The organism is Parasphingorhabdus sp. (genome assembly GCF_048267785.1).
In the GTDB taxonomy this organism is placed as follows: domain Bacteria; phylum Pseudomonadota; class Alphaproteobacteria; order Sphingomonadales; family Sphingomonadaceae; genus Parasphingorhabdus.
In genome coordinates this window covers 1-57,671 of sequence record NZ_JBLWWU010000007.1, presented here as the reverse complement: position 1 = coordinate 57,671, position 57,671 = coordinate 1, and the positions used below count along the sequence as shown (strand labels likewise).

The following is a 57,671-nucleotide window of genomic DNA, read 5'->3' as shown; positions in this document are numbered from 1 at the left end:
CTTGCCGGCGACGATCATGGGGCGAAGTCTTCGACCATAGCCCACCAGAGCGATCACGCATTCATCCATTTCGGCATGCCCTATCTCAACCCGTCGTCGGTGCAGGATTATATCGACTTCGGTCTGCATGGCTTTGCCATGTCCCGCTATTCGGGCTGCTGGATCGGCATGAAATGCGTGACGGATACGATCGAAAGCAGCGCGTCTGTCGAGATCGACCCGGACCGCATCAAGACGAAACTTCCCGATGATGAAAATGCCGACGGTAAACGCAGTACGCGCTGGATGGTCCCTGCATTGGTCGCAGAAAAACGGCAATATCAGGAGCGTATCCCCGCCTTACTCGCCTATGTTCGGGAGAACGGGTTAAACCGCACCGTGATATCGTCGGCCAACAAGCAGTTGGCAATAGTCACGACCGGTAAGACCTTTCTCGACGTGATGCAGGCGCTTGATTATCTGAATCTGGATGCCGCGCGTTGCGAGGCGCTGGGCTTGTCGCTTTTCAAGGTCGCCATGCCGTGGCCGCTGGAACCGGAGGGCATCAGCGAATTTGTCGCGGGTCATCGCGAAATTCTTGTGATTGAAGAAAAACGTCCGGTCATTGAAGATCAACTCGCCCGCCTGCTCGTCAATATGACCGATCACCCAGTGTTGACCGGCAAGTATGACCCGACGGGCGAGCCACTAGTTTCGGCCGAAGGCGAGCTGACACCCGGAACAATTGGTCAGCTGATAGCTGCCCGGCTGAGATCCCTGGTAGGTGGGGGCAAGAGATTGGGCTGCCTTGTCGAAGATGAAAAGACCAAGGATATGCCTATATCCCGATCCGCCTCTCTGGCACGCATGCCCAGCTTTTGCGCGGGATGCCCTCATAACCAGTCAACCAAACTCCCAGAAGGCAGCGTCGCTTTTGGCGGTATCGGTTGCCATGGCATGGCTACCTTCCTACCCGAACGGAACACACCGACATTGTTTCAGATGGGCGGCGAGGGCGCACCATGGATTGGCATTGCCCCCTTCACCGAGACACAGCATATTTTCCAGAATCTTGGCGACGGCACCTATTATCATTCGGGCCTGTTGGCGATCCGGGCTACCGTCGCGGCAGGGGTCAATATCACCTATAAAATCCTTGTAAACGATGCCATCGCCATGACCGGCGGCCAGCCAATTGCGGGAAAGATGCGGGTTGACCAGCTGACCAAGCAGATAAAGGCTGAGGGCGTTGGGGCGATTGCGGTCGTGACCGATCATCCCGAAAGCTATGGTCGTGATGCCGATTTTGCGCCCGGTACAACGGTGCATCATCGTCGTGAACTCGACGAGGTCCAACGCCGGATGCGGGAAATCGCTGGAGCCACAGCGATCATCTATGATCAGAATTGTGCAACCGAACTGCGCCGTCGCAGGAAGCGTGGCAACGCAAAAGACCCGGATCGCCGACCATTCATCAACAGTCGGGTTTGCGAAGGGTGCGGCGATTGCTCCGTCCAATCCAACTGTATCGCCATCGAACCGATTGAGACCGAATTAGGCCGCAAGCGGCGGATCAATCAATCCGCCTGCAACAAGGATTTTTCCTGCCTCGAAGGCTATTGCCCAAGTTTCGTCACCGTTCACGGCGGACGCCCTAGAAAGCGCGGCGGCGGTATTGGCCATAGTTATCAGGATATCCTTGCCTCGATTCCTTCCCCTGAGCCCGCAGCTGTCGCCAAGCCTTTCAATCTGCTGGTCACCGGCATCGGCGGCGCCGGTGTTGTAACCTTAGGCGCGATTCTCGGCATGGCTGCGCATCTCGAAGGCAAGGGTGCGTCGGTGCTTGACGTCACGGGTCTCGCTCAACGCAATGGTCCCGTGACCAGCCATGTTCGCGTCGCCGTTTCGCCGGAAGCGCTGCAGGCCACTCGGATATCCACAGCCGACTTGATAATCGGCAGCGATATCGTGGTCACCGCTAGCGCCGACGTGCTGGGCCGGATGCGGTCAGAACTGACCCGCGCTGTGGTGAACAGCCGTGTTGCGCCAACATCGGATTTTGCGAGCAATCCTGACCTTGATCTGGACGCGAGCACGATGAAGACGCTGATTTCCCAGCGCGGCAAAGCGGTGGAATTCATTGAGGCAAGCCGGCTAGCATATGCGCTGATGGGGAATGAAGTTGGAGCCAATCTTATGCTTGTCGGATATGCGGCACAGCGCGGCTGGCTCCCGATCTCGCTCGAAGCGCTGGACCGAGCTGTCGAATTGAACGGCACTGCGGTTGAAATGAACCGAGCCGCCATCGCTTGGGGCAGGATTGCAGCACACGCCCCGGGCAAACTGATCAATATGATCTCGCCGAAGCAAGCGGACACGGAAGACGTTGATACGCTTGATGCCATCATTACCCGCAACATGTCCGAACTCGAACGCTATCAGGATCGCGCCTATGCAGAGCGCTATCGCGCATTGGTTGATCATGCGCGCAACGCTGAGCAACAACTGAACGCTGGCGGGGACGATTTCGCCCGGGCGGTCGCTCAATATTATTTCAAATTGCTCGCCTACAAGGATGAATATGAGGTCGCGCGCCTGCTGAGCGGAGATGAATTCAGGCGTACACTCGAAGAGGAATTCGAGGGCGATTTCCGCATCGAGTACCATATGGCGCCTCCCATATTTCAGCGGCGGGATCCGCGGACAGGACGCTATCGGAAGCGCAGTTTTGGTGGCTGGATGCGGCCATTACTGGAGCTGCTGGCGAAGTTTCGGAAACTACGCGGCACGCCGTTCGATGTCTTTGGTTATGCCGCGCACCGCCGTCTCGAGCGCGATCTGATCGACGAATATGAAAGCGATATCGCAATGATTATCAATCGTATCAACACGGTGAACCACGATGTGGCGGTGCGCATCGCGCAATGGCCCGAACAGGTACGTGGATACGATACGGTCAAGGACGAGCATATCGCCCGGATGCGCGAAGCGAAGCGTGAATTGATCACCGAACTTGAGGAGGCGCGGCGCGAAGCCGTGCCAGCCTGATCACAATGGGAAAAGTGGAATGACAATTCTTGAAGGTAAAGCGGCCATCGTCACGGGAGGTGGACGCGGCATTGGACGGGGTCACTGTCTCGCACTGGCGGAAGCAGGCGCAAGTGTCGTCGTCAATGATATTGATCCCGAGGCGTCTGCGGAGGTGGTTGGCCAGATCGAGGCTGCAGGCGGTGCAGCGATTGCCAGCGATGCCAATATCGGTATTCGTTCCGGGGCGGAGACTTTGGTTCAGACCTGTATTGACCGGTTCGGTTCCGTCGACGTCTTAGTAAACAATGCCGGCAATCTGCGTGATCGATCCTTTCTGAAAATGTCCGATGAGGAATTTGATGCGGTCTGGACGGTTCATGTGAAAGGGACTTTCTGGTGCAGCCAGACTGCGGCCAAAGCCATGCGCGAGACCGGCAAAGGCGGCGCGATCATCAACACCACGTCGGGGGCGCATTTCGGTAGCTTCGGCCAAACCAATTATGCTGCCGCCAAAGGCGCGATCGCTTCTATGACCTACACTTGGGCGTTGGAACTCTCCCGCTATGGTATTCGCGTAAATGCCATCGGCCCGACCGGCACGACGCGGATGTCGGATACGTTCGCCGGTCAGAAGCTGCCCTATATCGACCCGGGATTGAACGGTCCGCTGGTTGCTTTCCTCGCGAGCGATCTTGCGCGGAATGTCAGTGGCCAGATTTTCGGATCGGGCGGCGAACGCGTGGCGCACATGGTTCAGCCGCATTATGGCAAGACGCTGGTCCGCGAGGGCGGATGGACCGTCGAAGCACTTACCGACCATTTCATGCGCCAGCTTCCGGGGGAATTCGGCGCGCTCGGCATGCTTGGCCAACCCTATCCCTTCCATGATGGCGTAACCCCGCCCGAGCCGTCCGAATGACCTGGGACGCTGCGTTCAAGGACCGGACCGCGATTGTCGGCATCGGACAAACGAATTTTGCAAAAGGACTGCCCGAGACCGAGTTGCAACTCGCCTGTATCGCCATCCGTGCGGCACTGGACGATGCCGGAATCGATGCGGGTGAAGTGGATGCGCTGGGCTGCTTCACCCAGGAGACGACCCCCGAATTTGAGATCGCTCGCAATCTAGGCTTTGGTGAGCTCCATTATTTCAGTCAGGTGGCTCATGGCGGGGGCGCTATTTGCGGCGCAATTGGCCAGGTGGCTATGGCAATTGCACTTGACATAGCCAAGGTAGGAGTCGTGTGGCGGTCACGTAAGCGTGGCGATCCTTCCAAACGGCAATGGGCGGGTGTTCAACCCCGGATTGATGATCACTGGAAATGGTCTCGGCCTCACGGTCTTTCGCGTCCGGTCGACGAAGTTGCGATCATGATGCAGCGCTATATGCATGAGCATGGCGCTAAGCGTGAGGATCTTGCGGCTGTCGCGCTGACCCAGCGCGCTTATGCCAATAGCAATCCGGATGCGCTGATGCGGGAGAAGCCTTTGGACATGGCCACCTATATGGATGCACGGATGATTGCCGATCCGTTGTGCCTGTACGACAATTGCCTTGAGAGCGATGGGGCCATCGCGATAGTTATTGCCGGCGCGGAGCACGCGCGCGATCTGCGCAAACAGCCGGTTCTGATCCATGCCTTTTCGCAGGGGATGACGCGCGAACACCAGTTGATGACGGATTATCACGGCGCCGATCCGTTCCGTAGCTCATCGGGCGCGACGGCGGACAATCTGTGGCGACAGTCGGATATTGGTCCTGCAGATATCGGCGTTGCGCAGATCTACGACGCCTTTTCCCCGCTTGTGCTTTTCAGTCTTGAAAATTATGGTCTGTGCAAACGCGGTGAAGCGGCGGAATTTGTGGCCGGAGGCGGGATGGGCCCAGGCGGTGCGCTGCCCGTTAATACGTCGGGTGGAAGCCTGTCCGAAGTCTATCTGCACGGTGCCAATCTTGTAACCGAAAGCGTCAAGCAGTTGCGCGGATCGGCAGTGAATCAGGTTGAGGACGTCGAGACTTGCCTGGTCAGCACTTGTGACAGCACGCCCAATGGCGCTCTGATCATCAGACGCTAGAGCGGAGACAGATTATGACATTGAAAATTGTACGGGATTCTATTGACCTCGGGATCGTCACGGCCAACGAATCGGCAATGCGCGAATTTTATCAGGAACTGCTGGGTCTGGAAGAGGTTGGCGAGGTGCCGATTGAAAAAGTCGGCCGGATCATCAAACTCCAATGCGGCACGAGTGTCATAAAATTATTCGTCCTGAACGACCCCCCCCAGGCAGATGCGGCTGCAAACCATTATCTGGCAGTCACCGGTCTGCGCTATTTTACCATTCACATTGGCAATCTGCGCCAAGTAATCGAGGAATGTCGCGTCAAAGGCGTGAATATTGTGAACGATATTGTCGAACCACGGCCTGGCGTTATGGCGGCATTGATTGCCGACCCGGACGGAAACACAGTCGAATTGATGGAATCGGCGTAACGCAGTGTTAGACGCAAGCGCCCTGTGGGAGAGGAAAGCAGGATGAATTCAGTATCAAACCAGACCCTTGTCATCACGGGTGGGAGTAGAGGCATCGGACTTGCCACGGCCAAGCGGTTTGCCGAAATGGGATTTGATATCGTCAATCTCGCTCGCTCACCCATCCCTATCGATACGGCGCTGCAGCTTACGGTCGATTTCGCACAAAGCGACTGGGAAGAAACTGTCGGTGATCAACTGTCCTCGGCCTTGGATGGAGCCGAACGGATATGTCTTGTTCACAATAGCGCACTTCAGCTGCCCGGCGATGTTGCGCATATCGACATTCCCGGCCTCAGAAATTCACTCGAGATCAATGTCGTCGCACCGGCAATCCTTAATCGACTCATATTGCCCTCAATGTCAGCGGGCTCGTCAATTATCTATGTTGGATCGACCCTCAGCCATCGAGCGACCTCTGGTATGGCGGCCTATGTCGCCAGCAAGCATGCAGCAGCAGGTCTCATGAAAAGCACCGCGCAGGATCTGGCTGGTACCGGCATCCACACAGCCTGTGTATGTCCCGGCTTCACCAATACCGAGATGCTGCGCAACTATGGCGGAAAGGCCCTTGACCATCTAGCGTCGCTGGTTACGCAAAACCGTCTGATCGAGCCCGAAGAGATTGCCGAGACGATCTTTCATGCCGCGCATAGCCCAGTGCTCAACGGCACGATGTTGCACGCTGATCTTGGTTTTGTTGAGCCCTGACCTTCGTCTTATTCGCAAAATGCGAGTTTAATGTGAGCAAAGTTTCGGTTTTTGTTATAGAGTTGAAGTTGGATATCGCGATGTCGAAAACGGAACACGCGAAGAACCGGAATAGAGCATGATTGGCTCAGCTGATACGGACCGGGGCACAAGCCCCCGTTTGGGCTCACAGTCAGTATGCTTCGCTGTTATACCGCTCACCGGCGGAGGAGAGAAATGTTATGAGTGCCTTGGAAGCCCAACTCGCCCCACGCAAAGTACCGCAACAACAACGAGCGCAATTTACCGTCGATTGTATCCTGAAGGCCGCTGAATCGATCATCCTCAAAAGCGGCTATGATGCGGCGACGACCAACAATATCGCAGAAGTCGCTGGCGTGAGCATTGGCTCACTCTATCAATATTTCGCCAGCAAGGAAGCGATTGCCGCAGCGTTGGTTGAAAGCGCGGTAATGAACGCGACAGAAGTACTGCGCGATTGCCTGATCGAAAATATGGCCAAGCCGCTGGAGGAATCGGCGCGCGAAATCATTCGTACGATTCTGGAGACCCGCAAACAATATAGTTTCATTTTCCTGCGTCTACCGCGCGAAGTTCCCAAACTTGGTCGGCTATCCCGAAACGTGACAACCGAAAAGTTCCTCTACAATACGATCCGTGCTTATTATCAGCATCACCGCACCGAGATTAAGGTCGAAGACCTTGAGGTCGCGATGTTTGTGGCCGAGCATATTATCGTCGGTAGCATCGATGCCTATCTCGATAATAATGCCCCGGTTGTCACCGACGATCAGTTGGTCGATCAACTGTCTGATGCGTTCGTAAAATATCTTACCAAGTGAAAAACACGGAGCGTTTCCATGGACTTTGATTTTGATGCCGATCAGCTTGCGTTCGTGGCTGAAGTTAGGGCGTTTCTCGATGAAGTTCGACAATGGCCCGATGCGGCCGATATCATGTGCCCCGAACGCGAATCGGATTCGATCCTTGCCGATACACCGGCGCGGAAGGCCTTTAACAGGGAACTTGCGAAGCGTGGTTATCTCGGCCTCTCCTGGCCGAAGGAATACGGCGGGCAAGGCCGGCCGGGCATATACGAATATCTGCTGAATGAGGAACTGTCGCGGGTTGGCGCTCCGCTAATTGGTAAAGGTGTCGGCTGCGTCGGCCAGACGCTTATCCGCCATGGTTCGGAGAAGTTGAAGCAGGAATTCCTGCCCAAGATCCTGCGCGCTGAAGTTGAATTTGCCCTTGGCTATTCCGAGCCACACGCCGGGTCCGATCTCGCGGCGCTCAAGCTACGCGCGGAGCGGGAGGGAAATGGCTGGCGGATCAATGGCCAGAAAATGTTCACCACCTCGGCCCATTTTGCTGACTGGTATTGGCTCGCCGCCCGCACAGATTTCGATGCGCCCAAGCATAAGGGTATAAGCGTTTTTCTCGTGCCGATGGATCAGCCGGGGATCACAATTCATCCGATCGAAACCATGGGTGAACATGTCACAAATCAGGTCTTCATCGACAATGTCTTTGTCGAAGAGGCCTATCTGGTCGGCGAATTAAACAAGGGCTGGACCTATATTTGCGAGGCGCTCGATTATGAACGCTTCACCTTTTACACCTTCAGCCCGCTTGAAGAGAAACTGATCGCAATACGCGAGCTTCTCCGTCACACAGTGCGCAATCAAAATTCAGTTCTTGACGAGCCCCAAATTCGCCGGCGCCTCGCCAAGCTGACTGCAGAGGTGGAAACAGCCAAGATGCTGCAACGCAGGGTGATCTATGCTTCAACGCTCGGTCGCGTACCGAGTATCGAAGCGGCGATGTGCAAACTTTACAGCACCGCCCTGCATCAGCGTCTCGCTGATTTTGCGCTTGATAGCCTTGGTGCAAACGGGCTCCTCCACAAGGATGAGGCCGATGCACCCGCTGACGGCAAATGGGAATGGTCCTATCGGGCGACCGCGCTCGACACAATCGGTGCGGGCACGTCGGAAATCCAGAAAAATATCATCGCCCGACGAGCGCTGGAACTTCCACTCAAATATTGACGGTCTGACGGAGCGGGTGCCGCCCACGCTACGGTGTCAATCTCTCCCGGGCATCGGGCAGGGCAATATCTATCAGCGCCGCGGTGCGTTCGTCGGGTGTTTTGCCGCGTAAATCGGCGATCCCATATTCTGTCACGACATAGTCGACATCGGTGCGGGGAACCGTGACCGGTGCATCGTCTGATAACCGACGGACAATTCGCGAGCGTTGCCCGCTCGCATCGGTTGCCGGCAGCGCAATGATCGAACATCCTCCCGGCGACCGGTGACCGGCCGCTGAAAAATCCGGCAGCCCGCCCGCAGCGCTGATGTAACGGTCGCCGGCTTTCTCCGCGTTAACCTGACCAAGTAAATCGACTTCAATTGCCGAATTTACGGTGATCAGTCCCTCAATCTCCGCGAGCGTTGCCGGATTATGAGTATGATCGATTGGATAAAGCTGAAAATCCGTCCGTCCGTCCAGCCAGCGATAGAAGTCCTGACTGCCCATGACGGTCGCGCAATGCATCAAGCTATCAGGGTCGATTGCGCCCGCCTCGACGAGCATTCGAACGTCGCCCGAAATCAATCCAGAATGAATCTTGAGCTTGCGGTGCCGGGTGAGTTTGGAAAAGAGTGCGCCGGGTACGCGTCCGATACCGGTTTGAAGGGTGGCATTGTCGCAGATCAAACCGGCCAGATGGTCGGCAATTGCGCCGGTAACCGGGTCGACTGCAGCACCGGTCGGAGCAAGACTGCGCGGCGGTGTATCATCGATATAACTGTGGCTGAACTGGTCAACATACAGGCAACCATCGTGGGGGATAACCGGCAGAGACGGGCAAATAATCGCTACTTTCTGCGATGCCGAAACGAGCGACGCTGCAACAAATTCTGCGGAAAGGCCGGGCGTAACCATCCCGTCCTTGTCGGGTCGGCTTACGGGGATGAACACCGTGTCTGCCGCAAAGGCACGAATGGCGTCCGATACACCGAAATAGGTCGAAATGATTTGCCGATAATTCCCCGTAGCATCTTTGGGCAATGGGAAAAAACCTGTCACATTCGCCGCGCGACTGATCAGAGCGCAATCATATGGATTGATCCCGGAAACGAAGGAGGTGAGAACCGAGAGGTGGGAAACCGTCTCAGGATCATCCTGAACAATCGCATGAAGCGACCGGGGTTCCCCCGACATGCCCTGAAGGAAGAGTTTCTCCGCATCGCGTAGCACCTGTTTCACGCCAAGTGCGTCAATTTGCTTCACGGCCATATACGAGCCAATCTCAGAGCAGACTTAGCGCGGCTGAAATCGGATAGGCATGGCTATATAGCCTTGCAGGAATTCTCCGAAAATGCGTCTGCAACCGCTTTGGTCGATCTCGAATTCCGGAATTGAGCCGATCAGTTCCTCTATCATCACGCGCCCCTCCAGTCGCGCCAGGTGCTGGCCAAGGCAGAAATGCAAACCGGTGCCGAAAGACAGGTTTCGGCGCTGTTTACGGGTGATGTCAAACGTGTCGGCAGCGTCAAATTCGCGCTCATCCCGGCACGCGGCTGCATAGAGGAACAGAATTGACTGGCCCTCCCGCATCACCTGCCCATGCAATTCGACATCTTTTGCGATACGCCGACCGAGCAGATTAGTCGGCTGATCGAAGCGTGCAGCTTCTTCAAACGCTCCCGCGATCAAGCTGGGATCCTCGCGCACCATCGCAAGCTGATCGGGATGTTGATCGAGATAATAGATGCAGCTCGCGGTAGCGAACGGAACGGTATCGGATCCTGTAATCACCATCGCGAACAGACTGAAGAAAATCTCGTCATCCGACAAACCGCCATCAATTTCAGCGTCCAGCCAGCTGACGATATGGCTATGTTCGGCAGGCCTTTGTTTGCGATATTTATCAATCAGTCCAAGGATATACGTATGGGCTTCGGCAAAGGCTTCGGCACCGGCTTCGGTGGTCCCACGCACGCCGGATTCGCGCTGGTAAAAACGGTTGATAAAACCTCGGATTTGCAGAACCTCTTCGAGCTCAAGACCGATAAAAGCCGCGATCAGTTCCAGCGCCGTGCGGCTGCCGAGCGCATAGACATCCAGCTCTCCCTGTTCGAGCATAGGTTTAAGCAATTTACGCACGACCCCGCGAACATGATCCTCAATCAGGGCGATCTTGTCCTTCATATAGGATCGCCCGATCAGTCCCCGATATTTGCCATGCTCGGGCGGATCCATAAACAAAAAGACATGCGGCTGGGGTGCGCGAGACAGAAACAGAGCGTCGGGAGAGGTGCCATAAGAGGCAGTAAAGGATTTGCGATCCATGCTGGCCTGCCAGATATCATCAAACCGTGTCAGTGCCCAACAATCAAGATCTTCGATATAGTAAGCCGGAGCCTCGGCCTGCATCCGTTTGTAAACCGGCCAGGGGTTTGACCAGAGGCTTTCATCATAAGGCGAGTATCGAAGGGGCATGGGTTGGGGACCTTTCACCGGGTTTCAGATGAGATTTTGGCAACAGCTGCGGCAATCGCATCATCATGTTCAAGACCATGATGGGCGAGCGCTTGCAGACTGGCGCAATGGTCGAGAAAATCGTCGAGCGGCATACGTTGGCCCATCGACAATAAGCGTTTCGCGAGCCGGATAGCGCGCCGGGGCTGGCCAGCAAACCCGGCAGCCAGCACCTCAGCGCGCGACAGCAAATCTTCTGGTTTGGCAAGCTCCAGGAAAACCCCGATTGCGAGAGCCTCTTCGGCCTCCACGATACGGCCCGAAAAGGTCATCTCAGCCGCACGCTGATTGCCGACCACGCGCGGAAGGAACCACGCTCCGCCATCGCCGGGCACGAGACCAAGTGTGACGAAGGATTCTGCGATCTTGGCTCTGGTGGATCCTAAACGAATATCGCACATGCACGCTAGATCGAGCCCCGCTCCGATCGCTGCTCCGTTGACGGCAGCAATCACCGGTATTTCGGTGCGATAAACCGCAAGGCTCATCTTTTGAATGCCGCGCCGATAGGCGTCCTGCACCGCTATCGGTTCACCGCCGAACATTCCGGTCTTTGCGGCCATGTCCTTGATATTGCCACCGGCAGAAAAGGCCCTGCCATCACCGGTCAGAATCAGCGCGCCAACGCGTTCGTCCTCGCTCGCCCATTTGCAGACAGTGACGATATCCTGGATTAGCGCTGTTCCAGTCAGCGCGTTGCGAACATCGTCGCGGTTGAAGCGCAATGTAGCAACACCATCGGAAAGGCTGAGTATACTGTCAGCGCAATGCGGCAGATCGAAGGCTTCGATCATGCCGGATGTCCTTGTTCAGCGGCGATTACCCGGTCACTGCGCGCTGTAATCCAATGCCAGAGTGGTTCTGGACGCGCAGCAAGTGCGAAATGACCAAGCCACTGCGCCCAATATTCCTCATTGCCATATTCGCGCGCCCAGGCTTGAGCAGTCTGGCTGAAGCGATGAAGGGAGAATTCGCGAGTGAATCCAATCGCACCATGGATTTGATGCGCAATGTCGGCAGCGATAGTGGCGGCGCGGTTGGCACGATATTTTGCTGCCGCCATTTCGAACCCGGCCTCTCCCGCGACGGCCGCCTGACAGGCGCTGTCTACGGCACAGCTGACAGCGGCATTTTCTTCGGCCAGCACAGACAGTTGGTGTTGTATCGCCTGGAAGCGACCGAGGGGTCTGCCGAACTGAGACCGCTCCTGGGCATGATTGATCGTCATACGCGACATCGCTTCAACGGCGCCGGCGATCTGGCAGGCGCGCATTAGCGCGGCCTCTGCGAAATAGGACTCTTGGCTAAGCGCCAGTGGGCCGTCGGCGATGGCCAAATCTCTGCTGCATCGAAGGGTGGCGTGCTGGTTGGACGTGTTCCCGCGATTGCTTTGGTCGGGAAGGATCTCGGTCGGCCGCAATGACCACCGATCCGATTCGAAAACCATGATCCACTGCGTCTGTGCCCCCCATCGTACGTTCCGCAGCACCAGATCGTTCGTCGCGTCCGATGGAGCAAAAGCAAACTGAACCATGCCTTTGGGACAGGTCTGATCAAGCCGGTGCAGCCAGTGTTGAACCAGAATATTTTCGCCGAGAGGCAAGGCTAGTCCATGCGCGCCCAGCGCCTTCAATACAGGACCGGTATCTTCCCAGTTGCCGGCAAACCCACCTTCTTCCTCAGCAAGCATCAACCGGGGAAGGCCCAGGTCCTGAAGCGCTTTCCAGTCTTTATCGAAAATATTGTCAGAGCAGCTGTCCAGCTTATTTTTCACCGCAAGATCGGTAAAGAGCTTTTCCACCATATCCATGAGCATCACACGATTTTCGTTCATCTCAGTCCGATCCCCCGGGCAATAATCCCGCGCAAGATTTCGCGCGTTCCACCGCGCAAGGAAAAGCTCGGAGATGCGCCAATCAGATAGGTCAACGTGGCCTCCAGTTCGCCGTCATCGTCATGAATCGAACCGTCGTCCCAAGCGGCTTGAAGATCGCGGGACACCGATTGTTCGAACTGAGCGCCAAGATCCTTAACGATTGAAGCTTCGATCATTGGATCATCGCCACGTTCAAGCTTGCCGGCGACGGCGAGAGACATCTGCCGCAATGTCCACAAATCAGCCGCCCAGCGTCCAATCAACCCCATAAGGACGTCGGACGGCGTATCGGAAAGCGCATTCAGCGTTTCTTCGATGAGAACATGACTACTGAGAAAACGCTCGGGGCCGCTGCGCTCAAGCGCCAGTTCGGCGTTGACCTGCGCCCACCCCTTGCCTGACTCGCCGAGCAACATATCGGCCGGGACTTTCACGTCATCGAAGAAGACTTCACAAAATTGCGCGTCGCCCATCTGGTCTTCAATGGGACGGATCGTAATACCGGGGGAAGAAAGGTCGATAATGAACTGGCTCAGGCCGTTGCGATGATCGGCGTCATCGCTCGACGTCCGGACAAGCGCGATCATATAATGCGCGTCCTGGGCGTGGGACGTCCAGATTTTCGATCCCGTTATTCGCCAGACATCCCCATCGAGCGTTGCCCGGGTTCTAAGCGAAGCAAGATCGGAGCCGGAATCCGGTTCGCTCATGCCAATACAGAAATAGAGTTCTCCGGCGGCCATTTTCGGCAGGAAGTCAGCCTTCTGGGCTTCACTGGCATAGCGGAGCAACATTGTACCACTTTGCCGATCAGCAAACCAATGGGCGGCAACTGGAGCGCCAGCTGCCAGCAACTCCTCTACGATCCGATAGCGAACAAGATGGCTGGAGGCCGTGCCGCCGAACCTTTCGGGCCAAGTGACACCGATCCAGCCCTTTGCGCCTAGGGCCTGGCTGAAAGCACCATCGCAGGCAGACCAGCTTCTGGCACGCTGAACGGGAGCCAGACCGTGAAGCCGCTCATCCAGAAAGGATCGGATATCTTCGCGCGCAGGTGCACCATCGGGCGCCATCCGGATAGGCGGGAAATCGGGAGTCATAATATAGCTGTTCTCCAGCGATAATATGGAAGTGGTTCGGAGCCCATTCAGGATCCTTTCAACTGAGTTATTCGGCCCCAAAGCCTATCCAACGGCGCAATCAGCAGCACCTCGCATCGCGCTCACTTCTGGGTTTCATGGTCGTGAATTTCGCCAGGGTCATCCGATTGGAAAGCTTATGTGGCAATATGAAAGCCGCCATCGACCGAGAGATGCTGGCCAGTCACGTAGCTGGCGGCATCGGTGAGGAAGAACCATGTGGCCGGTGCAACTTCGTCTGACGCGGCAAAACGCCCGAGCGGGATTTGTTTAAGATAGCGATCGCGGAATTTCTCGTTGCGGATGGTGTCGGTCATCGGCGTTTCAACCACACCGTAACAGATACTGTTCACGGTAATATTGTGACGGGCCCATTCGCGTGCGGCGCTCATTGTCAGACCCAGAACCCCGGATTTCGCGGCACCATAATTGATCTGGCCAATCGTACCACGGCGCCCGGCATCCGATGAAATATTGACGATTCGACCGGGCATCGGGTCGCCACTGGCCGCCTTTTCGATCAGAGCCCGGCCAACGGCACGCAAACACAGAAAGGCACCGGTGAGATTAACGTCGATGACCTGCTGCCAGTTATCGAGGCTCATTTCATGCGCCATGGCAGCGCGGACTATACCGGCATTATTGATCAGGCCGTGCAGGTCGCCGAAATGGTCTAGCGTCTTGGTTATCAATGCAGTGACCTCAGCCTCGTCGGCCACATTAGCTTTAATGCAAGTCAGATTTGGGTTGTTGATTTCGTCCGCAACCTGGTTGAGCGTCTTTTCATTGATATCAACGAGGGCGATCTTCGCGCCCCGTTCCAGTCCGAATTCGGCGAGCGCGCGCCCCACGCCCTGCCCGCCGCCGGTGATGATATACGTTCGGCCTTCCAGCCTGAATGGGTCAGTCATAACATTATCTCATTTCTGTGGTTAGTAGGAGAGGTGCTCAGCAGGTACCGATGACCGAGATGCTGCTTACATTCTTGTTCGGAAAGCCCCCCAGATTATGGGTCAAGCCAAGCTTTGGCGCGTTGAGCTGCCGATCACCGGCGGTGCCCCGCAATTGCTGGTAGAGTTCATAGACCATACGCAAACCAGTCGCGCCGATCGGATGGCCGAAACATTTGAGGCCGCCATCAATATTGCACGGTATTTCTCCATCGCTGTCATATTTGCCAGCGAGCACATCCTGCCAACCATGACCGATGTCGGACAGACCAAGATCTTCCATTGTCACCAGCTCGGTAATCGAAAAACAGTCATGCACTTCAATCAGGTCAATTTCGGTGCGGGGATCCTTGATCCCGGCTTCCCGATACGCGCGTTCAGAGGCGATCCGCGTCGTCATCGCATAGCTGCCGTCCCAGCTGTCATGGCTGATTTCCGAACCGTTGCTGAGCGCGAGTTGCATAGATTTAACGGTGATGAGCGGGCCGTTCCCGCCGAGCTTTTCGGCAAGTGCAGGTGTTGTGACGATAGCGCAAGCAGAACCGTCACTGACGCCACAACAGTCGAACAGGCCGAGGGGATAGGCGATCATCGGAGCGCCAAGAATTTTCTCCTTGGTCACGCGTTTGCGCAAATGGGCTTTTGGATTGAGCGCGCCATTTTCATGGCTCTTCCACGAAACGTGGGCCATCGCTTCCTTAAGCTGATCCATATCAACGCCATGGCGCGCAACATAAGCGCTCGCAAACTGAGCAAAGCTGCCAGGCGCGGTAACGCTAGGGAACCAGAGATCCTCAAACGTGCCTTTGGTGCGCTCTGGCAACCCACCATAGCCTGTATCCTTGAGCTTCTCGACGCCGAGCGCCAGCGCAATATCATAGGCCCCGGATGCCACGCCATAGACCGCGCCACGCAGCGCTTCGGTGCCCGTTGCACACATATTCTCCACCCGCGTCGCCGCGATATTGGGCAGGCGTAGCGTGGAGGAGAGCGAGAGCGCCGACTTGCCGGGCCCCTGATCGTCCGACGACAGGCCGAGCCACGCCGCTTCGATCCGGTCACGCTCTATATTGGCGTCTGCCAGCGCTTCGCCGAAAGATTCGACCATCAGGTCTTCAGCGCTGCAATCCCAGCGTTCACCAAATTGCGAACAGCCCATGCCGATAATGGCAACCTTGTCACGAATACCTTCAGCCATTGGTTTTTCCTTTGTGTTCGGATTGGAGGGATGGTGCGCGCGGCGGCACAGCTTTCCAGCAATAGCGCCGGAACTGCCTCCTCTCATCGATGTCCTTGATGCGAAATTGCATGGCGAGTGGCGCGCCAACCGAGACCTCACCCGGCTCGAAATCGCTGAATTCGAGCATCGCCACACCACCGCCTTGGAAGCGAACATTCCCATACATGAGTGGGGGATTATAGGAGAGCGCCAGCCAGTCCTCCGTGAATGATTTGACCGACGCCAACTTATCGGCAAACGGTTCGGGCTGCTGTGTATCGGTTTCCCGACAGTCGGGATTGACGCAGACCCGGCTCATCGGGAACTGTGGAGTATCGCAAGCTATGCAGCGCCCGCCGGTGCAACTCGTAACCGTCTGGCGATGTCGGTAAAAAGCGGATTGGGCAGTGCGATTATCACGTTCGTCGCGCATGCCCCAATCCATCGCAACATGGCCGTTGAAGGAAAGGAAACGCAGATAATTATCATCCGACACGCCGCTTTCGAGCATGGCGTCTGCGCCAGTCATGGCAGCGGCTGCCCCGATCTGGTCGGTCGCGCGGAACAGTAATGCTTCTGCGCCCTGACCATATCCCATAACCAGAATAAGATCTCCCGGCACGGCCGACTGCAATACTTTGGTCAGCAGAAGTAGCGGATGCCCGGTGCCTGTGTCTCCGCACTCAGCGTGCAGATCTGAAGTGACAGCATTCTCTGCAATTCCGCAGCGCCCCGCCACCGCCTTCGCATCCCGTCCACCAAGTCCCGCAGCAACGAAATGTGCGATGGCCTCGCCTGAAACTTCGTGCTGGACGAGCAGTTCTTGCACGATCGACGGAATGATCTTCATTCCCCCCTCGTCACGTGCCCACCGTTCCTCAAGCTGATAATCAAAGTCGGCATTGCTGGTCCGATAATGGTCGGTAAAATCAACCGAAACCGCCGTGCCGCCTATATAGTCCGCGATCAGTGCGTCAGAGCCGGTCACAATCGCGGCTGCCGCATCACCGAGACGCATCTCTTGCGCGCTGCCGGGCCGGGTCAAACGCTTGTCGGAAGCGACGACCAAGCTGTTGCCGGGGCCTTCAAGAGCCGTGCGAAGCGCGCCCACACCGGCTCTCAAAGAACCACCCGCGTCGGTGCTGCGGATGGCCGCAGGAAGCGAGACGGCCTCCGCAATCAGTCCGGCATTCTGTCGATCAGCAAAAGGCATCGTCGTCGAAGCAAAGGCAAGCGCGTCGATGGCTTTTGATCCGCCCAGCGCAGAGAGCGCGAGACGGGAAGCCTCTACCGCCATTGTCAGACTGTCTTCGTCATGTGCGCAAATCGCCCGGTCTCCACGTGCTGCGGAGGCCAGGCCGGGGCTAACCCAGGCATTGGCCGTACCAATGGCTTTTCTCGCAAGCCTGCGCCTCGGTACATAGGCGCCGAATGAAACAATCCCGCGGTGTTGCAATGAAGTCTCCTGTGACAAGTTGGCTGTGACCAGACGCTGCTTCTGAGCGCAGCCCCGGTTCCTGTGGGGAATGCCGCCCTCGCTAAGCTGAGTCCGGCTCAGCTTGAACTCGCATCGACACGTCTATCGGTGAAGTTTCGGCAATCGCGAATTGCGAGTTTGAACTGAGGTGAATGCACCATAGCTATTGCGACCATACGAACACCGCTATTTGCAAAAGGGGCATGCCGTCATGAACGCCACCAGAGAAGCCGACCACATCACGATGCTGCGAGATACGATGCGCCGTTTCATTGACAACGAAATGCCGCGCGAGCTGGCCCAGCAATGGGACAAAGAGAATATTTTTCCTCGCAATGTGCACGACAAGTTAGTTGAACTTGGCCTGACAGGTCTCACGGTTGCCGAGGAATATGGTGGCAGCGGGCGAGACATCACCGCGACAATTATGGTTATTGAAGAATTATGTTCGCGCAGCATGGCGGTGGGCTGCGCCTATATTCAGTCGACCTGCTATGCTGGCCTCAACATCAGCGAAGTCGCGAGCGAAGAGCAGCGCCGGGCATTGCTGCCGAAGGTCGCATCCGAGGGATTGATGGTTGCTTATGGTTTCAGCGAGCCCGATGTCGGCGCTGATCTGGCGAGCGTGCGGACCGTTGCAGTGCGCGATGGCGACGAACTGGTCATTAACGGGCATAAGCGCTTCTGCTCAGGCGCGAAGATTTCGGAATATATCTATGCACTCGTCCGCACCGGGCCGGCCGAGGAAAAATACAAGAACCTGTCCCTTGTCCTTATCCCGCCGAACGCCGAAGGCATTGTGATGACCGCTCAGGATACGATGGGGCTAAAGGGCGGCGGGACATTCGACATCAGCCTTGATGATGTCCGCGTGCCCATTTCAAATGTCATCGGAGGTGAAGAAGGGATCAACAAGGGCTGGTCCAAACTGGTCGGTCCGGGTCTTGATATTGAAAAGATTGAGGTAGCGGCCATGGCGCTCGGGATTGCGCGCGGGGCGGTCGATGACGCCTGGAATTATGCACAGGAGCGTGTCCAGTTCGGCAAACCGATCTGCACGATCCAGTCCGTCCGTCACATGCTGGCCGATGTGAAGACCAAGTTCGAAGCCTGTCGCCTCATGACCTATAATGCCGCAGCTCTGATCGACGCGAAGCAGCCCGCAGGGGCCGATACCTCCATGGCCAAATTGTTCGTCTGCGATACAGCCCGCGACATCGTGCTGACCTGTCAGCAGATCATGGGCGCTTATGGCTATGTGCGCGATTTCGACATGCAGCGCTATGTACGCGATATCCTGGTCATGCCTATTCTTGGCGGTTCCTCTGCCATTCAGCGCAACAATATCGCCAATCTGCTCAAATTGCCGCGTTAGCGGATCAGCAATGCAGGGGTTTAATACACTGCTCGGGCTGACGATCGTCGGCCCTTCCGAAGGGCGGTTTATCGTCGAACTGGATGCCGACGAACGCCATATGCACGATTTGGGTCAGGTCCATGGCGGGGTCTATCTGGCACTTGCCGATACCGTGATGGCGCGCGCCGCGCGCGCCCGGATCGATGCAGATGAATATGTGCAGACCGTGGATCTGCGCACCAGCTTTCTGCGTCCGTGTTCAGGGGGCCGGATTATTGCCAGCGCCGCAATCATACAATGCGGCCGACGGTTCGTTTTTGCCGAAGCAACGCTTGAAAGCGACACAGGAAAAATTCTCGCCACTTCCTCGGCATCCATAGTCAGAAGCCGATTCTAGCGACCGCTGGCTAGTCGAATTCCGCAATCTGCCCCGCGCCATTAAGCGAATAGCTGAATGAATCGTCTGGATAGCGCAGCATGGTTGCATTCCAGTTCTCCCAATCCGCCTTGAGTTCGGCGAAAAGCTCGGGCTGATGTTCTGCAAGATTGGCGCGTTCCTGACGGTCGCGCGACAGGTCGAACAAATATTCATGGCCGTTGATGCTCATCCATTTCCACCGGCCGAAACGGATCGCCTTTTGATCATTGGCTTTGTGACGCCAATAAAGTCTGCGGTCGACCGGCTCAGCAACGCCAGTTATCTGTGGCAGAATATCGATTCCGTCAGTGTGATAGCGGAGATTGGGCGTGACCCCGGCGGCGGACAATAGGGTCGGCAGGAAATCCATCGACATGGCCGTCTGTTGGGAAACACTACCCGGTGCAATCCGGCCCGGCCAGCGGATGAGCAAAGGCACGCGAATTCCGCCTTCCAGCAGATCGCCCTTCATCCCGACAAAAGGCCATGTGTAGGAAAAACGCTCGCCGCCGTTGTCGCTCGTAAACACAACAATTGTATTGTGGGCCTGCCCCGCCCTGTCGATGGCATCGAGCACCCTTCCTACGCCGCTATCTAAAGACCGCACCATGTTCGCAAAGGTTTCTTCGCTTCCGCCGTCATGATGGAGGAGATAGCGGATATGGCGCGCGGCTTCTTCGTCCTCAGGCCCTTCCCAGGGCCAGTGCGGCGCGGTGTAATGCAGGCTCATGAACAACGGCACCTGATCACGTGCGGCAGCGGCGATGTCGGTGGCTGCACGGTCCGACAGCAGGTCAGTCAGATAGCCATGGCGTTCGATGATCTGCTGGCCCTCATAAAGAGCGCTACCGCCTGATCGGTCGATCTGGTCGCTATGGTTGAAATAATCCGCATAGCCGAGCCGGACGCCAAAAAAGCTCTCATAGCCGCTGAGGGTGGGTCCATAGTCAGGCAGGGAGCCCATATGCCACTTTCCGATCAGGCCCGTGCGATACCCGGCCTCGCGGAAAAAAGAGGCGATGGTCGGGTGTTCCGGCGGCAGTCCAACAGGCTCGGGCTCCGCTCCAATCGGTTCCTCAAGGCCGCCGCGCAGTCGATATTGATAGCGACCGGTAGCGAGCGCAAAGCGGGTCGGTGAACAGACCGAGGAATTGGCATAGCCTTCCGGCAAAATAACGCCATCGGTTCCAATGCTGTCGATATGGGGCGTGGAATATTCGGTTCGGCCCAACAGGCTGATATCACTGCAACCGAGATCGTCGGCAAGAATGAAGATGATATTGGGCGGACGCTGGGGCATGGTTGCTTTTGCGCTACTCGCAGAAACCGCGAGCGCACCAACGCCAGAAATAAACTGTCGCCTGTTGAAATGCATGCTGCTTTCTCCACATTATCCAACCCTTCTGGATCGGGTATTCACTTTTGCCACAGATATTCTGCTATCCCTTGGCTGCTATGTGGAAATGTTTTGGCAGACGTCACATTCTCGACAACTCGCATTTGGTTGTTTTTTCGCTTCGATTAACTGCGATCGGCCATCACCTGTTCGAGCTGCCGGGGCTTACGCTATGTTTTTTATCCGCTCGCCCTAATCGGATTTGTCTCTCAGTTTGAGTCGCAGCCATCCATAATCTTTTAGTGCTGATCAACGCATGGTCATCCAACCAATGCCAATCATGCGCCTTGGTCGGTTTGATGCGATTATTCCCCAATAGGCCTACCAACCGAGCTTATTCTTCAGAATCAAGAAATTGTCTACGGACAACCGATGGAGGGTTGCGAAGGGGTTTCGTCATATTCCTCATGCACAATTTCACAGTGACTGACGGAACCACCCAGGATGGCTCCGTCGTGTCGGTATCAGGAACCGGATACAGCCGGTGTGGCCGATGCCGCCTCGATACGTGCGATCTGATTCTCAATCGACAGCTTCAATTTTTTAAGTTCGCGGATCTTTGCGGAATCTGGATCGGGCGACTTATGTTTTTTTGCTATCTGGCGATCAATAACGTCGTGCTTTTTCCGGAGCCGACGAAGAAATGATTTGGACATATTGTCCTCCGTTATAGTCGAGATGTTCGATAATATTAATCTGTCTGACAGGGGCTGCCGGAGAAGAAAGGTCTCGGTAGCCCCTGTCCTGTGGACCAAAGCGGTTAAGCCATTTTTGTTTGTCCCGATTTCATATTGCCCGGTATTTTCCGCTGGAGCGCACCGGATACGCTATTATCCACTTCGGAAACTGCCTTTTGCTTTTTGGGTTTTCTCGGTTCCCGGTTTCCTGATCTATTCTTCTTTCCCATTTCATTATCCTGTCAATTAAGTTCATATCAAAGAGCCGCTGGCTCCTGCGGATATGCGCCTGATCCGGATGGCAGCGCCCATTTCCGGATCAGGCCAGAGCAATCGGTTCGGGTGGATAAGATCGCATTTTTCTGTAGTTCATTGTTGATATCTCCAGCATCAGGTCGAAGGCCTGTTACTCGTCGGTGATCGCCACCCGAGATTCAGGATTCCTTCTCATCGCCTGCATCACATATTCATGCTCGTCTGGATCAAGGCCATTATCGAGACAGTTATGGAAACAGCGAATATACCCAGAATGAGACGAAACTGGCCTTCGCCAAGGGAGGGTGTCCGCGAAGAAATCTGCGCAGCACGATTCCGATGTGCTGCTATATCCTGTATCATTTTCTAGTCCTTTTAGCGCGCGACCAACGACGACCAGCTTGCACCAGTCCGTGTACTGTCAGCGCAATACGCCAGCGGAAAGCTCTGCAAAAAATGCAGCATTTGCTTTCGACATATTGGTTGTGAAGATGCAGCCGGCTTATCAAAGGCCTTGGGCTGCGGCTTGCGTCAAAGACGCCTATCCCCGGTGCCGGGAGATTCTGGTCTCCCGATCGGGGCGGGCTAGAGCGTTAGCAGTTTTTCCATGCTAGCAAGCCAGAGAGATGATGGTTTCTTAGCCATGCCGACAAGATAGGACTGGGAATTTTTTAGTCAAGCCGGGTTCCGGAATATAACCCAACGCGATACGACCATCACGAATAATGCTGACAGCTTGACTGATGGAGTCTAAAATCGGTTGATGTACAAAATCCTGACCAGAAAACATAAGCCCGATATCGCCATTGATTTCGGCACGGCCAACACTCGTATCATGACAGCGGCGGAGGGGATCGTTTTTGACGAACCATCTCTTTGCTGTTTTTCCGGTGGAACAGGCAGGAGAAAGAGGGTTGCTGCCGGAATTGAAGCTAAAAAAATGCGGGGCCATGATTCGGCAGACCTCACTATCGTTCGACCACTTAGTTATGGGGTTCTGAACAATATCGACGCCGCGCGCATGTTTCTGGACTATGCCATTCGCTCCAGTATCGGCAGACCGCGCAGAGGTGGTTTGACCGCCACCATTGGCGTTCCGACCGACGCCACGAGCGCCGAGCGTAACGCCCTGATGACCGCCGCAAGGGATGCCGGCATATCTTCGATCAAGCTGGTCGATGAAACCATTGCCGCTGCCCATGGTGCGGGCATAGAAATCGACGGACCGACCGGTGCCATGATTGTCGAATGCGGCGCGGGAGTTACGGAAGCCGTCATCGTTTCTCTAGGTGGTCTGTGCGAACGCGCCGCTATCCGCAAAGGCGGCGATAGCATGGACCAGTCGATCAGGGACCATCTCCATTTCAGGCATAAATTCCTGATCGGTCAGAATATGGCGGAACAGACAAAGCTCGAACTGGTCGAGAAGATGATCGCCAACGCCACTGCAACCGGGTCGATCAATGTAAAAGGACAGAATATGGCAAACGGTCTGCCCGAGACACGGTCGATCCCGATTCAGGAACTCGCTGCTCTGGCCCGCAAACATATTGATGCAATTGCCGATATGTCAGCCAATCTTTTGGGCAATACCGCACCCGAACTGTGTGACGACATCCATTCCAACGGAATCATATTAACCGGCGGCAGCGCGGCAATCAATCTGATCGGACAGACATTGACGGACAGAATTGGCGTTCCGGTCGCCGTCGCCGATCAATCCCAATCCTGCGTCGCACGAGGGCTGCACAGCGCAATGGTCCACTAGCGCGCAAACCACGATTCCGTTGGATTGACAATAGAAGCATGCGTCACCATAGTTCGCCAATGGCCATGACCATTCCTCTTGGGCGATATCGCCACCTTTCGGGACAGCTCGCCGCAGGAAGCTGACCCGGATCCGCGCTATGGGCCTCGACAGAATGAGGTCGCAAAACGGGGTCCGGGATTTTCACAATCTAGATTGAGAGAAGAATTTCGCGTTTCGCGTTGCTTCCCAGCCATTTTTGAAAAGAATCAATATCATGAAAAACACAGATATCAGTCCGGACGCGGGGCGTCCGGTTATCCACATGATCGACCGTGAAAGTGACGCGATCGAGGCATTCGCGATGGCGATGGAATCCCGCAATCCGAAAGTAGCAGAGATGCTCTATGAAGAGCTTGGTCGCGCAATACTGCATAGTGCGGATGATATGCCGGACAATATTGTAACGATGAACTGCAAAGTCGAATTTGTCGACGAGACCAGCGGTCTCCGGCGGACGGTCAAGCTGGTCTATCCCAAGGATGCGGATATTGAAAATGATCATCTTTCCATATTGACACCGATGGGCGCGGGACTGATCGGGATGGTCGCGGGTGAGACCATTGCCTGGCCGGACCGGAGCGGAACCGAACGGATATTGCGTATCGTCAATGTAACCCCACCCGATGATGTGAATATAAACCCGAGTTGAAATTATGGAGAAAGAACTTGTTCGCTATCGATGCATCGCCGATGATGGCCGATGCCTTGATGTTATCGAATATCAGCATTTCAGGATAGTCGACACGGACAACGGTGTTCGGCAATATCCCGGCGCACGCAGGCTGGTGACGGCAAATGATGAAGCTGTTCGCTATATCGACAAGGAAACGTTTGAAATAATTGACACGGGCGAACTGGTTCGTCGACAGGATTGAACCGGTACATAGCTGCCAATGGCTCGGCGGCGAATAGTGGACTGAAATGGGCGGGGGAAAGAATGATACGATTTGTGGTGCCGATACTGCTCGTGGCAGCGGCAATCCTGCTGGGTCTTTTGCTTCCGGCAAATCCTTGGGCTATTTGGCTATTGGCCCCCGTTATCATTCTTCTCGGTGTCGCTGCCTGGGACTTGTTGCAAACCAAACACACATTGCGACGCAACTATCCCGTAATTGCGCACATTCGGTGGTTTTTTGAAGACCTCCGCCCTTATTTGCGCTCCTATATTGTAGAAAGCGATCTCGACGGCAGACCCTTTAATCACAATGACCGAGCACTGGTATATGCCCGGGCGAAGGACGATAATTCGTCGCATCCCTTCGGCACGGAGTTGAATGTCTATTCCGAAGAATATGACTGGCTCAACCATTCGATCGTGCCCAATGAAAGGGCCGCCGAGGAATTCCGTGTCAATGTTGGTGGCCCGCAGTGCAAGAAGCCTTATTCAGCTGCGATTCTGAATATCTCAGCGATGAGCTTTGGTTCCCTTGGGGCAAAGGCTATCGAGACCCTGAATCTGGGTGCCCAGCAAGGCGGATTTTACCATGATACCGGTGAAGGAGGCTTCAGTCCCTATCATGCAAAACATGGCGGCGATATCGTCTGGGAAATCGGTAGCGGCTATTTCGGATGCCGCACCGACGATGGCAATTTCGATCCCGAAAAATTCGCACAGACCGCCTCTCTAGACCAGATAAAGATGATCGAGATCAAATTGAGTCAGGGCGCCAAGCCGGGACATGGCGGCATGCTCCCTGGTGCAAAGGTTACCGCGGAAATCGCCGCAACGCGCCATATTCCGGTTGGCAAGGACTGTATTTCACCCGCTGCCCATACAGCCTTTACCACCCCGCTCGAAATGCTCGATTTTGTCGAGCAGCTCCGTACTCTTTCCGGCGGAAAACCGGTCGGTATCAAATTATGTGTCGGTCAGCCGCACGAGATTTTTGCGGTGATGAAAGCGATGCTGCAAAGCGGCATCAAGCTCGATTTCATTGTTGTCGACGGCGGTGAAGGCGGAACCGGTGCCGCACCGGTTGAATTGTCCGACCGGGTTGGGATGCCGCTCCGCGAGGGCCTTATTCTCGTCAACAATGCGCTGATCGGTGCCGGACTGCGCGGCGATATCCGGCTGGCAGCATCGGGCAAGGTAATTAGCGGAGCCAGCCTCGCAATGAACGCGGCACTGGGCGCGGACTGGTCCAACGCCGCCCGCGGCTTTATGTTTTCGCTAGGCTGCGTCCAGTCCTTGCAATGCCACACCGGCAAATGTCCGACCGGAATCGCGACGCAGAGCGCATCACGGCAGCGCGGTCTGGTGGTTGAGGACAAGGCTGAGCGCGTCTCCCGGTTTCAGCACCAAACAGCAGTGGCCTTGCGCGACATCGTGGTTTCCATGGGGCTCGATACCCCTTCGCAAATCCGTCCGCACCATCTGCATGAACGGCTGAACGCGGTCAAATCCAGTTCGATTGATCAGATTTATCCGTTCCTGAAAGCCAACGCCCTGATCGATTCGCCGGAAGCCACGCCCTATGCCCGCTTCTGGGCAGCAGCACAGGCAGAAAGCTTCAGGGCGCTGGCAGATATACCCCAGACCAGTTACGAATGAGAGCGCATCATTGCGCGTCTTCTGACGGATCTGACGAAAAAATATCCGAGTTGCGTAACCTGAATATCCGCTACGGAAAGCGACCGAAATCGATAGACCCGATATCAAGATGATCGCTTCAGATATCCCAGCGACAAAAGCGTGATTCCAAATCGTTAATCTTTGTGATATTTGCTCCACTTGCCCAATAATCACGGTTCGTGATCGCACTATACCCCAATGCTTCGCCACGAAAGCATGGTTTTTAGGAGAAAAAAATGTCTGTCGTAACCACCGAAAAGCATGACAATATTCTGGTCATTGTCTCGAACAATCCTCCGGTAAATGCTCTCGGCGCAGCGGTTCGACAGGGGCTGGTCGATGGTATTGATGAGGCTCTCTCAAACGACGAGATAGAGGCGGTGGTAATCCGCTGTGATGGACGAACGTTTTTTGCCGGTGCCGATATCACCGAATTTGGCAAACCGATGAAGGGGCCCAATCTACTCGAAGCCATTGATCGGCTGGAAGCCAGCAGCAAGCCAGTTGTCGCGGCGATCCACGGGACCGCTCTGGGCGGCGGCTGTGAAGTTGCCCTGGCCTGTCACTACCGGGTTGCAGTACCGTCGGCAAAAATGGGGCTGCCCGAGGTCAAATTGGGTCTGATTCCGGGCGCCGCCGGAACCCAGCGCCTGCCGCGAGTGGTTGGCGCGGAAGCGGCATTGCCGATGATCGTGATCGGCAATCCAATCTCGGCGGCGAAAGCACAAGCCATCGGGCTGGTCGACAAGATCGTGGGTGAAGACAGTCTCGCCGACGATGCGATCGCATTTGCGCGCGAGAAAATCGGCAAGGAACCGCCTCGCTCTTCCGAGGGTACGGCCAATGAAGATGGTATCAAGAACCCCGCCATCTTCGATGAATTCCGGCAGAAGAACGGGCGCAAGATTCGTGGTTTTGACGCACCCGAAGCCGGCATTCAGGCGGTCAAGGCCGCAGGCGAATTATCCTATGCCGACGGCGTGAAGAAAGAGCATGAGCTGTTCATGAAGCTGATGACCGGCACGCAGTCGGCGGCCATGCGTCACTATTTCTTTGCCGAACGTGCGGCCAACAAGATTGACGGAATCGATCCCAAAATCGATCTGATATCTATCAAGAAAGTCGGGATTTTGGGTGCCGGTACAATGGGCGGCGGCATCGGCATGAACTTTCTGTCCGCCGGCATTCCCGTGACCATCGTCGAGCTGAAAGAGGAAGCGCTGGATCGCGGCGTCGGTGTGATCCGCAAAAATTACGAGAATAGTGCCAAGCGTGGCCGGATGACCGAACAGCAGGTCGAGGATGCGATGGGCATTTTGACCCCAAGCCTGTCCTACGACGACCTCGCCGATTGCGATCTGGTGATCGAGGCGGTGTTCGAGAATATGGATGTCAAAAAGGAAGTGTTCACCAAGCTTGATGCGAATGTGAAACAGGGTGCGATACTTGCCAGCAACACCAGCTACCTCAATATCGACGAGATCGCCGCGGTGACCAAACGCCCCGAATATGTTCTGGGCCTGCACTTTTTCTCGCCGGCCAATGTGATGAAATTGCTGGAAATCGTGCGCGGCGAGAAGACAGCAGACGATGTCCTGATGACGGCGATGAAGCTGTCGAAGAAAATCGGCAAGGTCGCGGCCGTCTCAGGTGTCTGCCCCGGCTTCATCGGCAACCGGATGCTGAGCCCGCGTCAGGAACAGGCCAATGCGTTGCTCATGGAAGGCGCCAATTACTGGGAAGTCGACAACGTCTTGCTCGAATTCGGCTTTCCGATGGGACCATTCCAGATGTCCGATCTGGCCGGCATAGATATCGGATGGCATCGCGATCCGGCGCGCATCGAATCCATGCGCGATGCCTTGTGCGCCGTCGGACGCTGGGGCCAGAAAGTCGGCAAGGGATTTTACGACTATGATCAGGCGCGTCAGCGGACGCCCGCTGATGAAGTCAAACAGATCATCGCCGAATTTGCTGCCAAGGCCGGCAAGCAGCAGCGCGACATTTCGAAGGACGAGATTCGCGAGCGGCTGCTCTATCCGATGGTCAATGAAGGCGCCAAAATCCTCGAAGAAGGCATGGCACAGCGTGCGAGCGACATCGATGTCGTCTGGATCAACGGCTATGGCTGGCCGCTTTACACCGGCGGCCCGATGTTCTGGGCCGATACGGTCGGGCTCGACAAGGTCGTTGCCGGACTGGAAAAGCACAATCTGCCGGTCGCCAATATGCTCCGGGACAAGGCGAGCAAGGGTGAAAAATTCAACGGATAGATTTACGTATATCGAATAGGAGAGAATAAATTGGCAACTCAAGCAATAGATCCACTGGAAAAGTGGACGCCCCCCCTTGGCTGGCCCCTGCGGTCGCGTGATGAAATCGAAACCTTGTTGTGCGCGCCGGGCCAGCCATTTGAAATGGAAATGGTCGACATTGACGGTGTCGAGACCCGTGTCTGGAAAAACGCGCACCCGAGTCTGGCCGCGCTGGCGGAACATGCCCGGGGCCATGGTGATGGCGAATTTCTGATATTTGAAGACGAGCGGGTCACCTATGCCAACTGGTATCGTGCTGTCGCGGCTCTTGCCGTCGAGCTTCAGAAAATCGGCGTTTCCAAGGGTGACCGGGTTTCCCTGGCGATGCGCAACCTGCCCGAATGGCCAGTGATCTTCTTTGCCGCAGCCTCAATCGGCGCCATTGTTGTGCCGCTCAATGCCTGGTGGACCGATCAGGAACTGGTGTTCGGACTGGAAAACTCGCAGACCAGCGTCCTGCTGTGCGATGCGGAAAGATGGGACCGGATTTCTCCCCATCTCGAAGAGCTGCCCGATCTCAAGCATGTCATCGTGGCGCGCAGCCAAGGCGAATTGGCCGCTCCGGTCCGGTCACTGGAATCGATTATCGGCCGACCGAATGATTACGGCGATCTTCCGGACCAGAAGCTCCCCGCGGTCGACATTGCGCCGGATGACGCGGCGACGATTTTCTATACCAGCGGCACAACCGGACAGCCGAAAGGCGCACTTGGCAGCCATCGTAACCTGACAAGCAATGCCGTTTCAGCTGGCTATGCCGGAGCGGTCACAGCATTGCGCCGCGGCAATGAACTGCCCGAACCGACCGTCCGGGTTGGCCTGACCGTGATACCCATGTTCCATTGCACCGCCTGTTCCGCAACCATGATGCCAACGGTTCATGGCGGCCACAAGATGATCTTCCTGCACAAGTGGGACACGGTCAAGGCGATGGAAATCATCGAACGGGAAAAGGTCAATGCAACGGGCGGCGTGCCATTTATTGCCTGGCAACTGATCGAACATCCGGACCGGGACAAATATGATCTGAGTTCGATCGATTCGATCAGCTATGGCGGTGCACCGTCGGCGCCCGAACTGGCGCGAAAAATATACGAGGTTTTTGGCGCTTTACCCGGCAACGGCTGGGGCATGACCGAAACCATGGCGTCGGTTACCGGCCATAGCGCCGAGGACTATCTCCATCGCCCGAGCAGTTGCGGACCGCCGGTGGCCGCCGCCGACCTGAAAGTCATGAGCGAGGATGGCAGCCGCGAAATGCCGGTCGGCGAGGTTGGTGAGCTCTGGGCGCGCGGGCCGATGGTTGTCAAAGGCTATTGGAGACGCCCCGACGCGACCGCCGAAACCTTCGTCGATGGCTGGGTCCGTACCGGTGATCTGGCGCGACTGGACGACGAGGGCTTTTGCTATATTGTCGACCGCGCGAAGGACATGATCATTCGCGGCGGAGAGAATATCTACTCGTCCGAGGTCGAGAATGTCCTCTACGATCATCCCGCCGTGATGGATGCCGCGTTGATCGGGATCGACCACAAGACGCTGGGCGAAGAACCGGCGGCCATTGTCCAACTAGCCCCCGGGAAAACAGCCAGCGAAGCGGAATTGCAGGAATGGGTCCGCGAACGGCTGGCGAACTTCAAAGTGCCGGTAAAGATATTGTTCCGCGCCGAAGGCCTGCCGCGCAACGCCAACGGCAAAATACTGAAGAAGGATTTGAAGGCGCTTTTCTAAAGCTCAATCGCTTTTCGGCGCCAGCCGGATCATCCCTTCCTGCACCGCCGAGGCGATCAAGATTCCGTCTTGCGTGTATAGTGCCCCGCGATTGAGGCCGCGCGTATGGCCAGTCCAGTCGCTGTCCATGACATAACAAATCCATTCGTCCATCCTGAAATCATCATGGAACCACATCGCGTGGTCGAGGCTGGTCGAGAATAATCCGGGCGTGGTCCAGTGTATCCCGTGCGGAATCATCGACGTTGAAAGCAACCCCATATCCGATGCAAAAGCAAGGGTAGCACGATGGACAAGCGGATCGTCAGGCAGCGGAGCAACGGCTTTTATCCACTGATATTGACGCGCAACGTCACTTTTCCCCTCCGGTCGAACGCTGCGGACATCAAATGGGCGCGGCATGCTCATCCGCTCGATATACTCGTCCGGGATCTGCGGGTTACGCGCAATTTGTTCCATCGCGCTCATACATTGTTCCGGCGGCAATACGTCCGGCATCTTTACTTGATGCTCCAGCCCTTCTGCGGGCTTCTGGAAGGACGCTGTCAGGTTGAAGATGACCTTGTCATTCTGCCGGACCACGACCCGGCGATTGGAGATGCTGCGACCGTCAAAGTCGCGGTGAACCCGGAAATGCAGCGGCTTCGTTTCATCCCCGGCGCGCAGGAAATAGGAATGGAGCGAATGGATATTCTTCTCCGCATCAACCGTGCGATCCGCAGCGACAATCGCCTGCGCAATTACCTGACCGCCAAAAATGCGTTCGCGGGCAGTTGAAGGCAGCGCCGGATAAGTAAACTCGTCGGCAGCTTCGGCCGTGAGATCAAGGGTAGCCAGCAATCCGGCGATCAACCGCTCCGCAGACACGGAAGAGCGATGTGCCAACGCCTGCGATAACCGGCGCTCGACTTGTTCTTCTGTTAGCTTTTCCAAAACTTGTTTTAATTCCTTATTAGGTACCAAGCCGCTGCGATCTGGCGCTCAGGGATATATCTCGAACAGACCGGCCCCACCCTGTCCGCCGCCAATACACATGGTAACCACGCCCCATTTGGCACCGCGACGCCGCCCTTCCTGCAACAAATGCCCTGCACAGCGCGTACCCGTCATGCCGAAAGGATGGCCGATAGAAATCGATCCGCCATTGACATTATATTTGTCGGGATCAATTCCGAGGCGGTCGCGACTGTAAAGACACTGGCTGGCAAAGGCTTCATTGAGTTCCCAGATATCGATATCATCAACCGTCAGGCCCTGGCGTTCGAGCAGCTTGGGAACGGCAAATACCGGGCCAATGCCCATTTCATCCGGCTCGCATCCGGCCACAGCCCAGGATACGAAACGGCCCAACGGTTCCAGTCCGCGGCGTTCGGCCTCTTTGGCTTCCATCAACACGACGGCAGCGGCGCCGTCTGACAATTGGCTGGCGTTCCCGGCCGTGATAAATTTGTCCGGCCCCATGATTGGCTGCAAACTGGACAGGCCTTCCAACGTCGTCGTCGGGCGGTTGCATTCGTCACGGTCGACCGTGTAATCGACGATGCTCTCCTCCTTGCTTTCCTTGTCGACCAGTTTCATTTTCGTCTGCATCGGCACGATTTCGTCGGCAAACAAGCCTGCCTCCTGGGCTGCGGCAATACGTTGTTGCGACTGCAGGGAATATTCATCCTGATATTCGCGGCTGACGTTGTAACGCTCCGCCACAATATCGGCAGTCTCGATCATCGGCATGAAGATCGCGGGGGCAATTTTCAGGATTTCTTCGTCGATGCTGCCTTCCGGTGCCCGGGGACCCTGCATCGAAATGCTTTCGACGCCGCCCGCGACAACGCAATCCGCGCCATCGCCGCGGATATGATTTGCGGCGATCGCGATCGACTGCATGCCGGACGAACAGAAGCGATTGACCGTTGCTCCGGCGGTTGTTTTGGGAAGACCGGCAAGAAGCGCTGCATTGCGGCCGATGTTGGGAGCGGCGTGCGCGACATTGCCGAATATGCAATCATCGACAAAATCGTTTTCAACACCTGATCTGGCGACCGCATGTTTGACGGCATGGGCCGCCATTGTCATCGGAGGAGTGATATTGAAACCACCGCGACCAGCTTTGGCAAGCCCGGTCCGGGCATAAGATACGATGACTGCTTCGCGCATGTAATTCTCTCCGTTGATAACCAAATATTTCACTATGTCTGGGTCATAATTGCACATGATGGCCTAGGTCTATTTCCGGTCTTGTCAAGGAAACGCCGACGCTGAAGGACTCCAGTTCGAGACAAAAGCCGTCAAGCAACAGCAGCACTCCCTGCTCTCCCGCGAACCGGGCATAATTATATCCTGCGCTTGTCCAATGCCTTCAGGATGAAGATCCCATATCTGAATGCCAGCGATGATTCATATCGCCTGGGGCTGGCAGGCACCTCGTGACCAGTACATCTCGCCAAAGGCCATTTTAAGAATGAATTCGTCCGGCGACATACTAACAAACTGCATGTTGAAAGCGGAAAGAGCCGGCAGGATCTTGATCGCATTGCCATCGATGACATAACTGCCCGGCTCATCGATTTCAGACATTCCACTAGTCTGATAGAGCAAGGATCCGTCTTTCGAGAAAATATAGTTGATCATTTCTTCGACCTTCTCGTCTCCCGCGACATAGTGTGTGTAGCACCACTGGCCCTCGAGATCGGCTGGCGCAATCACGGCTGCGTCAGCCGCTTCAGTGACGGTCGCTTCCAATGCTTCCTCGGAAGCTGCGCCGTTGTTTTCTGCTTGTCCACAAGCGCAAAGGATGAGCGGAAGCATTAGGGCTGTATGTAATTTCATGTTTATTTCCTGACGATTATCGAGATCAAAAATTTCTTCGGTTTGAGAACAGGCGCATCCAAACCTGCGCCTGATACGGCGACAGGTGCCTAGAATCCGGTGGCATTTTCAACACTGAGGGTCATCACGCGCTTGGCGCCTTCATCGCTGACATTGACAATGACATAGCCATGCCCGTTCCCGCTGAAGGCTATGCTGTCCGGCTTCGGTCTTTTCACCGGAAATGGTTCATATCCCGCCGCGGCCAGCCGCTCTTTATAAGATGACAGCAACGCGGTGGTGCTCATCTGCGTATTGCCGCGCAAGAGATAGGTCTCGGCCATCGGATTCATTTTCTGGCTTTGGGTCGGTTCAAAATCGGACGGAAGCCAGATATCCTCAGGTAGCCAATCCATATCCTTGGACAAAAATGCCGGCGGCGAATTCGTCGCGCTGATTTCCTGACTGCCATTATCAGTTGGCTCTGCCGGTTGGGGATCATCGGAACAGGCAGATGCCATCAAAATCGGTGTCGCCAACATCAAAGTCGCAAAGCTTTTGTGCATTTTCGGAATCCCTTTTGTGACGCTATTTTATGTTAAAAGGTGGCACAGCGTCTTTTGGTCAAAGCCGCTGTGCAACGTGATGATGCCCCGAACAATCTTTCGGACGACGGTCTGCTGACAGCCGCGCCGAGCAGGAACAGAAATCACAGTCAAGGCGCGAAACCGTGATCAGTCTCCGGATTTTGCAATCGATTCCAAAGCGTTGATATCGACCCGGTTGACGACAGCGCGCAAATCGTTGATCGAACCGGCAGCGCCATCGGCCTCGACATTGAAGCGGTCGCCGACAATCATGCTATAGCGACCATCCTGTCGTTCGCTGTCAAAGCGGATCGTTGTCATACGGCCATCAATCTTGCCCATCTTTTCGAACACGCTGCCATTCTGGCTTTCGGATTCCACGTTCAAGGCGTTACCCAGAGTGGCCAGACTGCCGGCGACGCCCAAATCGGTAATTGTCAGATCAATCCGATTGTCCCCTTCGCCATAGGAAGCCGAAGCACTGGATGCTCCAACCCCGCCGATGGACGAACCACTGCTCTTCGTGCTTGATCGGACAAGCCCACCCGGCAGTTCTCCCGGAAGCATCGCTGCAAGCTGTTTCGATGGCAAGGCCGTGGCTTTTCCGCTTTGCGCCCGTTCACTGGCAGCCGCCATTCTTTCGCTGGCTTCTTCCAGTTTGCCCAGATCGAGCGATCCGACACCAGGCACGTTTACGCTACCGGACAAACCGCCATCGCTGACATCGGGAACGGAGCTCGTCATAAGCATCAGCGGGGCGAGAATGAAACTGAAAATCATCCCCGCAATCGCTCCGACAACTACGATCGCCACGGTGTAGATGATGGCCTTGTCCTCCGGCGCCTTCATCATGATCGGGATGCCGACAAAAAGAAGATATAGCCCATATAGGCCCAGCACGGTGAGCATTCCCAGGCCCGGCACAAGCTGGAAAATTCCTGCAACCCATGCAGCGGTTGCGCTATATGCGGCCAGTTTGAAGGCATTGGTCCGATTGGCAACGCCGCCAAAGCGGGAGGCCAGAAAATCAATCACCAACGCCATCAGGAAAACACCGACGAGAGTAAATATATAGCTGATGACCGCCGTTGACAAAGACGAGAGGAAAGACGGCCGGTGGGTGATTCCGAAGAAACTGTTTCCAAATACAACGGCGTGGATGAATGCTGCAACCGGCCCAATGGCCGCCAGCGGCAGTACATGCGACTTATAGATATCAGCGATGCCTCCCGCTTCGCTTTCGATAACCGGCCATTCTTCGCGAGGTCGCAACAAGATTGCCTTCACTCGCTGCAATAACGATTCTACGCGTTTCTGTTCATTCATTTCACTGGCTCCCAAAATCCCGACCCTGGCAAAGAAATATCGGAAATCAGGACAAAGTAAAAGCCATTAATTCCGTAACTTATCCGGATGGATTCATCCTGCCCGTAAAAAGTCTGTTGCGGGATCACCGACAATCGGATTTCGGGGGCAGACCAGCTTCATATGCAATTCTTTGGAAACAGCCCCACGCGGGAGGCTTTGCAGAGGAATTACAATCTCAAGCGACCGCAGAGACCAACCAGACCTTCCCCTGCATCATCACGCCTTTTCCAGGAATATGATGGCGGGCAAAAACATCGGCCAGTTCCCGGCGGGCCGCTTCGACTATGGCCTCACCCTTATCGTTCAGCAAACGGCCCACCGCCATCGAGGTAAAGGCGAATTCAACCGCTTTTTCGGGCGTGGCACCGTGACCGCCAACCGGTTGCAGGGCTTCATAGGCAATCACGTCGACGTCGCTAAAACCACTATCGGTCAGGACCGAACCCAGATATTCGAGGTCTTCAAAGGCAAAGGGACCGGGTGCGCGGGGTTCCGCGGGCGGGATTTCGATGTGATTCCTGACGACACTCATCATCTCCATCATCCACAGATTATCACGCGGAGGTCCCCACACCGCCAGATCAATGCGCCCGCCCTTCCGGACAAGGCTGTGCAAATTGGAGAAGGCGCCGACGGGCTCCTCAAAAAACATACTGCCAAAACGAGAGAAAAGCCGATCATAGGGCGCGTCCGGCAATTGGACGACAGACGCATCGGCGCAGGTAAATTCGATATTGGTCGCGCCACTGCTGGCCGCGCGTTCCTGAGCCGTTGCGATAAGGTCGGGTGAAATATCGACGCCCATGACCTTGCCCAAAGGCGCTACCGCATCTGCAATAGCCATTGTTGTCGCGCCACCACCGCAGCCCAGATCAATCACGGTTTCGCCGGCCTGAAAATCAGCGCGAGCCAGTAATGCATCGCCAATTGGCGCGATCATTCCTTCGAACAAGGACAGGCTAGCCAGCCATTTCAGGCCCATTTCACCGGCCCAATCTTCCGGCTTCAATTCATCAGACTTCTGGTCTTGATTGAGCCTGTCGTTGCTCATGGCGCCTTTTCCTATTCTATAAAATTTTTGCAAACCCGGCCGTTCCTGTACCGGTCGTTCGATTTTCGGCTGATTTTTCTGGCATAGCCTCTACCAATGCTGCTGCCTTCATGACCTGCTGCGGGTCAGGCTCCTCCGTCAGCAAAGCCTCCATCGTTCGAATACACAGGCGCGCGGTATCGTTGGCGAGATCATACCAGATCTGCTTTCCCTCGCGCCGTGTTGTCACAACATCCGCCCGTCTGAGTGCGGCGAGCTGCTGACTGAGGGCCGGTTGGCCGATGTTTGTGGCTGCATCAATTTCGCTGACGCTGCTTTCCCCCCTCAGTAAGTGGGACAGAATCATCAACCTTTGCGGCTGCGCGAAAATTTTCAGCTTTTCCGTTGCGGCATCCGCCCGGTCGCGACTTTCGAAAAACGCCTTCACGGGGTTTTCACCGAATGACAAAACCAGTCATCGTCACGGTCGATGTCCTTTGCCGAGACCGGCGGGATCTCGAGCACGTCATCCCCGGGTTGCCACCCTTCTGGGATCAAAATGTTATTCCCATCAGCGAGCTGCAGAGCCGCCAGCATGCGGACCATCTCGTCAACGGAGCGACCGACATTGTGCGGATAGCAGGTCGTGGCGCGGATAACCCCCTCGGGATCAATAAAATAGCTGGACCGCATTGCTGCGGAATCGGCGGCATTTTCATCGATCATGCCAAAGGCGCGGCCGACGGCCATGCTGGGATCTTCAACAATCGGAAAGGGTATCGTGATGCCAAACCGGCCCTCGATCGCCCGCACCCAAGCCAGATGGGAATAAAGGCTATCGACAGACAGTCCCAGCAGGGCGCAGTCCATTGCTTCAAACTGAGCTTGATGGCGCGCCAAGGCAACAAATTCGGTGGTGCACACCGGCGTAAAATCGGCCGGATGGGAAAAGAAGATCAGCCATCGCCCACGATAGTCCGACAATTTGATCGGACCATGGGTCGTGCGCGCTTCGAAATCCGGCGCGCGATCACCGATACGCAATGAACCGGACTGTATCTTCAGTTCGTCTGTCATTAATTTCGACTCCTCCTGTGAATTGGCAGCAAGCGCATATTGACGCAACACCTATAATATATTACATGATTTATGTAAATGTGAATATAAGGATTTTTCTATGACTGATTCGACCCTGATTCATGCGACAGAACAAATTTCCCACGCACAACGCGAAATTCCTGTGATCAAGGCTTTTTTTGATCAACCGACCTTTACGGTGACCTATGTAGTGCATGACAAGGAAACAAAATGCGCCGCGATCATCGACAGCGTGTTCGATTTCGACCCGGCTTCCGGCCGGACCTCATTCGAATCCGCCGACGAGGTGATTGCCTATGTCAAGGAACAGGGGCTGACGGTCCAGTGGCTGCTGGAAACCCACGCCCACGCTGATCACCTTTCGGCTGCGCCCTATTTACAGGAAAAGCTTGGCGGCCAAATTGCGATTGGCGAACATATCGTGACGGTGCAGGATGTATTCGGCAAATTGTTTAACGCCGGAACCGAATTCCAGCGCGACGGGTCGGATTTTGATCATCTGTTCGCCGATGGTGACACGTTCAAGATCGGCAATCTTGATGTGACGGTCATGCATGTTCCCGGCCATACGCCTGCTGATATCGCCTATGTCATCGGCGATGCGGTCTTTGTCGGCGACACGATGTTCATGCCCGACTACGGAACAGCCCGGGCCGACTTCCCCGGCGGTGATGCACGCCTACTTTATCGGTCGATGCGGCGTCTGTTGTCGCTGCCCGACACCACTCGCCTGTTCATGTGCCATGACTATCTGCCGGAAGGCCGCGACGAATATGTGTGGGAAACCACGGTTGAGGAACAGCGGAAGAATAATATCCATGCCCATGACGGCGTGACCGAGGACGAATTTGTCAAAATGCGGACCGAGCGCGATAAGACGCTGAATATGCCACGGCTGATCCTGCCCTCCGTTCAGGTCAATATGCGGGCCGGCCATCTGCCGCCCGAGGAAGACAACGGCGTGCGTTACCTCAAAGTTCCGTTGAACGGCGTCTGATGCTCGCTGCATTTCCCCATGCCATGCCGCTGGAAGGGCTGATCGGCGGCCTGATGATCGGTGTTGCCGCCGCCGTGATGCTGCTGGGTCTCGGCCGCATCGCCGGAGTCAGCGGCCTCGCCGCGCGCGCCACCGGCATTGCTGACAGCGGAGCGCCGCGCGGCATAGCCATCGCCTTTGTTATCGGCCTGCCGCTGGGCGCGCTGATCATCTCGGCGATCATCGGCGGGATCGAGACCCGCTTTCCGCCCTCGGTCCTTCCGCTGGTCATCGGTGGATTGCTGGTGGGATACGGGACGCGGCTTGGCTCGGGCTGCACCAGCGGCCACGGCGTCTGCGGCATGTCGCGCCTGTCGCCCCGCTCCTTGATCGCCACGGCCATCTTCATGGCCAGCGGCTTTGTCACGGTCGCGCTGATGCGCGCAGGAGGCTTGTTATGAAACAGATTTTGGTAGCCCTTTTCGCCGGCGCCCTGTTCGGCGCTGGTCTGGCCTTCTCGGGCATGGCCGATCCGGCGCGGGTTCAGGGCTTTCTCGATCTCTTCGGTCGCTGGGACCCGACCCTTGCCTTTGTCATGGGCGGCGCGATGATCCCGATGGCTTTCGCCTGGATCATCCAGCGGCGGCTCGACAAGCCCTTTGCCGACGCGCATTTTTCGTTGCCCGGCACCACGCTGATCGACCGCAAGTTGACCATTGGCGCAGTGCTGTTCGGCACCGGCTGGGGAATCAGCGGCCTTTGTCCGGGACCAGGTCTGGCCGATCTGGCGATCAACCCCCTGCCCGCCCTGGCCTTCGTCGGCGCGTTGCTGGCAGGCATGATCATCCATCGGGTTACCAGTTAGCGAGAAACACGACCAAGAAGGAGGTCCAATGACGAGCAAGCCAGAAATCACGAAGTTGAACGACGCCATAAGCGTATCGCCGCAGCTCGAGCTTGGCCATGTCAAGGCACTGGCGAAAGCCGGTTTCAAATCGATCATCTGCAACCGGCCCGACGAGGAAGAAGGCGACCATCCCGATTCTGCCGCCGTGGCGGAGGCCGCGAAAAAGGCTGGCCTGCAGTTCGCATATGTCCCGGCCGTGTCAGGCGCGATCACCGATCAGGACGGCGAGAAAATGGCTTCCGCGCTGCATGACCTTCCGGCCCCGGTTCTCGCCTATTGCCGTTCCGGTGCCCGGTCGACAAAACTGACGGAGATGGCGCAGGCCAAAACGGCCAACACATCGTCGGCCGCGAAAAAATTCAATGTCGTGATCGTCGGCGGCGGCTCCGCCGGTATCGCGACGGCCGCCAGCATGCTGAAACGCAACAAGAAAATCTCGCTCGCAATTATCGAGCCTTCCGGTGACCATTATTACCAGCCCGGCTGGACCATGGTTGGCGGCGGCGCATTTTCCGCCGAATTCACCCACCGCAAGGAAAAGGATCTGATTCCTGCCCGCGCACAATGGATCAAATCCGCGGTCCGTTCTTTCGACCCCGAGAATAACTCCGTTGGCACCTCCGACGGACAGGAAATCGGCTATGACGTGTTGATCGTCTGCCCGGGTATCAAGCTGGACTGGGAAGCCATTGAAGGCCTGCCGGAGACGCTGGGCAAAAATGGTGTCACGTCCAATTACCGCTTCGATCTCGCGCCCTATACGTTTGATCTGGTCAAACATATGACCGGCGGAACAGCCTTGTTCACCCAGCCGCCAATGCCGATCAAATGCGCCGGCGCGCCGCAAAAGGCGATGTACTTGTCCTGCAGCAAATGGGAAAAGCAGGGCGTTCTGGGCAATATCGACGTGCAGTTTCACAACACAGGCGCGGTATTGTTTGGCGTGAAGGAATATGTGCCTGCGCTGATGGAATATGTTGAGCGCTATGACGTCCATCTCAATCTCGAGTCCAAACTGGTGGCGGTCGACGGCCCCGCGCAGATTGCCACGTTCGAACAGAAACATGGTGATGAAACCAAAAGGGTCGAGATAAAGTTCGATATGATCCATGTCGTCCCGCCGCAAATGGCTCCGGATTTTGTCCGGTTCAGCCCGCTGGCTGCCGAAAGCGGTTTTGTCGATGTCGATCCGGCCACCCTGCGGCACACGAAATATGCCAATATATTCTCGCTCGGCGACGCCTGCAGCGCGCCCAATGCCAAGACCATGGCCGCCGTCCGCAAACAGGCCCCGATAGTTGCCGTCAACGCGCTCGCCGCCCTCGAGGGCAGGCCGCCGGTGGCCGATTATGACGGCTATGGCAGTTGCCCGCTGACCGTCGAACGCGGCAAGGTCGTGCTAGCCGAATTCGGCTATGGCGGCAAATTGCTGCCGAGCTTTCCCAACTGGCTGATCGACGGCACACGGCCCTCGCGGCTGTCGTGGCTGCTCAAGGACACTATTCTGCCGCCGGTCTACTGGCACGGTATGCTCAAGGGACGGGAATGGATGGTCAAGCCGCACCGCATCGGTGCGGAATAAGCCGGCCCGATGAAAATTTCCCGCTATTTGCCGATCCTCGATTGGGGCAGTCACTATAACAGCACGACGCTGACCAATGATGGCGTCGCAGCCATCATCGTCACGATCATGCTGATCCCGCAAAGTCTGGCTTATGCCATGCTGGCGGGTTTGCCGCCGGAGATCGGACTCTATGCCTCGATCCTGCCGCTGATCGCCTATGCGATATTCGGAACCAGCCGGACCCTGGCGGTCGGCCCGGTCGCGGTGGTGTCGCTGATGACCCTGACCGCCGCCAGCGCCATTGCACCACCCGGCAGCGCCGACTTTATTGCCGCAGCCTTGGTATTGGCTTTGCTCTCAGGATTATTCCTCCTGCTTCTCGGCATATTCAAGCTCGGCTTTCTCGCCAATCTTCTCTCCCATCCGGTTGTCTCGGGATTTATCACCGCCAGCGGTATCATCATCGCGACCAGCCAGCTGAAATCGATTTTCGGGATCAAGGCGAGCGGCGCGGCCATGCCCGAACTGGTTACCACTATCGCCGCGACCATCGGCACCACCAATATTCCGACGCTGATCATCGGCGTCTCGGCCACCGCCTTTCTCTTCTGGGTGCGCAAGGGGCTGAAGCCGCTGCTGATGCGGATCGGTATTCCCGCGCGCCCGGCGGAGCTGCTGGCCAAGGCCGGGCCAATTGCCGCCGTTGCCGTTTCGACCATCGCCACGATAATGTTCGATCTGGAGGCCAAGGGGGTCAGCGTGGTCGGCGATATCCCCCAGAGCCTGCCGCCCTTCTCGGTTCCGCTGGTCGATCTGGACCTGTGGAAAACGCTGGCGATACCGGCGCTGCTGCTGAGCATCATCGGCTTTGTCGAATCCGTATCCGTCGGCCAGACGCTGGCCGCCAAGCGCCGCCAGCGGATCGATCCGGATCAGGAACTGATCGGTCTGGGTGCGGCCAATATTTCGGCGGCTTTCTCGGGCGGCTATCCGGTCACCGGCGGCTTTGCCCGTTCGGTGGTCAATTTCGATGCCGGTGCAGAGACCCCGGCCGCTGGCGCTTTCACCGCGGTCGGTATTGCCCTGGCAGCGCTGTTTCTCACACCATTGCTCGCCTCCCTTCCCATCGCCACGCTGGCCGCGACCATCATCGTTGCCGTGCTGAGCCTGGTCGACTTCAAGACGCCGCGGACGATCTGGCGCTATTCGAAAATGGACTTTGCCGCTATGGCAGCGACCATCATTGTCACCTTGCTCGCCGGAGTCGAACCGGGCGTGATCGCCGGTGTCGGTCTCAGCCTTGCCCTTTTCCTGTGGCGCAGTTCGCGTCCTCACGCCGCGATTGTCGGACGCGTGCCCGAGACCGAGCATTTTCGTAACGTCAATCGCCACAAGGTTTTTACCGACCCCCGCATATTGACCATCCGTATTGATGAAAGCCTGACCTATCTCAATGCGCGCTGGCTTGAAGAATTCATCCTCGAACAGGTCGCCGAGCAGAAAAGCGTGCGCCATGTCATCCTGATGTGCTCGGCGGTCAATGAAATCGATGCCTCGGCGCTGGAAAGTATCGAGGCGATCAACCACCGGCTCAAGGATGGCAGCGTTTCGCTCCATCTGTCCGAAGTCAAAGGTCCGGTGATGGACCGTCTGAAACGATCGCATTTTCTGGAACAATTGTCGGGCAAAGTCTTTCTTTCGCAAAATGAAGCTTATTCTGCTTTAATTGCAATTGCAGACAAGGAAGACAAAGCCGACGATACAGTCGATATTTGGAACGCAAGAGGCATGATATGATAGAAAATGATCTCGCCATCAATTTGGCACGGACGCAATTTGCCTTTACCGTCAGCTTCCACTTTCTATTTCCTGCCTTCACCATCGGTATCGCCAGCTATCTCGCAGTACTGGAAGGACTTTGGCTCAAAACAGACAAGGGCGTCTACGCCAATCTCTACCGCTACTGGCTGAAGATATTCGCCGTGGTCTTTGCCATGGGCGTGGTCTCGGGGATCGTCATGTCCTACCAGTTCGGCACCAACTGGTCGGTCTTCTCCGACAAGGCCGGCCCGATCATCGGCCCCCTCATGGCCTATGAAGTGCTGACCGCCTTTTTCCTCGAAGCCGGTTTTCTCGGAGTCATGCTGTTCGGGATCAACAAGGTCGGTCGCAAGCTGCATTTCGTCGCGACGCTGGCCGTTGCCATCGGCACATTCATCTCCGCTTTCTGGATCCTGTCGGTGAACAGCTGGATGCAGACGCCGGTCGGCTATGCGATCAATGACGTCGGCCAGTTCGTGCCCGCGGCGGGCTGGTGGGATATCGTCTGGAATCCCAGCTTCCCCTACCGCCTGGTGCACACAGTGCTGGCCGCCTATCTGACCACCGCCTTTGCGGTCGGCGCGGTCGGGGCCTGGCATCTGCTGAAAGACAAGACCAATCCCGGCGCGCGCAAGATGTTTTCCATGGCAATGTGGATGGCGGCGCTGGTCGCTCCGACCCAGATATTCATGGGCGACCTGCACGGCCTCAACACGCTGGAGCATCAGCCGGCAAAGGTAATGGCGATGGAAGGCCATTATGACAGCCATCCCGATGGCGCGCCGCTGATCCTGTTCGGCATTCCCAACAGCGAGGAAAAGCGGGTCGACTATGCCATCGAGATACCCAAGGCCTCGTCGCTGATCCTGAAACATGACCTCAATGCGCCGCTGGCCGGGCTGGACACGATTCCCGAAGCCGACCAGCCACCCGTCGGCATCGTCTTCTGGGCGTTCCGGATCATGGTCGGTCTCGGCTTTGCGATGCTCGGCATCGGTCTCTGGAGCCTGCTCGCTCGCGCGCGCAAGAAGCTTTACGACTGGACCTGGCTGCACCGCGCCGCGCTGGTGATGGGGCCGTCGGGCTTCATCGCCGTGCTCGCCGGCTGGGTAACAACGGAAGTCGGTCGCCAGCCCTTCACCATTTATGGCCTGCTGCGCACCAGCGAGAGCGCCGCGCCACTGGACGCCCCGGCCGTCGCGATGTCGCTGCTCGCCTTTGTCGTCGTCTATTTCATCGTCTTCGGTGCGGGCATTGTCTATATCTTCAAGCTGGCGGCGAAAACGCCCGAGGCCCACGAACCGGCGCCCGATGACGCGCCGATCCGCTCGGCCGGCATCACCCCGGCTGCGGCGGTGCTCGAAGGGGATCATGAGGAAGGAGCAGCGTCATGAACGGGTTCGACCTGACCGTCATATGGGCGGCAATCATTGCCTTTGCCGTGGTCGTCTATGTGATCATGGATGGCTTTGATCTCGGCATCGGCATCTTGTTTCCTAATTTCAAGGTCGGAACGGACCGCGACACGGCGATGAACAGCATCGCGCCGGTCTGGGATGGCAATGAAACCTGGCTGGTTCTTGGAGGCGGCGGATTGCTGGCCGCTTTCCCGCTTGCATATGCGATCATCCTGCCGGCCCTTTATGCACCGTTGATCGCCATGCTGCTGGGTCTGGTGCTGCGCGGCGTGGCCTTCGAGTTCCGCTGGCGCGATCCGTCGCACCGGGCGCGCTGGGACTTCGCCTTTACCGCCGGATCGGTGATCGCGACCTTTGCGCAGGGCGTCACCCTCGGCGCCCTCTTGCAGGGCATCACGGTCGAAGGCCGCGCCTATGCCGGCGGCTGGTGGGAATGGCTGACCCCGTTCAGCATATTGACCGGCTTTGCCCTGCTGGCCGGCTATGCGCTGCTCGGCTGCTGCTGGCTGATCTGGAAAACCGAAGGCCCGCTGCAGCGCCAGTGCTACAGCTATGCCGGCCGGCTCGGCATATTGCTGTTGCTCGCGATCATCGCGGTCAGCGCCGCCACGCCCTTTCTCGAGGAAGAATATTATACCCGCTGGCTCGCCTATCCCGGCGTTATCGCCACAGCGCAGATCCCGCTGGCGACGCTGGTCATTTCAGTGCTCTATTTCCGCAGCCTGTCAAAAAAGCAGGAAGCCGCGCCCTTCTTCTATGCGCTGGGTCTGTTCGGCCTCAGCCTGGTTGGCCTTGGCGTGTCGATGTGGCCGGATGTCATTCCCGGCCGGATCACCATCTGGGAAGCGGCGGCTCCCTACGAAAGCCAGCTGTTCATGCTGATCGGCGCGGGCATCATGGTGCCGGTCATCCTTGCCTACACCGCCTGGGCCTATTGGGTATTCCGCGGCAAGGTCGGATCGGACGGATATCACTAATGGCTTTTGATCCGCTCTCGAGTGACGGCAAAAGCGCCGACGGCGCGCCCTTGCCCAAGCGCCTGCTCTGGATGCTGGCTTATTGGGCAATGGGCGTAGCGGTCGTCGGCACGGTCGGCTATTTTATCCGATTCTGGATCAAGACCTGAAAAGGACGCGGGACGGTTTGGGCTAACGAATCAATGCGCTTCATCCCAGTTTCTGCCGGTTCCAATATCAACGTCGAGCGGTACCGATAATTGCACCGCCGGTTCCGCCGCGCCCGACATCACCGAACGGATCACATCGCTGGCCGCAGCAACATCGGTTTCGGGCAATTCAAAAACCAGTTCATCGTGGACCTGCATTAGCATTTGAACATTACCCAGTCCTTCCTTGGCCAGTGCGGGGACCATACGCGCCATCGCCCGTTTGATAATGTCGGCGCTGGTGCCCTGGATCGGCGCGTTGATCGCGGCGCGTTCGCTGCCCTGCCGTTCGGCCTGATTGGGCGATTTGATCCGCTCGAACCATGTCTTGCGGCCAAATAATGTCTCGGTATAGCCAGTCTCGCGGACCGATTGCAGCGTCTTCGAGATATATTGGTTGATACCGGGAAAACGCTCGAAATAGGTATCGATCATCGCTTGCGCTTCATCCGGATCAACCTCGAGCCGCTTGGCCAGCCCCCAACGCGAAATGCCGTAGAGTATGGCGAAATTGATCGTCTTGGCACGGGCGCGGGCGTCCCGGTCTTCGGCGCCAAACAGCTCGCGCGCCGTGCGGTTATGGATATCCTCGCCATTGGCAAAGGCTTCCTTCAGCGTCTCCACATCGGCGATATGCGCCGCCAGCCGCAGTTCGATCTGGCTATAGTCGGCGGCGAGAATGACATTGCCGGGCGCGGCCACGAAAGCCTGCCTGATCTGCCGCCCGATTTCGGTACGGATCGGGATATTCTGCAGGTTCGGTTCGGTCGAGGACAGCCGCCCGGTCTGCGCGCCGCTCAAACTATAGGAGGTATGCACCCGTCCGGTTTCCGGATTGATCTGTTCCTGCAGCGCGTCGGTATAGGTGGATTTGAGCTTCGCCAGCTGCCGCCAGTCGACGATCTTTTGCGCAATCGGTTCGCCATCCCCGGCCAGCCGTTCGAGCACCGTGACATCGGTTGAATATTGACCCGACTTGCCCTTCTTGCCACCCTTCAGGCCGAGCTTGCCGAACAGGATCTCGCCCAGTTGCTTGGGACTGCCAATGGAAAAGGATTCGCCCGCCAGTTCGTGAATTTGTGCTTCCAGCTTTTCCATTTCCTCGGCGAAAGTTTTGGAAAGCCGCGCCAGTTCCTCGCGGTCGACCAGCACGCCGCTGGCCTCCATTCCGGCGATCACCGGCACCAGCGGACGGTCGACCATCTGGTAGACACGCGTCGCCCGCTCCGGGACCATCCGCAAGCGCAATATTTCCCACAGGCGGAGCGTGACATCGGCATCTTCCGCACCATATTCCGTCGCCTTGTCGAGCGGCACTTCGGCGAAACCGATCGCCTTCTTGCCGGTGCCGGTGAGCGACTTGAAGCTGATACATTCATGGCCGAGATGCAGCTTGCTGAGCTCGTCCATGCCGTGGCCGTGCAGGCCGGCATCAAGATTGAAGCTCATCACCAATGTGTCGTCAAACGGTGCAATTTTGATGTCATGCTGCGCCAGCACGCCCATGTCATATTTCAGATTCTGACCGACTTTCAGCACCGCATCATCCTCGAGCAGCGGCTTGAGCCGCGCCAGCGCATCCTCCAGCCCGATCTGCTGCGGCGTCTCGCCGAACATGTCGCCGCTGCCATGGCCGAGCGGGACATAGCAGGCCTCGTTGGGGCCCGTGGCGAGACAGACGCCGACGATGCGCGCGGTGACGCTTTCCAGACTGTCGGTTTCCAGATCCACCGCGCAAACGCCCTGTTCGGTCGCGCGCGCGATCCACTGGTCGAGCGCCGCCATGTCCTGCACGCATGCATATTTGCTGCGGTCAATCGCCGGTGCATCGGGCATTTTCGCCGCTTCCGGGGTGCCGGCTGCATCCGCGACATCAGGATTCTGCGGTTCGGCATGGCCGTCGCCACCCAGTTTGCGGAGCAGGCTGTTGAACCCGTGGTCGGCCAGAAATTCGCGCAGCGGCGCATCGGGAATATCCTGGATCAGGAAGCTCTCGAGCGTATCGGGCAGCGGGCAATCATCGCGCAAGGTCACCAGTTCCCGCGACAGCCGCGCCTGGTCGGCAAATTCGATCAGATTATCGCGCATCTTGGATTTTTTCATCTCCGGCGCGGCAGCAAGCACGCTTTCGATATCGCCATATTCGTTGATCAGTTTCGACGCCGTTTTTGGTCCGATGCCGGGAACGCCCGGGATGTTGTCCGAACTGTCACCCATCAGCCCCAGCACATCGCCCAGCTTCTCCGGACCGACGCCGAATTTCTCCTCGACCGTGGCGCGGTTCATTCGGGCATTTTTCATCGTATCGAGCATGTCGACCCGGCTCTCGTCATCGGGCTCGATCAGCTGCATCAAATCCTTGTCGGACGAAACAATCGTAACCTTCCAGCCCTCGGCCAGGGCGGCCTTGGTATAAGAGGCGATCATGTCATCGGCCTCGACATTTTCTTCCTCGATCAAGGGCAACGAGAAAGCGCGCGTGGCATCGCGGATCATCGGGAATTGCGGCTTCAGATCCTCCGGCGCTTCCGGACGATTGGCCTTATATTGATCGTAAAGATCGTTGCGGAAACTGGTGCCCGCCTTGTCCAGCACCACCGCCATATGGGTCGGGCCATCGGCCTTGTTGAGCTCGTCGGCCAGCTTCCACAACATCGTCGTATAGCCATAGACCGCCCCGACCGGTTCGCCACGCACATTGGTCAGCGGCGGCAGGCGGTGATAGGCGCGAAAAATATAGGCCGAGCCATCAACGAGATAGAGGTGATTGGGTTTGTGATCTGGAGCGTTCGTCATAGTGACCAGCACTAGCAGCGCCAGCGGCCTTCGTCATTTCAAATCCAGCATCAGTGGAAATTTGACGTCAACATCACCCGGTTTATATCGCGCGACATTTCAAGCCCCGGAGATGGACTGGCACGCATGCCCGGTTCAAACGTTACTACCCGGTTGCGCCCGCTTCGCTTGGCAGCAAACAGAGCGGCATCGGCATTCTCCATGATTGCCGAACAATTCTGGTGCGCGCAGATTTCGGTCACGCCAATACTGACGGTAATGACATGGCGCATATTGCGGCAGGGCTCGAAAATCATATTCTCGACCTCATATCGTAGCATCTCGCCGATTATCTGACCTTCCGGGACGCTGGTATCGGGCAGAAATATACCAAATTCCTCACCGCCGATCCGACCGATGAGATCATTTTTCCGCAAGACCTTGCGGAATATCCTGCCGAGCATTTTGAGCGCGAGATCACCGACCGCATGGCCGAAATTATCGTTGATATCCTTGAAATGATCGACATCTACCAACATCAACACACTGGAATTTTTTTCCATTCGCGATTTATTGAACTGGTCGAGGAAACTGTCACGATTGAGCAGGCCGGTCATCCCGTCAAAATTGGCGCGCAGTTCAAGCGCCTTGTTCGCTCTGCGCAATCGGATTTGTGTCTTCTTGAGCCGGTTGGTCAGTCCGATGAGCTTGAAACGCTGCTTGGACGTATAAAGGCCAAGGGGAATCGTGATCCCCCAGGGGATGATTATCGCCATCGTCATAGCTTGCCAGAACCGGTCGTCCAAGCCGAAGAATAGTAGATATAGCGATCCGGTGAACGTGAATGACAACAGCACTGCAATCGCCGAGATGATGGCGGTCTGGCGGATTGGCGACAAATTTTGCACAGTTGCGTTCATGAAACCTGTTCCTAACCAGAATAGGTTGAACGCGAGTGGAGGCGCATGGTTAACGCATCGTTTAGCTATGCCGTTAAATATATCCCAAAATGGGTGTCAAAACGGGTATATCCCCGGAGATAGTCCGATCCATAGCCGCGGGCCCCTGAGACACAAATTATCGCCAAGGAATTTTCCCAATGACCATACCGATTATCGCCGCTGCTGCCGGAGCCATATTGGTGTTATTGCAGGCCATATTGATGGTTTTGGTCGCCGTGCACCGCATCCGTGACCGGATCGGTCTCGGCACGGGCGACGATCCGGCGCTCGAGCGGAAAATTCGCCGCCATGGCAATCTTGCGGAAAATGCAGCCTTGTTCATTGTGATACTCGCGCTCGCAGAAATGACCGTGGTGCCCAATGATGTCGTCGCGATTATTGCCATTATCTTTGTCATCGGACGTATTTTCCACGCAATTGCCCTGTCGACCGTTGCCGGTTCACACGGAGCAGAAAAGGGCAGGATATTCGCCGCCTTTCGTGCGATCGGTGCATTCAGTACTTTCAGCAGTTTTATCGCGCTGGGCGGCTATTTGCTCGTGGGCATATTCTAGATTTCTTCATTCAGCATATCGGCGGAAAATACCCTCATTTCCACACCCCTCCCCAAATTCTCAGAGAACATCACCACCACCCCTGATCTGCGCCGGGGCAGGGCATATTGGTCGGAAAATGCGACTCTACGGGACTGCGGGACCGGGTCAGTTCACCCGCTGCGGACCGCGGCCATCCTGCCACCATTCCTGCAGCCAGCCATATGGGCGCGCCACCGGTCGCCCACGCGCGTCCCGCGCCGGTTCGAAGCGGAAGCGCTGTTCGATCAGCTTGCAGGTGGTCGCATCGAGTGCGGGATGGCCGCTCGACTGCCGGACGGTACAATCGCTCGCGCGTCCATCCACCCCGACCGTGAAATGCGCCACGACATTACCGCGATTGCCCGATTTCCAGACCGAGCGCGGGATATCCTTGCGGACTATCCTGCCGGTCAAGTGGCGGGGACCGGAGGCTATGCCTCCACCCCCGAAACCGTCGCCCTGCCCGCCGCTGCCGAAGCCGGAGCCCGGCCGGTCGGAAGCACCGGCGTCATTGTCGTTTCCCAATCCTGCAATCGGCGCGGCAACCACCGGAGAGATTATATCCAGTTCGACCAGCGGCTCCGGCGCGACAATCCGGGTCGCCCGAGCCTTCAGGTTTTCGGGCGAAGCCGCCTGTTCGTCCGCTTTGGCCGGCTGCTCGTCCGGAACCGGTTCTGGTGGCTGCGGAGCAGTTATATTGATGACTTTGAAACCGGCGGAAACGGTCTTCGCCATATCCGTCCCCAGACCACTCACCAGCGCATAGCCGATGGCGGCATGAATGATGATCACCGCAAAAAGCGATTTCGCGCGATCCGATCCGCCTTCTTCTAAACCAAGTTTCATGGATAAACCCTAGCACGGAGCCGATGAATATTCGCTGGCGAGGACACAGGTCCTGATTGATCTCGCACGTAAACAGGATTAGAATGGCATCTGTTCGTGACTGGCGAGAACAAGATGGGATACCATCGGGGAGCGGACGTATTTTTACAGCCGATCGCCTGGGCATCTCTCTAATCCGGAGTAGCCCCATGACCGATAGCCAAAAACCTCTCCACCCGGAACCCTTCCATATCGTCTTTCTGCTGTTCGACGGCATCACTCAGCTGGATTTCACCGGTCCTGCGCAATTTCTCTCCCGGATGCCGGGAGCTATTGTCCATACGGCGGCCAAAAGCATCCAACCGATCGAAACCGACAGTGGCTTTGCCATTTTGCCCAACAATGATTTCACCGATAGCCCGCAAGCCGACCTGCTCTGTGTTCCCGGCGGGTTTGGTACAAAGGGCGTGATTGCCGATGCTGGAACACTCGATTTTATCCGCAAACAGGCCATCGGACCACAATAAGTCACTTCGGTTTGTACCGGATCGCTGGCTCTCGGAGCGGCGGGATTGCTGAACGGCAAACGGGCGACCAGCCATTGGGCCTATACAGCTTTGCTGGAAAAGTTCGGCGCGATTTACGAAAAGGCCCGAGTGGTGAAGGATGGAAATATCATTACCGCTGGCGGCGTGACATCGGGTATCGATTTTGCGCTGACCGTTATCGCGGCGATTGCCGGCCAGGAATTTGCCGAAGCGATCCAGCTGGGTCTGGAATATGATCCGCATCCGCCATTCAACAACGGTCATCCCGACCTAGCCGATCCTGAACAGGTCAAAATGCTGCGGGACCGAATCTATGGAAAGCAGGCAGCTGATCTGACCGATACTATTGATAGGCAATAGTGCGGGGATTTTGTTTTCCGCCTATACCATTATCGCGTAAGCGCACTCGGAGATGTCCAACTCCGAACCCATTGACAGCAACGCGCCCGCTCACATTAGCGAGCTCAAGCTGTTTCTCTTCGCGTTATCTTCTGCGGCGGTGGTCGCCAATGGCTATTATATCCATCCGCTGATCACGCCGGTTGCTGAAGAATTCGGGGTTAGCGGCGCGACGGTCGGACTGGCCCCGGCGCTCAACCAGATAGCTTTGGCACTGGGCATATTGTTACTGTTGCCGCTGGGCGACCGGATCAACAACCGCAAGCTGGTGACAATATTTGTCGCCGGACAGTTTCTGGCAATGCTGGCGATGGCACTGTCCGGTAGTTTTCTGTTGTTTGTCGCTGCCTCTTCCTTGCTCGGCTTTGTCACGATCGCACCCTATTTGCTGCCCGCATATGTGACCATGCGGGTAAGTCCCGACCGGATCGGACATGTGACCGGAATTATGACTGCGGGGGTAACTCTGGGCATTTTGGGCAGCCGGGTCGGCGGCGGTCTGCTCGGCCATTATTTTGGCTGGCGGTCAGCTTATTGGGTCGGGGCAGCCTGCATGGGATTGCTGGTCATTCTGCTCCCCTCGATTATGGAGCGCAGGCAGGACGAGAAACCGTCCGGCGTCGAGCCGCCGCGTTATAGCGAACTGCTGCGCTCACTCTGGCCGATCATGAAGTCCCTGCCGGAGGTGCCGCTGGGCGGGCTGATCCAGGCACTTTCCTTCGGGCTGTTTCTGGCAATCTGGCTGGCGATCGGTCTGCATCTGCCGCGCAATGGCTACGGCGTCGATACGGTCGGCTATCTTGCGATCATCGCCATCGTCAATGTACTCGGGTCCCCCTTTGCCGGTCGCCTGGCGGATCATATCGGAGCCGAACGAGCCCGTATCTATTTCTGCCTTGCACAATTGGCGGGGGTCAGCATCCTGCCCTTCGCCGGCAATGATCTATTGCTGTTGGTGGTCGCGATCATTTTCAACAGCGTCGGCGGCGCATCGGTCGATATCTGCAGCCGCACGATATTGTTCAGCCGCGCGCCGGAAATCCGAACCCGCCTAATGACAATCTATATCGTCATCATGTTTATCGGCGGCGGTCTGTCGAGCTGGCTTGGCGCCGCAACCTATGAATATGCCGGCTGGACGGGCATTTCGATCATGTCGATTGGCTATGCGCTAACCATCATGGGATTATCGCTGTGGGGCTTGCGCTTCCGGCAAGCCAGAGACTAGATTTTGACCAGTACCTTGCCGATATTCCCGCCTGTGAACAATTTTGCATAAGCGGCGAGAACATTCTCGATTCCCTCGGTGACATCGAAGGGCGTATCGATCAACCCCTGATCGAGCCATGTTTTCAACTGCACCGTCAGCCGTTCGCCCTGATCCATGAAATCGGGTGAAAAGAATCCCTCGATACGCAATCGCTTCATCAATATCTGGTCGAAATTGTCCGGTCCCCGACCGCGCCCGTCGCCTTCATATTGGGCCAGCAGACCACAAAGCGCAATCCGGCCATAAAGCGCCATATTGGGCAGGACGGCATCCAGTATCGGTCCGCCGACATTGTCAAAATAGGCGTTGATGCCGCCTTCGACCTTCGCCAGTTCGGCCGCGACATCCTCATTCTTGTAGTCAATCGCCCTGACAATCCCGAGTTCCTCTTCCAGCCAGCGGCATTTGTCCGGTCCTCCGGCAAGACCGTAGACATTGGCGCCCAATATCTTCGCAATCTGGCAAGCCAGAACGCCGGTGGAACCGGCAGCGGCAGAAACCAGCACATTGTCACCAGCCTTCACGGCCGCCGTTTCCTGTATGCCCCAAAGCGCGGTCCAGCCGTTAAAGCCGAGCACACCGAAATGCTGCTTGATATCGCTGACACCGGAATCAATCTTGACGAGACCGGACAGTAGCGGATCGACAACGCTATATTCTGCCCATTGACCAAAGCCGCGCACCAGATCGCCTTCTGCAAAATTATCGTCGTGCGAGGCAACAACATGACCGATCACCAGCCCGACCATCTTGGTACCCAATTCAAGCGGCGGCTGATAACTGTCCTCGCGCTCGGTCATCCACATGCGGGTACCCGCGTCCATCGACAGATAGGCGGCCTTGATCAGCACCTCTCCCTCGGCGGGCGCGGGCATAGCTTCGCTTTCGAGCGAGAGCGAACCTGAAACGTCACTACCCTCCGGGCGACTGTTCAATTGCCAAAAACGATTTGTGGTCACGGGTGCTTTCTCCTTGGATCGCCTCCAAATTAAAGCAAATCGTCCTGTTCGATACTATCCTTATTGGCGGGAAGGCTGAACAGCATCCCATCCTTGCCCAGCACGACCGGACCATCATAAGCGACATTTACGCCTGCCATGAAATAGGCGTCCAGATAGTCGACCGGCAGTGCCGGTACCACATGCGACAGGATCAGCATCTCTGCCTTCGCCGCACTTGCGGTTTGTGCTGCCTCAACCGGTGTCGTGTGATAGTCCGGAATATCGGCCATGATCTTGGTCAGCCGCTGGCGCCCGGTTTTCTCGAACGCCGTTTCCAGAGTGCCCACCATCTCGGCATTCAACACTTCATGGACCAGCAGATCGCAGCCGTTGCATATTTTCGCGACAATCGGCAACTTGACCGTGTCACCGCTGAACACGACCGAGCGCCCTTTATAGTCGAAACGGTAGCCTACCGCGGGCTTGATTGGTTTGTGGGCTACGGAAAATGCAGTGATCTTGATGCCATCCTGATCGTAGACCACCGTCTGGTCCTGTCCGTCGGGAAGAGAAAATGGTTGGGCCGTGCCGCCCGCACCGGTCACCGGCATCGTCTTTGCGCCATGGTGGGCGATGCGATATTGCACATCAGCGGCATAAGCGGCGTTCAGCCCGTCAACGATCACCTCCACGCCCTCGGGCGCGATCACCGGCAACGGAGCATCCCGGCCACCACCAGCCCAGCGCTGCAGCATCAATTCCCCCATGCCGTCAATATGATCGCTGTGGAAATGCGTGAGCAGCAGGGCTTCGGTCGCCCCCGGATTAAGCCCCATCAGGCCCAGATTGCGCACCGCGCCGCCGCCGATATCGACAATGAACATCTTGCCGTCGATGATCACCGCCGAACAGGGACCGGCCCGCGTCGGATCAGGCAACGGCGAACCGGAACCGCAAAGCGCGACATTGATGCCATCGGGCATATCGCCAATGACGTCGCGCGCCACCGCTGTTTCAACGGCAGCGGCGAAAAGCCTCTTGCCGATCTGCTCCCGAAATATCAGCCCGACCGCGATCGCGATCAGCCCCAGAACCAGCAAAACCATGCCGAGCTTCTTCATGAATATCCTCTCCCGTTTTGCTCAGCATTCCACCAAATTGACGGCAAGTCCACCTTGCGAGGTTTCCTTGTAACGCTCGGACATATCAAGCCCGGTCTTGCGCATGGTTTCAATCACTTCGTCGAGACTGACCCGGTGCGTTCCGTCGCCGAGGATCGAGAGGCGGGCCGCCTCGATCGCCTTGACCGCGCCAACCGCGTTGCGTTCGATACACGGCACCTGGACCAGGCCGCCGACCGGATCACAGGTCAGGCCGAGATTATGCTCCATGCCGATCTCGGCCGCATTTTCTACCTGCAGCGGAGTTCCGCCCCATGCTGCCGTCAGACCGGCTGCGGCCATCGAACAGGCAACACCGACTTCGCCCTGACAGCCGACCTCCGCGCCGGAAATCGAAGCGTTCTCCTTGAACAGCGATCCTATTGCGGCTGCCGTCAACAGGAAGGTCTCGACGCCAGCGGCATCGGCCTTCGGCGCAAAACGCTCATAGAAGCGCAGCACCGACGGGATGATTCCGGCGGCCCCATTGGTCGGCGCGGTTACCACTTTGCCGCCGGCAGCATTTTCCTCGTTCACCGCCAGTGCCCAGAGGTTGACCCAGTCGAGAATGGTGAGCGGATCCGACAAGGCGCGTTCCTGCCGCTCCATCAACCGCGCGTGGATCAGCGGTGCCCGCCGTTTGACCCGCAGGCCGCCCGGCAAAATGCCGCCCTGTAATATTCCGCGATCGATACAGGCCGACATGGCATCGGCAATCGCGCCTATACCGGCGCCGATGGCCTCATCATCCCGCCCGGTGCGTTCGTTGGCGCGCATGATCTCCGCAATGGACAACCCTTCGTCCTCGGCAATCCTGAGAAGATCTGCACCAGAACAGAAAGGATAGGGCACATCCCACAGACCGCTTTCCGGATTGTTGCTGCCGATCTGGTCCTCGTCCAGAATCGCGCCGCCGCCGACCGAATAATAGACACGGGTTGCAACCAGATCCTCGCCGTTAAATGCATTGAACCGCATCGCGTTGCTGTGAAAGTCGAGCCGCTTCTTCTGGTCAAAGATCACGTCACCGGCTTCATCAAAAGCAATCTCATGGGCGTCGTTCAGGCGAATCCGGTTCGATTCCCGGATTTGCGCAATCAGCAGATCCGCTGCATCGGGCTCAATCCTCTCGGGGCGCTGGCCACTGAGACCGAGCAATATCGCCCGGTCAGTCGCATGGCCCTTGCCGGTCAGCGCCAGTGAGCCGAACAGCAATGTCTCGAGCCGGTTGACATCGCCCAGTCTGCCGCTTTCGGCGACGCGCTCGATAAATTGCGCCGCTGCGAGCATCGGCCCCATCGTGTGCGAACTCGACGGACCGACGCCAATCTTGAACAGTTCAAAAGTGCTGGCGACCATATCGCGTCCCGGTTGCTACGAACCGGCCGTTTCGTCGAGCCACTGGTTCACCCGCTGTTCCAGTATCTCGAGCGGCAACGCGCCGCCGCCAAGAATCACATCGTGGAAGGTACGGATATCGAACCGGTCGCCCAGCCGTTTCTTTGCCCGTTCGCGCAATTCGAGAATTTTGATCATGCCGACCTTGTAGCTTGTCGCCTGCCCCGGATTGACCAGATAGCGGCGCACTTCGGAACGCACCGCCGCTTCCGGAATCGAGCTGTTTTCCAGGAAATAGGCGACCGCCTGCTCCTCGCTCCAGCCCTTCGCATGCAAACCGGTATCGACCACCAGCCGGATCGCCCGCCAGATCTCGCTGGTGACCCGCCCGAACTCGGAATAGGGATCCTCATAACCACCCATTTCCTTGGCCAGCGTCTCCGCATAGAGACCCCAGCCTTCGCTATAGGCCGTATAGCCAATCTGGGTCCGGAAGACCGGAATTCCGGTCAGTTCCTGAGCGATCGAAATCTGCATATGATGGCCCGGCAGACCCTCATGATAGGCAATGACTTCGAGCGTTGGAGTCGGCATCGCCCGCATGTCGGAAAGATGAGCATAATATATGCCGGGCCGCGAACCATCAGGGGTGCCGCTGCGATAATGCTGGGCTGCGCCATCGCGTTCACGGAACGCCTCGACCCGGCGAACCTCGAGATCCGCTTTGGGAAGAATACCGAAATAGTCTGGCAGCTTTTTCTTCAGCGCCTCGATATGCCCCTTGGCAGCAGCGATATAATCATCCGCTCCGGCATCATCATCGGAAAAATAGAAGCGGTCGTCTTCGCGGATAAATTTGAAAAAAGCCTTGAGGTCACCGTCAAATCCGACCTTGTCCTTGATCGCTTCCATAGCGCTGCGCAAACGTGCGACTTCGCTGAGACCGAGGGTGTGAATTTCATCCGCGGTCAGCTTGGTGGTTGTCTGGTTGGCGAGTCGGTAGTCATAAAAAGCCTTGCCATTGGGCAGCGCGCCAGCACCATGGGCCACAGCATCCGTGTTCAGCATGTCTGCTTCATACCAGGCGATAATCCTCTGATAGGCAGGCGCAAATATGTCAGTGAGAGCAGTGCGTGCCTGACCGCGTAAAACCTCCGCCCGCGCTTCGTCGACAATCTTTTTATCGACCAGTCCCTGCAATTTCTCTTCGGTTGCGATCCAGATCGCCGACGGATGTCCGCCATCAAAGGGCGCGCCGCTGATGATCTTGCGCGACTGGTCAATCACCCCTTCATAAGCGAAACGGGGCGGACGGGTCCCCGCCGCCGCATTGATCTTTGCCCGTGCCAGAAGCTGGTCCAACGCCGTGGCGACACCGGAAAGGCGCTGTATATAGGCGAGCATATCTGACTCGGTCTCGACCTTGTGGGTGTTGATCAGAAAGGTCGGAAAAAAGGATTGTCGGCCATTATGCTGATGCAACACATAGCGGTTGGTCCGGAACGGCACACCGGCTTCGGCCTGTTCCAGATTATAGAGCCAGATATCATAAGAAATTTTGGCGTCTTGCGTGAGTTTTTCATAATCAAACTCGCGCTGCATCTCGGCCACCGTCGCACGCAGCCAGGCCAGTTTCCTGTCCGCCCCGGCATCGCTGAAATCGTCGATCAGACCATAGTCGGTCTTGCGTCCAATCATTGTCTGTTCGATCGGACTGAATTTCAGCTCTTCCTCATATTTTTCATCAAACCAGATATTGATCCGGTCGGTTTCGGTCGCTGCTGCAACCGCAGCCAGCTCGCCAGTGGCAAGGACCGGCGCGACCGGCAGCGCAACCAGACAAGCCGCCAGAGACGCGTGAAGAAAAAGAGGTCGGATTTGCATAGTCGTTCATCCCGTCGCTGTAATTATCGATTGATACTGTCATTGCACAGATGACGGGATTTGAAAATCAATCTGATAGGGAATGTAAAAAAGGGGCCGGAAGTTTCCTTCCAGCCCCCTCTTGTAGATTTCAGCGTAGACTGAACGGTCGGGTTTAGAAGCCCATTCCGCCCATGCCGCCGCCCATGCCGCCCATGTCGGGCATGCCGCCACCGGCTTTGTCGTCTGATGGCGTTTCTGCCACAGCCGCTTCGGTGGTGA

Annotated in this window: 50 protein-coding genes, 1 pseudogene and 1 riboswitch (1 of these 52 running past the window's edge); of the genes and pseudogenes, 26 read left to right on the top strand and 25 right to left on the bottom strand. The window is 56.7% G+C overall.

The window, feature by feature from the left end; all coding sequences use genetic code 11:
- The 7 genes from ACN0VD_RS07395 to ACN0VD_RS07365 form a co-directional block, all read left to right on the top strand.
- Positions 1-3,027 carry the 3' portion of an indolepyruvate ferredoxin oxidoreductase family protein gene (locus ACN0VD_RS07395; protein ID WP_417593201.1) on the top strand. Its footprint begins 447 nt before the window's first position, so the window shows 3,027 of its 3,474 coding nt (coding positions 448-3,474); the start codon falls outside the window, past its left edge; it ends in the stop codon at positions 3,025-3,027.
- Between the two features lie 19 nt (positions 3,028-3,046).
- Positions 3,047-3,928, top strand: a complete 882-nt coding sequence (locus tag ACN0VD_RS07390; protein WP_417593199.1) for an SDR family NAD(P)-dependent oxidoreductase — start codon at positions 3,047-3,049, stop codon at positions 3,926-3,928.
- Positions 3,925-5,085: a thiolase C-terminal domain-containing protein gene (locus tag ACN0VD_RS07385; RefSeq protein ID WP_417593197.1), complete on the top strand. Its 1,161-nt coding sequence runs from the start codon at positions 3,925-3,927 to the stop codon at positions 5,083-5,085. The genes ACN0VD_RS07390 and ACN0VD_RS07385 overlap by 4 nt, the downstream gene beginning before the upstream one ends.
- A 14-nt stretch (positions 5,086-5,099) precedes the next feature.
- Positions 5,100-5,504, top strand: a complete 405-nt coding sequence (locus tag ACN0VD_RS07380; protein ID WP_417593195.1) for a VOC family protein — start codon at positions 5,100-5,102, stop codon at positions 5,502-5,504.
- A 42-nt stretch (positions 5,505-5,546) separates the two neighbouring features.
- Entirely contained in the window at positions 5,547-6,254 is a 708-nt protein-coding gene (locus tag ACN0VD_RS07375; RefSeq protein WP_417593193.1) for an SDR family NAD(P)-dependent oxidoreductase, read from the top strand.
- Between the two features lie 221 nt (positions 6,255-6,475).
- A complete protein-coding gene (locus ACN0VD_RS07370) occupies positions 6,476-7,096 on the top strand; it encodes a TetR/AcrR family transcriptional regulator (RefSeq protein WP_417593191.1) in 621 nt (206 codons plus the stop codon).
- 18 nt (positions 7,097-7,114) lie between these two features.
- Positions 7,115-8,305 carry an acyl-CoA dehydrogenase family protein gene (locus ACN0VD_RS07365; protein ID WP_417593189.1) on the top strand — a complete coding sequence of 397 codons (1,191 nt, stop codon included), beginning with the start codon at positions 7,115-7,117 and terminating at the stop codon, positions 8,303-8,305.
- 28 nt (positions 8,306-8,333) lie between these two features.
- On the opposite strand, the gene ACN0VD_RS07360 is transcribed toward ACN0VD_RS07365, so the two are convergent.
- From ACN0VD_RS07360 to ACN0VD_RS07325, 8 genes are all read right to left on the bottom strand, one after another.
- Entirely contained in the window at positions 8,334-9,557 is a 1,224-nt protein-coding gene (locus tag ACN0VD_RS07360) for an acetyl-CoA hydrolase/transferase family protein (RefSeq protein ID WP_417593187.1), read from the bottom strand.
- Between the two features lie 24 nt (positions 9,558-9,581).
- Positions 9,582-10,763 carry a cytochrome P450 gene (locus tag ACN0VD_RS07355; protein ID WP_417593185.1) on the bottom strand — a complete coding sequence of 394 codons (1,182 nt, stop codon included), beginning with the start codon at positions 10,761-10,763 and terminating at the stop codon, positions 9,582-9,584.
- Positions 10,764-10,777: 14 nt separating this feature from the next.
- On the bottom strand, positions 10,778-11,596 hold the full coding sequence (locus ACN0VD_RS07350; protein WP_417593183.1) for an enoyl-CoA hydratase-related protein: 819 nt from the start codon (positions 11,594-11,596) through the stop codon (positions 10,778-10,780).
- On the bottom strand, positions 11,593-12,636 hold the full coding sequence (locus ACN0VD_RS07345; protein WP_417593181.1) for an acyl-CoA dehydrogenase family protein: 1,044 nt from the start codon (positions 12,634-12,636) through the stop codon (positions 11,593-11,595). Before ACN0VD_RS07345 ends, ACN0VD_RS07350 begins: the two co-directional genes overlap by 4 nt.
- Positions 12,633-13,778 (bottom strand): acyl-CoA dehydrogenase family protein, encoded by a 1,146-nt coding sequence (locus ACN0VD_RS07340; protein WP_417593179.1) that lies wholly within the window; start codon positions 13,776-13,778, stop codon positions 12,633-12,635. The genes ACN0VD_RS07345 and ACN0VD_RS07340 overlap by 4 nt, the downstream gene beginning before the upstream one ends.
- Before the next feature lie 176 nt (positions 13,779-13,954).
- Positions 13,955-14,728 carry an SDR family NAD(P)-dependent oxidoreductase gene (locus tag ACN0VD_RS07335; protein WP_417593177.1) on the bottom strand — a complete coding sequence of 258 codons (774 nt, stop codon included), beginning with the start codon at positions 14,726-14,728 and terminating at the stop codon, positions 13,955-13,957.
- A 37-nt stretch (positions 14,729-14,765) separates the two neighbouring features.
- The gene (locus ACN0VD_RS07330) at positions 14,766-15,965 is read right to left on the bottom strand and encodes an acetyl-CoA acetyltransferase (protein WP_417593175.1); all 1,200 of its coding nucleotides are present in this window, start codon (positions 15,963-15,965) and stop codon (positions 14,766-14,768) included.
- Complete coding sequence (locus ACN0VD_RS07325) at positions 15,958-17,442, bottom strand: 3-oxoacyl-ACP synthase (RefSeq protein ID WP_417593173.1); 1,485 nt, start codon at positions 17,440-17,442, stop codon at positions 15,958-15,960. Before ACN0VD_RS07325 ends, ACN0VD_RS07330 begins: the two co-directional genes overlap by 8 nt.
- 232 nt (positions 17,443-17,674) lie before the next feature.
- On the opposite strand from ACN0VD_RS07325, the gene ACN0VD_RS07320 reads away from it, so the two are divergent.
- Both ACN0VD_RS07320 and ACN0VD_RS07315 read left to right on the top strand, forming a co-directional pair.
- On the top strand, positions 17,675-18,838 hold the full coding sequence (locus ACN0VD_RS07320; protein ID WP_417593171.1) for an acyl-CoA dehydrogenase family protein: 1,164 nt from the start codon (positions 17,675-17,677) through the stop codon (positions 18,836-18,838).
- A 10-nt stretch (positions 18,839-18,848) separates the two neighbouring features.
- Positions 18,849-19,217: a PaaI family thioesterase gene (locus ACN0VD_RS07315; RefSeq protein ID WP_417593169.1), complete on the top strand. Its 369-nt coding sequence runs from the start codon at positions 18,849-18,851 to the stop codon at positions 19,215-19,217.
- A 10-nt stretch (positions 19,218-19,227) separates the two neighbouring features.
- On the opposite strand, the gene ACN0VD_RS07310 is transcribed toward ACN0VD_RS07315, so the two are convergent.
- The gene (locus tag ACN0VD_RS07310) at positions 19,228-20,613 is read right to left on the bottom strand and encodes a sulfatase (protein ID WP_417593167.1); all 1,386 of its coding nucleotides are present in this window, start codon (positions 20,611-20,613) and stop codon (positions 19,228-19,230) included.
- Between the two features lie 485 nt (positions 20,614-21,098).
- Positions 21,099-21,290 (bottom strand): YdcH family protein, encoded by a 192-nt coding sequence (locus tag ACN0VD_RS07305; RefSeq protein WP_417593165.1) that lies wholly within the window; start codon positions 21,288-21,290, stop codon positions 21,099-21,101.
- A 1,039-nt stretch (positions 21,291-22,329) separates the two neighbouring features.
- On the opposite strand from ACN0VD_RS07305, the gene ACN0VD_RS07300 reads away from it, so the two are divergent.
- From ACN0VD_RS07300 to ACN0VD_RS07275, 6 genes are all read left to right on the top strand, one after another.
- Positions 22,330-23,334 (top strand): rod shape-determining protein, encoded by a 1,005-nt coding sequence (locus ACN0VD_RS07300; RefSeq protein WP_417593163.1) that lies wholly within the window; start codon positions 22,330-22,332, stop codon positions 23,332-23,334.
- Between the two features lie 256 nt (positions 23,335-23,590).
- Complete coding sequence (rnk, locus tag ACN0VD_RS07295) at positions 23,591-24,025, top strand: nucleoside diphosphate kinase regulator (RefSeq protein ID WP_417593161.1); 435 nt, start codon at positions 23,591-23,593, stop codon at positions 24,023-24,025.
- A gap of 4 nt (positions 24,026-24,029) precedes the next feature.
- Entirely contained in the window at positions 24,030-24,251 is a 222-nt protein-coding gene (locus tag ACN0VD_RS07290; RefSeq protein ID WP_417593159.1) for a hypothetical protein, read from the top strand.
- A 62-nt stretch (positions 24,252-24,313) separates the two neighbouring features.
- Positions 24,314-25,927, top strand: coding sequence for an FMN-binding glutamate synthase family protein (locus tag ACN0VD_RS07285; RefSeq protein WP_417593157.1), 1,614 nt, complete (start codon positions 24,314-24,316; stop codon positions 25,925-25,927).
- Between the two features lie 257 nt (positions 25,928-26,184).
- Positions 26,185-28,221 (top strand): 3-hydroxyacyl-CoA dehydrogenase NAD-binding domain-containing protein, encoded by a 2,037-nt coding sequence (locus tag ACN0VD_RS07280; protein ID WP_417593155.1) that lies wholly within the window; start codon positions 26,185-26,187, stop codon positions 28,219-28,221.
- 30 nt (positions 28,222-28,251) lie between these two features.
- Positions 28,252-29,994 (top strand): class I adenylate-forming enzyme family protein, encoded by a 1,743-nt coding sequence (locus tag ACN0VD_RS07275; protein ID WP_417593153.1) that lies wholly within the window; start codon positions 28,252-28,254, stop codon positions 29,992-29,994.
- Between the two features lie 3 nt (positions 29,995-29,997).
- Here ACN0VD_RS07275 and ACN0VD_RS07270 read toward each other — a convergent pair whose 3' ends face one another.
- From ACN0VD_RS07270 to ACN0VD_RS07235, 8 genes are all read right to left on the bottom strand, one after another.
- On the bottom strand, positions 29,998-30,927 hold the full coding sequence (locus ACN0VD_RS07270) for an acyl-CoA thioesterase (protein ID WP_417593151.1): 930 nt from the start codon (positions 30,925-30,927) through the stop codon (positions 29,998-30,000).
- 48 nt (positions 30,928-30,975) lie between these two features.
- The gene (locus tag ACN0VD_RS07265; protein WP_417593149.1) at positions 30,976-32,148 is read right to left on the bottom strand and encodes a thiolase family protein; all 1,173 of its coding nucleotides are present in this window, start codon (positions 32,146-32,148) and stop codon (positions 30,976-30,978) included.
- Between the two features lie 240 nt (positions 32,149-32,388).
- Positions 32,389-32,820: a hypothetical protein gene (locus tag ACN0VD_RS07260; protein ID WP_417593147.1), complete on the bottom strand. Its 432-nt coding sequence runs from the start codon at positions 32,818-32,820 to the stop codon at positions 32,389-32,391.
- Between the two features lie 89 nt (positions 32,821-32,909).
- A complete protein-coding gene (locus ACN0VD_RS07255) occupies positions 32,910-33,365 on the bottom strand; it encodes a hypothetical protein (RefSeq protein WP_417593145.1) in 456 nt (151 codons plus the stop codon).
- A gap of 168 nt (positions 33,366-33,533) precedes the next feature.
- Positions 33,534-34,712 carry a Yip1 family protein gene (locus tag ACN0VD_RS07250; protein WP_417593143.1) on the bottom strand — a complete coding sequence of 393 codons (1,179 nt, stop codon included), beginning with the start codon at positions 34,710-34,712 and terminating at the stop codon, positions 33,534-33,536.
- A gap of 217 nt (positions 34,713-34,929) precedes the next feature.
- Positions 34,930-35,805 carry a class I SAM-dependent methyltransferase gene (locus ACN0VD_RS07245; protein ID WP_417593141.1) on the bottom strand — a complete coding sequence of 292 codons (876 nt, stop codon included), beginning with the start codon at positions 35,803-35,805 and terminating at the stop codon, positions 34,930-34,932.
- Between the two features lie 16 nt (positions 35,806-35,821).
- A complete protein-coding gene (locus tag ACN0VD_RS07240) occupies positions 35,822-36,232 on the bottom strand; it encodes an ArsR/SmtB family transcription factor (RefSeq protein ID WP_417593139.1) in 411 nt (136 codons plus the stop codon).
- Entirely contained in the window at positions 36,229-36,861 is a 633-nt protein-coding gene (locus tag ACN0VD_RS07235) for a peroxiredoxin (RefSeq protein ID WP_417593137.1), read from the bottom strand. The genes ACN0VD_RS07240 and ACN0VD_RS07235 overlap by 4 nt, the downstream gene beginning before the upstream one ends.
- Positions 36,862-36,961: 100 nt before the next feature.
- Here ACN0VD_RS07235 and ACN0VD_RS07230 point away from each other — a divergent pair, with 100 nt between their 5' ends.
- The 8 genes from ACN0VD_RS07230 to ACN0VD_RS07195 are packed head-to-tail and all read left to right on the top strand — an operon-like array spanning position 36,962 to position 44,694.
- Complete coding sequence (locus ACN0VD_RS07230) at positions 36,962-37,879, top strand: MBL fold metallo-hydrolase (protein ID WP_417593135.1); 918 nt, start codon at positions 36,962-36,964, stop codon at positions 37,877-37,879.
- Positions 37,879-38,319, top strand: a complete 441-nt coding sequence (locus ACN0VD_RS07225; protein WP_417593133.1) for a YeeE/YedE family protein — start codon at positions 37,879-37,881, stop codon at positions 38,317-38,319. Before ACN0VD_RS07230 ends, ACN0VD_RS07225 begins: the two co-directional genes overlap by 1 nt.
- Entirely contained in the window at positions 38,316-38,723 is a 408-nt protein-coding gene (locus tag ACN0VD_RS07220) for a DUF6691 family protein (protein WP_417593131.1), read from the top strand. The genes ACN0VD_RS07225 and ACN0VD_RS07220 overlap by 4 nt, the downstream gene beginning before the upstream one ends.
- A 28-nt stretch (positions 38,724-38,751) precedes the next feature.
- A complete protein-coding gene (locus ACN0VD_RS07215) occupies positions 38,752-40,347 on the top strand; it encodes a TIGR01244 family sulfur transferase (protein WP_417593129.1) in 1,596 nt (531 codons plus the stop codon).
- A 9-nt stretch (positions 40,348-40,356) separates the two neighbouring features.
- Positions 40,357-42,126: a SulP family inorganic anion transporter gene (locus tag ACN0VD_RS07210; RefSeq protein ID WP_417593127.1), complete on the top strand. Its 1,770-nt coding sequence runs from the start codon at positions 40,357-40,359 to the stop codon at positions 42,124-42,126.
- Positions 42,123-43,544 carry a cytochrome ubiquinol oxidase subunit I gene (locus ACN0VD_RS07205; protein WP_417593125.1) on the top strand — a complete coding sequence of 474 codons (1,422 nt, stop codon included), beginning with the start codon at positions 42,123-42,125 and terminating at the stop codon, positions 43,542-43,544. The genes ACN0VD_RS07210 and ACN0VD_RS07205 overlap by 4 nt, the downstream gene beginning before the upstream one ends.
- Positions 43,541-44,545, top strand: coding sequence for a cytochrome d ubiquinol oxidase subunit II (gene cydB, locus ACN0VD_RS07200; protein ID WP_417593123.1), 1,005 nt, complete (start codon positions 43,541-43,543; stop codon positions 44,543-44,545). The genes ACN0VD_RS07205 and cydB overlap by 4 nt, the downstream gene beginning before the upstream one ends.
- Positions 44,545-44,694, top strand: coding sequence for a DUF2474 domain-containing protein (locus ACN0VD_RS07195; RefSeq protein ID WP_417593121.1), 150 nt, complete (start codon positions 44,545-44,547; stop codon positions 44,692-44,694). Before cydB ends, ACN0VD_RS07195 begins: the two co-directional genes overlap by 1 nt.
- 30 nt (positions 44,695-44,724) lie before the next feature.
- Here ACN0VD_RS07195 and polA read toward each other — a convergent pair whose 3' ends face one another.
- A complete protein-coding gene (gene polA / locus ACN0VD_RS07190; protein WP_417593119.1) occupies positions 44,725-47,529 on the bottom strand; it encodes a DNA polymerase I in 2,805 nt (934 codons plus the stop codon).
- Positions 47,530-47,579: 50 nt separating this feature from the next.
- Positions 47,580-48,428, bottom strand: coding sequence for a GGDEF domain-containing protein (locus ACN0VD_RS07185; protein WP_417593117.1), 849 nt, complete (start codon positions 48,426-48,428; stop codon positions 47,580-47,582).
- 179 nt (positions 48,429-48,607) lie between these two features.
- On the opposite strand from ACN0VD_RS07185, the gene ACN0VD_RS07180 reads away from it, so the two are divergent.
- Entirely contained in the window at positions 48,608-49,024 is a 417-nt protein-coding gene (locus ACN0VD_RS07180; protein WP_417593115.1) for an MAPEG family protein, read from the top strand.
- A 147-nt stretch (positions 49,025-49,171) separates the two neighbouring features.
- Here ACN0VD_RS07180 and ACN0VD_RS07175 read toward each other — a convergent pair whose 3' ends face one another.
- Positions 49,172-49,891, bottom strand: a complete 720-nt coding sequence (locus ACN0VD_RS07175) for an energy transducer TonB (protein ID WP_417593113.1) — start codon at positions 49,889-49,891, stop codon at positions 49,172-49,174.
- A gap of 86 nt (positions 49,892-49,977) precedes the next feature.
- Positions 49,978-50,062: riboswitch (ZMP/ZTP riboswitch) on the top strand.
- A gap of 17 nt (positions 50,063-50,079) precedes the next feature.
- Between ACN0VD_RS07175 and ACN0VD_RS07170 the strand changes: the two are divergent.
- Together ACN0VD_RS07170 and ACN0VD_RS07165 are read left to right on the top strand one after the other, a co-directional pair.
- Positions 50,080-50,778, top strand: a pseudogene (locus tag ACN0VD_RS07170) (DJ-1/PfpI family protein).
- A 52-nt stretch (positions 50,779-50,830) separates the two neighbouring features.
- The gene (locus ACN0VD_RS07165; RefSeq protein ID WP_417593111.1) at positions 50,831-52,045 is read left to right on the top strand and encodes an MFS transporter; all 1,215 of its coding nucleotides are present in this window, start codon (positions 50,831-50,833) and stop codon (positions 52,043-52,045) included.
- On the opposite strand, the gene ACN0VD_RS07160 is transcribed toward ACN0VD_RS07165, so the two are convergent.
- From ACN0VD_RS07160 to ACN0VD_RS07145, 4 genes are read right to left on the bottom strand one after another with little or no spacing between them, the layout of a single operon-like run.
- Complete coding sequence (locus ACN0VD_RS07160; RefSeq protein ID WP_417593109.1) at positions 52,042-53,046, bottom strand: NADP-dependent oxidoreductase; 1,005 nt, start codon at positions 53,044-53,046, stop codon at positions 52,042-52,044. The two genes, ACN0VD_RS07165 and ACN0VD_RS07160, sit on opposite strands and share 4 nt — an antisense overlap.
- A gap of 29 nt (positions 53,047-53,075) precedes the next feature.
- Positions 53,076-54,149, bottom strand: coding sequence for an MBL fold metallo-hydrolase (locus tag ACN0VD_RS07155; RefSeq protein WP_417593107.1), 1,074 nt, complete (start codon positions 54,147-54,149; stop codon positions 53,076-53,078).
- Positions 54,150-54,170: 21 nt separating this feature from the next.
- Positions 54,171-55,547, bottom strand: a complete 1,377-nt coding sequence (locus ACN0VD_RS07150; protein ID WP_417593105.1) for an L-serine ammonia-lyase — start codon at positions 55,545-55,547, stop codon at positions 54,171-54,173.
- A gap of 15 nt (positions 55,548-55,562) precedes the next feature.
- Complete coding sequence (locus ACN0VD_RS07145; protein ID WP_417593103.1) at positions 55,563-57,410, bottom strand: DUF885 domain-containing protein; 1,848 nt, start codon at positions 57,408-57,410, stop codon at positions 55,563-55,565.
- Positions 57,411-57,671: the final 261 nt, after the last annotated feature.

Bases quoted from the DNA above. Each gene is read 5' to 3' on its own strand.
- ACN0VD_RS07390 (WP_417593199.1), top strand. From the start codon at position 3,047: ATGACAATTCTTGAAGGTAAAGCGGCCATCGTCACGGGAGGTGGACGC.
- ACN0VD_RS07385 (WP_417593197.1), top strand. From the start codon at position 3,925: ATGACCTGGGACGCTGCGTTCAAGGACCGGACCGCGATTGTCGGCATC.
- ACN0VD_RS07380 (WP_417593195.1), top strand. From the start codon at position 5,100: ATGACATTGAAAATTGTACGGGATTCTATTGACCTCGGGATCGTCACG.
- ACN0VD_RS07375 (WP_417593193.1), top strand. From the start codon at position 5,547: ATGAATTCAGTATCAAACCAGACCCTTGTCATCACGGGTGGGAGTAGA.
- ACN0VD_RS07370 (WP_417593191.1), top strand. From the start codon at position 6,476: ATGAGTGCCTTGGAAGCCCAACTCGCCCCACGCAAAGTACCGCAACAA.
- ACN0VD_RS07365 (WP_417593189.1), top strand. From the start codon at position 7,115: ATGGACTTTGATTTTGATGCCGATCAGCTTGCGTTCGTGGCTGAAGTT.
- ACN0VD_RS07360 (WP_417593187.1), bottom strand. From the start codon at position 9,557: ATGGCCGTGAAGCAAATTGACGCACTTGGCGTGAAACAGGTGCTACGC.
- ACN0VD_RS07355 (WP_417593185.1), bottom strand. From the start codon at position 10,763: ATGCCCCTTCGATACTCGCCTTATGATGAAAGCCTCTGGTCAAACCCC.
- ACN0VD_RS07350 (WP_417593183.1), bottom strand. From the start codon at position 11,596: ATGATCGAAGCCTTCGATCTGCCGCATTGCGCTGACAGTATACTCAGC.
- ACN0VD_RS07345 (WP_417593181.1), bottom strand. From the start codon at position 12,636: ATGAACGAAAATCGTGTGATGCTCATGGATATGGTGGAAAAGCTCTTT.
- ACN0VD_RS07340 (WP_417593179.1), bottom strand. From the start codon at position 13,778: ATGACTCCCGATTTCCCGCCTATCCGGATGGCGCCCGATGGTGCACCT.
- ACN0VD_RS07335 (WP_417593177.1), bottom strand. From the start codon at position 14,728: ATGACTGACCCATTCAGGCTGGAAGGCCGAACGTATATCATCACCGGC.
- ACN0VD_RS07330 (WP_417593175.1), bottom strand. From the start codon at position 15,965: ATGGCTGAAGGTATTCGTGACAAGGTTGCCATTATCGGCATGGGCTGT.
- ACN0VD_RS07320 (WP_417593171.1), top strand. From the start codon at position 17,675: ATGAACGCCACCAGAGAAGCCGACCACATCACGATGCTGCGAGATACG.
- ACN0VD_RS07315 (WP_417593169.1), top strand. From the start codon at position 18,849: ATGCAGGGGTTTAATACACTGCTCGGGCTGACGATCGTCGGCCCTTCC.
- ACN0VD_RS07310 (WP_417593167.1), bottom strand. From the start codon at position 20,613: ATGCATTTCAACAGGCGACAGTTTATTTCTGGCGTTGGTGCGCTCGCG.
- ACN0VD_RS07305 (WP_417593165.1), bottom strand. From the start codon at position 21,290: ATGTCCAAATCATTTCTTCGTCGGCTCCGGAAAAAGCACGACGTTATT.
- ACN0VD_RS07300 (WP_417593163.1), top strand. From the start codon at position 22,330: ATGTACAAAATCCTGACCAGAAAACATAAGCCCGATATCGCCATTGAT.
- rnk (WP_417593161.1), top strand. From the start codon at position 23,591: ATGAAAAACACAGATATCAGTCCGGACGCGGGGCGTCCGGTTATCCAC.
- ACN0VD_RS07290 (WP_417593159.1), top strand. From the start codon at position 24,030: ATGGAGAAAGAACTTGTTCGCTATCGATGCATCGCCGATGATGGCCGA.
- ACN0VD_RS07285 (WP_417593157.1), top strand. From the start codon at position 24,314: ATGATACGATTTGTGGTGCCGATACTGCTCGTGGCAGCGGCAATCCTG.
- ACN0VD_RS07280 (WP_417593155.1), top strand. From the start codon at position 26,185: ATGTCTGTCGTAACCACCGAAAAGCATGACAATATTCTGGTCATTGTC.
- ACN0VD_RS07265 (WP_417593149.1), bottom strand. From the start codon at position 32,148: ATGCGCGAAGCAGTCATCGTATCTTATGCCCGGACCGGGCTTGCCAAA.
- ACN0VD_RS07260 (WP_417593147.1), bottom strand. From the start codon at position 32,820: ATGAAATTACATACAGCCCTAATGCTTCCGCTCATCCTTTGCGCTTGT.
- ACN0VD_RS07255 (WP_417593145.1), bottom strand. From the start codon at position 33,365: ATGCACAAAAGCTTTGCGACTTTGATGTTGGCGACACCGATTTTGATG.
- ACN0VD_RS07250 (WP_417593143.1), bottom strand. From the start codon at position 34,712: ATGAATGAACAGAAACGCGTAGAATCGTTATTGCAGCGAGTGAAGGCA.
- ACN0VD_RS07245 (WP_417593141.1), bottom strand. From the start codon at position 35,805: ATGAGCAACGACAGGCTCAATCAAGACCAGAAGTCTGATGAATTGAAG.
- ACN0VD_RS07235 (WP_417593137.1), bottom strand. From the start codon at position 36,861: ATGACAGACGAACTGAAGATACAGTCCGGTTCATTGCGTATCGGTGAT.
- ACN0VD_RS07230 (WP_417593135.1), top strand. From the start codon at position 36,962: ATGACTGATTCGACCCTGATTCATGCGACAGAACAAATTTCCCACGCA.
- ACN0VD_RS07225 (WP_417593133.1), top strand. From the start codon at position 37,879: ATGCTCGCTGCATTTCCCCATGCCATGCCGCTGGAAGGGCTGATCGGC.
- ACN0VD_RS07220 (WP_417593131.1), top strand. From the start codon at position 38,316: ATGAAACAGATTTTGGTAGCCCTTTTCGCCGGCGCCCTGTTCGGCGCT.
- ACN0VD_RS07215 (WP_417593129.1), top strand. From the start codon at position 38,752: ATGACGAGCAAGCCAGAAATCACGAAGTTGAACGACGCCATAAGCGTA.
- ACN0VD_RS07210 (WP_417593127.1), top strand. From the start codon at position 40,357: ATGAAAATTTCCCGCTATTTGCCGATCCTCGATTGGGGCAGTCACTAT.
- ACN0VD_RS07205 (WP_417593125.1), top strand. From the start codon at position 42,123: ATGATAGAAAATGATCTCGCCATCAATTTGGCACGGACGCAATTTGCC.
- cydB (WP_417593123.1), top strand. From the start codon at position 43,541: ATGAACGGGTTCGACCTGACCGTCATATGGGCGGCAATCATTGCCTTT.
- ACN0VD_RS07195 (WP_417593121.1), top strand. From the start codon at position 44,545: ATGGCTTTTGATCCGCTCTCGAGTGACGGCAAAAGCGCCGACGGCGCG.
- polA (WP_417593119.1), bottom strand. From the start codon at position 47,529: ATGACGAACGCTCCAGATCACAAACCCAATCACCTCTATCTCGTTGAT.
- ACN0VD_RS07185 (WP_417593117.1), bottom strand. From the start codon at position 48,428: ATGAACGCAACTGTGCAAAATTTGTCGCCAATCCGCCAGACCGCCATC.
- ACN0VD_RS07180 (WP_417593115.1), top strand. From the start codon at position 48,608: ATGACCATACCGATTATCGCCGCTGCTGCCGGAGCCATATTGGTGTTA.
- ACN0VD_RS07175 (WP_417593113.1), bottom strand. From the start codon at position 49,891: ATGAAACTTGGTTTAGAAGAAGGCGGATCGGATCGCGCGAAATCGCTT.
- ACN0VD_RS07165 (WP_417593111.1), top strand. From the start codon at position 50,831: ATGTCCAACTCCGAACCCATTGACAGCAACGCGCCCGCTCACATTAGC.
- ACN0VD_RS07155 (WP_417593107.1), bottom strand. From the start codon at position 54,149: ATGAAGAAGCTCGGCATGGTTTTGCTGGTTCTGGGGCTGATCGCGATC.
- ACN0VD_RS07150 (WP_417593105.1), bottom strand. From the start codon at position 55,547: ATGGTCGCCAGCACTTTTGAACTGTTCAAGATTGGCGTCGGTCCGTCG.
- ACN0VD_RS07145 (WP_417593103.1), bottom strand. From the start codon at position 57,410: ATGCAAATCCGACCTCTTTTTCTTCACGCGTCTCTGGCGGCTTGTCTG.